General features: G+C 61.2%; 53 protein-coding genes (1 of these 53 only partly in view). 23 read left to right on the forward strand and 30 right to left on the reverse strand.

Going from position 1 to position 56,088, the window contains the following annotated elements:
* Positions 1-909 precede the first annotated feature (909 nt).
* From ACILSE_RS14825 to ACILSE_RS14850, 6 genes are all read right to left on the reverse strand, one after another.
* Complete coding sequence (locus tag ACILSE_RS14825) at positions 910-2,550, reverse strand: glycoside hydrolase family 75 protein (protein WP_395718189.1); 1,641 nt, start codon at positions 2,548-2,550, stop codon at positions 910-912.
* Positions 2,551-2,679: 129 nt separating this feature from the next.
* Positions 2,680-3,357, reverse strand: coding sequence for an ABC transporter ATP-binding protein (locus ACILSE_RS14830; RefSeq protein ID WP_395718190.1), 678 nt, complete (start codon positions 3,355-3,357; stop codon positions 2,680-2,682).
* A 40-nt stretch (positions 3,358-3,397) separates the two neighbouring features.
* A complete protein-coding gene (locus ACILSE_RS14835; protein ID WP_395718191.1) occupies positions 3,398-3,859 on the reverse strand; it encodes a tRNA (cytidine(34)-2'-O)-methyltransferase in 462 nt (153 codons plus the stop codon).
* Between the two features lie 42 nt (positions 3,860-3,901).
* On the reverse strand, positions 3,902-4,423 hold the full coding sequence (locus tag ACILSE_RS14840) for a GtrA family protein (RefSeq protein WP_395718192.1): 522 nt from the start codon (positions 4,421-4,423) through the stop codon (positions 3,902-3,904).
* Between the two features lie 81 nt (positions 4,424-4,504).
* Entirely contained in the window at positions 4,505-4,870 is a 366-nt protein-coding gene (locus ACILSE_RS14845) for a glycine zipper domain-containing protein (RefSeq protein WP_395718193.1), read from the reverse strand.
* Between the two features lie 11 nt (positions 4,871-4,881).
* Positions 4,882-5,106, reverse strand: coding sequence for a glycine zipper domain-containing protein (locus tag ACILSE_RS14850; protein ID WP_395718194.1), 225 nt, complete (start codon positions 5,104-5,106; stop codon positions 4,882-4,884).
* Positions 5,107-5,284: 178 nt separating this feature from the next.
* Between ACILSE_RS14850 and ACILSE_RS14855 the strand changes: the two genes are divergently transcribed.
* Entirely contained in the window at positions 5,285-5,890 is a 606-nt protein-coding gene (locus tag ACILSE_RS14855) for a hypothetical protein (RefSeq protein ID WP_395718195.1), read from the forward strand.
* Here the strand turns inward: ACILSE_RS14855 and ACILSE_RS14860 are convergent.
* The 4 genes from ACILSE_RS14860 to ACILSE_RS14875 form a co-directional block, all read right to left on the reverse strand.
* Entirely contained in the window at positions 5,853-7,010 is a 1,158-nt protein-coding gene (locus ACILSE_RS14860; RefSeq protein ID WP_395718196.1) for an AMP-binding protein, read from the reverse strand. The genes ACILSE_RS14855 and ACILSE_RS14860 overlap by 38 nt on opposite strands.
* Positions 6,995-8,005, reverse strand: a complete 1,011-nt coding sequence (locus ACILSE_RS14865) for an enolase C-terminal domain-like protein (RefSeq protein WP_395718197.1) — start codon at positions 8,003-8,005, stop codon at positions 6,995-6,997. The genes ACILSE_RS14860 and ACILSE_RS14865 overlap by 16 nt, the downstream gene beginning before the upstream one ends.
* A 2-nt stretch (positions 8,006-8,007) precedes the next feature.
* On the reverse strand, positions 8,008-8,904 hold the full coding sequence (gene menA, locus ACILSE_RS14870; protein ID WP_395718198.1) for a 1,4-dihydroxy-2-naphthoate octaprenyltransferase: 897 nt from the start codon (positions 8,902-8,904) through the stop codon (positions 8,008-8,010).
* 249 nt (positions 8,905-9,153) lie between these two features.
* Positions 9,154-11,970 (reverse strand): PVC-type heme-binding CxxCH protein, encoded by a 2,817-nt coding sequence (locus tag ACILSE_RS14875; RefSeq protein ID WP_395718199.1) that lies wholly within the window; start codon positions 11,968-11,970, stop codon positions 9,154-9,156.
* A gap of 149 nt (positions 11,971-12,119) precedes the next feature.
* Between ACILSE_RS14875 and ACILSE_RS14880 the strand changes: the two genes are divergently transcribed.
* Positions 12,120-14,336: a trypsin-like peptidase domain-containing protein gene (locus tag ACILSE_RS14880; RefSeq protein WP_395718200.1), complete on the forward strand. Its 2,217-nt coding sequence runs from the start codon at positions 12,120-12,122 to the stop codon at positions 14,334-14,336.
* Between the two features lie 69 nt (positions 14,337-14,405).
* On the opposite strand, the gene ACILSE_RS14885 is transcribed toward ACILSE_RS14880, so the two are convergent.
* Positions 14,406-15,272 carry a hypothetical protein gene (locus tag ACILSE_RS14885; protein WP_395718201.1) on the reverse strand — a complete coding sequence of 289 codons (867 nt, stop codon included), beginning with the start codon at positions 15,270-15,272 and terminating at the stop codon, positions 14,406-14,408.
* 10 nt (positions 15,273-15,282) lie between these two features.
* Positions 15,283-16,125 (reverse strand): class I SAM-dependent methyltransferase, encoded by an 843-nt coding sequence (locus tag ACILSE_RS14890; protein WP_395718202.1) that lies wholly within the window; start codon positions 16,123-16,125, stop codon positions 15,283-15,285.
* Between the two features lie 87 nt (positions 16,126-16,212).
* On the opposite strand from ACILSE_RS14890, the gene ACILSE_RS14895 reads away from it, so the two are divergent.
* Both ACILSE_RS14895 and ACILSE_RS14900 read left to right on the forward strand, forming a co-directional pair.
* Positions 16,213-17,184, forward strand: coding sequence for a L,D-transpeptidase family protein (locus tag ACILSE_RS14895; RefSeq protein ID WP_395718203.1), 972 nt, complete (start codon positions 16,213-16,215; stop codon positions 17,182-17,184).
* A gap of 9 nt (positions 17,185-17,193) precedes the next feature.
* Positions 17,194-18,615, forward strand: a complete 1,422-nt coding sequence (locus tag ACILSE_RS14900) for a M81 family metallopeptidase (protein WP_395718204.1) — start codon at positions 17,194-17,196, stop codon at positions 18,613-18,615.
* Positions 18,616-18,621: 6 nt separating this feature from the next.
* Here the strand turns inward: ACILSE_RS14900 and purU are convergent, their stop codons facing one another.
* The 5 genes from purU to ACILSE_RS14925 all read right to left on the reverse strand — a co-directional run bounded on the left by purU (position 18,622) and on the right by ACILSE_RS14925 (position 23,624).
* Positions 18,622-19,476, reverse strand: coding sequence for a formyltetrahydrofolate deformylase (purU, locus tag ACILSE_RS14905; protein WP_395718205.1), 855 nt, complete (start codon positions 19,474-19,476; stop codon positions 18,622-18,624).
* Between the two features lie 25 nt (positions 19,477-19,501).
* Entirely contained in the window at positions 19,502-20,281 is a 780-nt protein-coding gene (gene proB, locus ACILSE_RS14910) for a glutamate 5-kinase (protein ID WP_395718206.1), read from the reverse strand.
* Positions 20,282-20,377: 96 nt separating this feature from the next.
* Positions 20,378-21,394: a beta-ketoacyl-ACP synthase III gene (locus ACILSE_RS14915; protein ID WP_395718207.1), complete on the reverse strand. Its 1,017-nt coding sequence runs from the start codon at positions 21,392-21,394 to the stop codon at positions 20,378-20,380.
* Positions 21,381-22,403 carry a phosphate acyltransferase PlsX gene (gene plsX, locus ACILSE_RS14920; RefSeq protein ID WP_395718208.1) on the reverse strand — a complete coding sequence of 341 codons (1,023 nt, stop codon included), beginning with the start codon at positions 22,401-22,403 and terminating at the stop codon, positions 21,381-21,383. Before plsX ends, ACILSE_RS14915 begins: the two co-directional genes overlap by 14 nt.
* A 159-nt stretch (positions 22,404-22,562) precedes the next feature.
* Positions 22,563-23,624: a hypothetical protein gene (locus tag ACILSE_RS14925; RefSeq protein ID WP_395718209.1), complete on the reverse strand. Its 1,062-nt coding sequence runs from the start codon at positions 23,622-23,624 to the stop codon at positions 22,563-22,565.
* A gap of 145 nt (positions 23,625-23,769) precedes the next feature.
* On the opposite strand from ACILSE_RS14925, the gene ACILSE_RS14930 reads away from it, so the two are divergent.
* From ACILSE_RS14930 to ACILSE_RS14940, 3 genes are read left to right on the forward strand one after another with little or no spacing between them, the layout of a single operon-like run.
* On the forward strand, positions 23,770-23,961 hold the full coding sequence (locus ACILSE_RS14930) for a hypothetical protein (protein ID WP_395718210.1): 192 nt from the start codon (positions 23,770-23,772) through the stop codon (positions 23,959-23,961).
* Between the two features lie 40 nt (positions 23,962-24,001).
* A complete protein-coding gene (locus ACILSE_RS14935) occupies positions 24,002-24,709 on the forward strand; it encodes a methyltransferase domain-containing protein (protein ID WP_395718211.1) in 708 nt (235 codons plus the stop codon).
* A 40-nt stretch (positions 24,710-24,749) separates the two neighbouring features.
* Positions 24,750-27,611 carry a DUF1553 domain-containing protein gene (locus tag ACILSE_RS14940; RefSeq protein WP_395718212.1) on the forward strand — a complete coding sequence of 954 codons (2,862 nt, stop codon included), beginning with the start codon at positions 24,750-24,752 and terminating at the stop codon, positions 27,609-27,611.
* On the opposite strand, the gene ACILSE_RS14945 is transcribed toward ACILSE_RS14940, so the two are convergent.
* Both ACILSE_RS14945 and ACILSE_RS14950 read right to left on the reverse strand, forming a co-directional pair.
* Positions 27,604-28,098, reverse strand: a complete 495-nt coding sequence (locus ACILSE_RS14945) for a tol-pal system YbgF family protein (protein WP_395718213.1) — start codon at positions 28,096-28,098, stop codon at positions 27,604-27,606. The genes ACILSE_RS14940 and ACILSE_RS14945 overlap by 8 nt on opposite strands.
* Before the next feature lie 62 nt (positions 28,099-28,160).
* A complete protein-coding gene (locus ACILSE_RS14950) occupies positions 28,161-29,447 on the reverse strand; it encodes a sulfatase (RefSeq protein WP_395718214.1) in 1,287 nt (428 codons plus the stop codon).
* Between the two features lie 69 nt (positions 29,448-29,516).
* Between ACILSE_RS14950 and ACILSE_RS14955 the strand changes: the two genes are divergently transcribed.
* The 9 genes from ACILSE_RS14955 to ACILSE_RS14995 all read left to right on the forward strand — a co-directional run bounded on the left by ACILSE_RS14955 (position 29,517) and on the right by ACILSE_RS14995 (position 37,077).
* On the forward strand, positions 29,517-29,783 hold the full coding sequence (locus tag ACILSE_RS14955) for a hypothetical protein (RefSeq protein WP_395718215.1): 267 nt from the start codon (positions 29,517-29,519) through the stop codon (positions 29,781-29,783).
* Positions 29,784-29,830: 47 nt separating this feature from the next.
* A complete protein-coding gene (locus ACILSE_RS14960) occupies positions 29,831-30,127 on the forward strand; it encodes a hypothetical protein (protein WP_395718216.1) in 297 nt (98 codons plus the stop codon).
* Complete coding sequence (locus ACILSE_RS14965) at positions 30,127-31,470, forward strand: radical SAM protein (RefSeq protein WP_395718217.1); 1,344 nt, start codon at positions 30,127-30,129, stop codon at positions 31,468-31,470. Before ACILSE_RS14960 ends, ACILSE_RS14965 begins: the two co-directional genes overlap by 1 nt.
* Positions 31,467-32,207: a prolipoprotein diacylglyceryl transferase gene (locus ACILSE_RS14970; RefSeq protein WP_395718218.1), complete on the forward strand. Its 741-nt coding sequence runs from the start codon at positions 31,467-31,469 to the stop codon at positions 32,205-32,207. The genes ACILSE_RS14965 and ACILSE_RS14970 overlap by 4 nt, the downstream gene beginning before the upstream one ends.
* Before the next feature lie 249 nt (positions 32,208-32,456).
* The gene (locus ACILSE_RS14975; RefSeq protein WP_395718219.1) at positions 32,457-32,987 is read left to right on the forward strand and encodes a hypothetical protein; all 531 of its coding nucleotides are present in this window, start codon (positions 32,457-32,459) and stop codon (positions 32,985-32,987) included.
* 66 nt (positions 32,988-33,053) lie between these two features.
* A complete protein-coding gene (locus ACILSE_RS14980; RefSeq protein WP_395718220.1) occupies positions 33,054-33,830 on the forward strand; it encodes a hypothetical protein in 777 nt (258 codons plus the stop codon).
* A 45-nt stretch (positions 33,831-33,875) separates the two neighbouring features.
* Complete coding sequence (locus ACILSE_RS14985) at positions 33,876-34,646, forward strand: hypothetical protein (protein ID WP_395718221.1); 771 nt, start codon at positions 33,876-33,878, stop codon at positions 34,644-34,646.
* 101 nt (positions 34,647-34,747) lie between these two features.
* Positions 34,748-35,542: a hypothetical protein gene (locus ACILSE_RS14990; RefSeq protein WP_395718222.1), complete on the forward strand. Its 795-nt coding sequence runs from the start codon at positions 34,748-34,750 to the stop codon at positions 35,540-35,542.
* Positions 35,543-35,616: 74 nt separating this feature from the next.
* Entirely contained in the window at positions 35,617-37,077 is a 1,461-nt protein-coding gene (locus tag ACILSE_RS14995) for a DUF1501 domain-containing protein (RefSeq protein WP_395718223.1), read from the forward strand.
* Positions 37,078-37,103: 26 nt separating this feature from the next.
* Here ACILSE_RS14995 and ACILSE_RS15000 read toward each other — a convergent pair whose 3' ends face one another.
* Entirely contained in the window at positions 37,104-38,078 is a 975-nt protein-coding gene (locus ACILSE_RS15000) for an endonuclease/exonuclease/phosphatase family protein (RefSeq protein ID WP_395718224.1), read from the reverse strand.
* A gap of 86 nt (positions 38,079-38,164) precedes the next feature.
* On the opposite strand from ACILSE_RS15000, the gene fabG reads away from it, so the two are divergent.
* Positions 38,165-38,911: a 3-oxoacyl-[acyl-carrier-protein] reductase gene (fabG, locus tag ACILSE_RS15005; RefSeq protein ID WP_395718225.1), complete on the forward strand. Its 747-nt coding sequence runs from the start codon at positions 38,165-38,167 to the stop codon at positions 38,909-38,911.
* A gap of 21 nt (positions 38,912-38,932) precedes the next feature.
* On the opposite strand, the gene ACILSE_RS15010 is transcribed toward fabG, so the two are convergent.
* From ACILSE_RS15010 to ACILSE_RS15030, 5 genes are read right to left on the reverse strand one after another with little or no spacing between them, the layout of a single operon-like run.
* Complete coding sequence (locus tag ACILSE_RS15010; RefSeq protein ID WP_395718226.1) at positions 38,933-39,769, reverse strand: lysostaphin resistance A-like protein; 837 nt, start codon at positions 39,767-39,769, stop codon at positions 38,933-38,935.
* 2 nt (positions 39,770-39,771) lie between these two features.
* Entirely contained in the window at positions 39,772-40,803 is a 1,032-nt protein-coding gene (gene sppA, locus ACILSE_RS15015; RefSeq protein ID WP_395718227.1) for a signal peptide peptidase SppA, read from the reverse strand.
* 41 nt (positions 40,804-40,844) lie between these two features.
* Positions 40,845-42,263, reverse strand: a complete 1,419-nt coding sequence (locus ACILSE_RS15020; protein ID WP_395718228.1) for a DUF1501 domain-containing protein — start codon at positions 42,261-42,263, stop codon at positions 40,845-40,847.
* A gap of 21 nt (positions 42,264-42,284) precedes the next feature.
* On the reverse strand, positions 42,285-44,369 hold the full coding sequence (locus ACILSE_RS15025; protein ID WP_395718229.1) for a DUF1549 and DUF1553 domain-containing protein: 2,085 nt from the start codon (positions 44,367-44,369) through the stop codon (positions 42,285-42,287).
* Positions 44,366-45,193 carry a c-type cytochrome domain-containing protein gene (locus ACILSE_RS15030; RefSeq protein WP_395718230.1) on the reverse strand — a complete coding sequence of 276 codons (828 nt, stop codon included), beginning with the start codon at positions 45,191-45,193 and terminating at the stop codon, positions 44,366-44,368. The genes ACILSE_RS15025 and ACILSE_RS15030 overlap by 4 nt, the downstream gene beginning before the upstream one ends.
* Here ACILSE_RS15030 and ACILSE_RS15035 point away from each other — a divergent pair.
* From ACILSE_RS15035 to ACILSE_RS15050, 4 genes are all read left to right on the forward strand, one after another.
* Positions 45,192-45,347 carry a hypothetical protein gene (locus ACILSE_RS15035; protein ID WP_395718231.1) on the forward strand — a complete coding sequence of 52 codons (156 nt, stop codon included), beginning with the start codon at positions 45,192-45,194 and terminating at the stop codon, positions 45,345-45,347. The genes ACILSE_RS15030 and ACILSE_RS15035 overlap by 2 nt on opposite strands.
* A 201-nt stretch (positions 45,348-45,548) precedes the next feature.
* On the forward strand, positions 45,549-46,229 hold the full coding sequence (locus ACILSE_RS15040; RefSeq protein ID WP_395718232.1) for a response regulator transcription factor: 681 nt from the start codon (positions 45,549-45,551) through the stop codon (positions 46,227-46,229).
* Positions 46,226-47,635, forward strand: coding sequence for an ATP-binding protein (locus tag ACILSE_RS15045; RefSeq protein ID WP_395718233.1), 1,410 nt, complete (start codon positions 46,226-46,228; stop codon positions 47,633-47,635). The genes ACILSE_RS15040 and ACILSE_RS15045 overlap by 4 nt, the downstream gene beginning before the upstream one ends.
* A gap of 74 nt (positions 47,636-47,709) precedes the next feature.
* Complete coding sequence (locus tag ACILSE_RS15050) at positions 47,710-47,970, forward strand: hypothetical protein (RefSeq protein WP_395718234.1); 261 nt, start codon at positions 47,710-47,712, stop codon at positions 47,968-47,970.
* Positions 47,971-48,042: 72 nt separating this feature from the next.
* On the opposite strand, the gene ACILSE_RS15055 is transcribed toward ACILSE_RS15050, so the two are convergent.
* The 4 genes from ACILSE_RS15055 to ACILSE_RS15070 all read right to left on the reverse strand — a co-directional run bounded on the left by ACILSE_RS15055 (position 48,043) and on the right by ACILSE_RS15070 (position 54,293).
* Positions 48,043-49,350 carry a DUF1501 domain-containing protein gene (locus ACILSE_RS15055; protein WP_395718235.1) on the reverse strand — a complete coding sequence of 436 codons (1,308 nt, stop codon included), beginning with the start codon at positions 49,348-49,350 and terminating at the stop codon, positions 48,043-48,045.
* A 6-nt stretch (positions 49,351-49,356) separates the two neighbouring features.
* On the reverse strand, positions 49,357-51,885 hold the full coding sequence (locus tag ACILSE_RS15060; protein WP_395718236.1) for a PSD1 and planctomycete cytochrome C domain-containing protein: 2,529 nt from the start codon (positions 51,883-51,885) through the stop codon (positions 49,357-49,359).
* Between the two features lie 86 nt (positions 51,886-51,971).
* Positions 51,972-52,844 carry a UTP--glucose-1-phosphate uridylyltransferase GalU gene (gene galU / locus ACILSE_RS15065; RefSeq protein WP_395718237.1) on the reverse strand — a complete coding sequence of 291 codons (873 nt, stop codon included), beginning with the start codon at positions 52,842-52,844 and terminating at the stop codon, positions 51,972-51,974.
* 3 nt (positions 52,845-52,847) lie between these two features.
* Positions 52,848-54,293, reverse strand: a complete 1,446-nt coding sequence (locus tag ACILSE_RS15070; RefSeq protein WP_395718238.1) for a hypothetical protein — start codon at positions 54,291-54,293, stop codon at positions 52,848-52,850.
* Positions 54,294-54,431: 138 nt separating this feature from the next.
* Between ACILSE_RS15070 and ACILSE_RS15075 the strand changes: the two genes are divergently transcribed.
* Both ACILSE_RS15075 and ACILSE_RS15080 read left to right on the forward strand, forming a co-directional pair.
* Positions 54,432-55,754: a glutamate--tRNA ligase gene (locus ACILSE_RS15075; protein WP_395718239.1), complete on the forward strand. Its 1,323-nt coding sequence runs from the start codon at positions 54,432-54,434 to the stop codon at positions 55,752-55,754.
* Between the two features lie 47 nt (positions 55,755-55,801).
* Positions 55,802-56,080 (forward strand): Imm32 family immunity protein, encoded by a 279-nt coding sequence (locus tag ACILSE_RS15080; protein WP_395718240.1) that lies wholly within the window; start codon positions 55,802-55,804, stop codon positions 56,078-56,080.
* A gap of 4 nt (positions 56,081-56,084) precedes the next feature.
* On the opposite strand, the gene cutA is transcribed toward ACILSE_RS15080, so the two are convergent.
* Positions 56,085-56,088 carry the 3' portion of a divalent-cation tolerance protein CutA gene (cutA, locus tag ACILSE_RS15085; RefSeq protein WP_395718241.1) on the reverse strand. Its footprint extends 314 nt past the window's final position, so the window shows 4 of its 318 coding nt (coding positions 315-318); the start codon falls outside the window, past its right edge; its stop codon occupies positions 56,085-56,087.

Genomic DNA, 56,088 nt, shown 5'->3' on the forward strand with positions numbered 1-56,088 from the left:
AACGCATGCGACGCGTGGCCACCCGGTATGACAAAACCGATGTTTCATTCATGGCTTTTGTCCTTCTTGCCATCTGCACTTTATCCCTCAGAAACCAATTTTAAAACACGCCCTAGGGACATTCGTAGAACGTTCACAATGATAGGCGTCACCCGCGAGAGTGGCTTTTCTGGCAGCTGTCCGTCAGCTTGTAAAATGACCAGCTCAACTTCCCAAGTGTTTGGGAGGCCAACAAACCTCATATGTTTTGGGGAAGAATGGACCACAAACTTGTCCCGAACTGCTTTGAGAGGCATCTCGAACCAGTGTGTTTTGTTACGCAGATAGCGGGCGTATGCCTCATGATCCGGATATGGCACCTGTAATCGCTGAAAAAACTTCTTGTGGTCGCTGAATGAAGTGAAGCTAGGCAACTGACTTCCGCGGAGGAAGCGTCTTGAAAGGGCAGCTACGCGATCAAGCAGAATTCGCGCATGTAGAGGCAGTTTATGATGTCGAACTCTGTATATGGCGCAACTTCACGATACTTGGCGGCTATCATGCGCTCATATGGCGCGTAGCGTCCTCCACGCTTCCGTTTGTAATGTGCTCCGTTCATATAACGTATCACAACTGACATGCCCTCCATAAAGCGACGTAGAGACAAAAAGTACAACGAGTAAGCGTCCCTGTATCGGTTGATGTCGGAGCTGATGAATTCCCAATCGTTTGCTCCGAGGTGATCGAAAAGTCGTATCAAAGGGTCTCGTCTAACTCTCGCGATCTCGCGTTGAATGTTTGGACGCTTGCCGATGTTTTGATGGCCTTGCTGATCACTCATGGCAAATGGATGTATCAACTTTAGCGGTTAACATTTCCGTTCATGAATGATGAAAGCGGACGGCTAGCGATCAAAAAAGTGTTAGCGAGTCATTTCCCTTTCGTCTTCGACTTGCTGCCGCTTGCCTTGCTCGTCGTGGATTTGGGTGTGCTTTTGGTATCGCCGGATTTGGTGATTGGTGGCGTGGCGGCAGCTGGTGGTGTTATCGGGGGCGTGGCGGACGACGAGGAAGGGGAGGCTGGCGTTGCCGAGTTCGATTCGGTCGGATTTGTGCCTATGGGCGGTGTTCCCGTTGCTGGTGTGGTGGAACCATCGGCGGCGGGCGTTGTGGATGGTGGATCAGGTTTCTTGAATGGATCGTCCCAAGTGTGCAGAACGTAGCCGGAGCCGATGCCGCCGATTTCGCCGAGCAGCGAAGCGCATTTTTCCTTCCACTTCACGAGATCGGGGGCGCTGCGTTTTTCCTCGGCGGTGCCGGGGAAGATGAGGTAGGTGACTTTGAGATCGCTCTCGGGCCGGATGTAGGGCGTGGCCTTGGGATTGATGGTTTTGGCCATGAGGAGCGAGGCTTCGCCCATTTTGAAGCTGGGGCCGTAGTCGCCGCAGATGGCGGGGTAGATTTTGCCGTCGTGGATGACGGCGGCGTAGTCGCCGATCTGCGGGGTGAATTTGTTCTGGTCGCCGTAGCCACGGAAGAGCAGGGAGATGACGATAAAGGGGTCTTTTTCGGCGATGAGGCTGCTACGGGCCTTCATTTCGCCGATCTCGATCTTGAGCTGGTCGATCGTGACCTTGAGCTCGCGGTTGCGCGCGGCGCTGAGGCCTTTCTGCGCGAATTCATCCTGTGCTTTCTTCAAACGCTCCTCCCACCTGGCGAGGAGCGGGTTCGCGTTCTTCGTGGTCTTCGGCCAGGCGTAGCTGGTGAAGGGCTGGTAGTAGTCGGAGAGGTAGATGTATTCTTCGAGCGTGGGCATGCGGTCGCCATCGGAGCCGTCGGCGACGACATCCATCTCGGACTGGATCAGCAGCGTGCGGCGCTGGGTGCCGGGATGGGTGAGTTCGAGGATGGTTTCGGTGTCGTAGAAGTTGTGGCGGTCGAGGACGCGATTGAGGCGCGTGAGGTCGTTCTGGACGCGGCTGGTCTTGTTTTCGTAGAGCTTGTGGTAGAAGCCGCTGACCTTCGCGGCTGGAAGCATGGCATCGAGGCCGGGCAGGATGGCGGGGAGATGCTTGTTGATGCGGCTGAGTTCGGGCATCGTCTGATTGGCTTTCGGGACGCGGATGCTGAGCTGGAACTCGGCCTTGTAGGACTCTGGGTCGAGGCGTTCGAGGCTGGCGAAACTGCCCTGCTCGGTGAGCAGGTTGGTTTTGACGGTGATGCCGTTGAAGAGCGAGGCGACGTCGATGTCCTTGCGCGGGATGTATTTCTCCGGCAGCGGCGGCTGGACTTCCTTGATGACCTCCTTGGTCACTTCTTTGACGACGGGAACCTCCTTGATGACGTCCCGCATGACATCACGGGTGATGACGCGTTCCTTGGCGCCACGGGCGGACTCGACGATGTCCTGGATGCCTTTTTTGATTTTTCCGGCAAAGGGCGTGAAGGGCAGGAGCAGCGCTGTGAAAAGGATGAGCGCGAAGAGCAGGCGTGCGAAGGAGCCGATGCAGCCGCGTTTCGTCGGGGGAGTGCGAGGCGGGGCGTTTTCGGAGGAGACGGGTTCCTGGGACATGGAGGTGAGGAATGACGAATGAGGAAATCCGAAGGTCGAATCAATGACGAAGGCCAAAGCTCTAACTCAAGTCCTTGGCGTGGGAAATATCCGCGTCATTCGGGTTTCGTCATTCGTCATTTTCAGCCCTCAGCCCTCCTCCAGCCGGCCTTCTTTGAGAATGAGGCGGCGGTCGCCGCGTTTCGCCAGCGTCTGGTCGTGGGTGACGACGATGAGGGTTTTTTTGGCCTCATCGACGACCTGCATGAGCATGTCGATGACGCCGGAGCCGGTGTTGGCGTCGAGATTGCCGGTGGGTTCGTCGGCGTAGAGGATGCCTGGGTTGTTGATGAGGGCGCGGGCGATGGCGACGCGCTGCTGCTCGCCGCCGGAGAGCTCGGTGGGCAGGTGGTCGAGGCGCTCGCTGAGACCGACTTTGTCCAGCAACTCGCGGGCACGTGCCTCGGCTTTTTTGCCGCCGATCATCGCGGGCAGGACGACGTTCTCGAGCGCGGTGAGCTCAGGCAGCAGGAAGTAATGCTGGAAGACGAAGCCCATGACCTGGTTGCGCGTGCGGGCACGTTCGGCGGCGGCTGCTTTGTAGAGCGAGCGGCCATGCACGAGCACATCCCCCGACGTGGGCTGTTCGAGGCCACCGAGCACATAGAGCAACGTGGTCTTGCCCGCTCCCGACTGGCCGCAGAGGAAAACTTTCTCACCGGCAGCGACTTCGAGGTTCACGCCTTTCAACACCGGCAGGTCATGCCCGGCGAGGTGGTAGGTGCGATGCACATCGTGTGCGGCGAGCGGGGCGGCGTCCTGGTTCATGGAAAAGAGTGCGCGCATGCTCCACAGCCCTGCCACGGCGTCAAGACTCGATGCCTGCGAGCGTCCGCTGCCGCACCGCCTCATACAGTGCAATGCCGGCAGCCGTGGCAAGGTTCAGACTGCGCGTGCCATGCATCGGAATGCGCCAGCAATGCGCCGGATCGATCACCGAGGGCGGGATGCCGCGTGTTTCTGGCCCGAGGACGAGGTAAATCTCCAGCGCGGTCAGGTCAGCCTCCCAGTGCGCTTTCTCACCACCGCATTCGATGAAATGAAACACCGCGCTGGCTTCCGCGCTATCGCGGAGCGCTTCCCACGATTCCCAGACTCGCACATCCACTTCCTGCCAGTAGTCCAGGCCGGCACGCTTGAGGTGCTTGTCCTCCAGACTGAAGCCGAGCGGCTTGATCAGATGCAGACGCGCCTTCGTGGCGAGGCAGAGACGCCCGATGGCACCCGTGTTGTGCGGAATCTCCGGCTGGAAGAGGACGACATGCAGCATGCAATGCACAAGTTGCAGCAGAACCAGAAAACGACTTGAGGCTCAGGCTTTGAAAATGAAAAACTTCCGACACACAAAGTTCACCGCCACAGAAGCCAAGATAAACCCGATTTGCGCCACCGTGGAGGGTAGGTGCAAATGCCCCGCAAGCCAATCCACCACGATCAGCCCAGGGAAGAAGGCCAGTGCGGACACTCCCACAAACAACGCGAACTCTTTCAGCCACGAGTGGCGGCCCCGGGTGAACACCCAGAGCGTGTTGGTGACGTATGCAAACAAAACTCCCGAGGGGAAGGCCCAAATGTTAGCCATTTTCAGGTTTGCCGCACGTGTGGTTTCGTCGAGCGGAATGCCGTCGATCAGCATGCCTTTCCAAACTGGCAGCCACAGAGACGTGATCAAAACCAACGTGACGTTGTGCGTGACCGCCGCCCCCACGCCGCAGATGCCATATTTCATGAATTGGATGACGGGGTGCGTGTCCCGCGCGTTCATGCGCCTGATGATGGAGCGCCAGTCGTTGTCTTGAAAAAAGCGTCGGGTGTCAGCCAGGGTTTGCAGCATCTTGAACAATACCCGCAAAATAAAAAGCCTGTCCAACGAAGAGTTCGTCGGACAGGCTCATGAGCGGCAGGGCCGCCTGAATCAATAGTAGTGGTAGTTGCCGTACTTGTCGTAGTAGCCCTGTTGTTGTTGCTGCTGCTGTGCTGGGTGCCAGCGGCCTTGTTTGTCGTAGTAGCCCTGCTGGTGGCGGGAGTTATCCTGGTCCTTGGCGTTGCCGACGGCGTTGCCGCCCAAGGCACCGAGGCCGGCACCGATGGCGGCACCTTCAAGGCCTCGGCCGCTTTGCGCTCCGATGATTCCTCCAATGCCAGCACCGGCCAGAGCTCCGATCACAGAACCAGTTTGTGCATTCGGACCCGTGGCGCAGGAAACCAGCGTAACCACGGAAGCTAGGGTGAGAATGGCTTTTTTCATGATGATGAGGGTGGATTTGACGTGCTGATTCACGCTTGGTTATTTCAATACCGGCGACGATCCTTGGCGTTGCCGATGGCAGCACCGCCAGCCGCGCCGAGGGCGCCGCCGATGAGCGCGCCTTCAAGGCCGCGGCCGCTTTGTGAACCGACGATGCCGCCGACAGCGGCGCCGCCGAGACCGCCTATGACCGCGCCGCGTTGGGCGTTCGGGCCGGTGGCGCAGGAGGAGAGTGAGGCAACAGTGATGAGGGTGAGGATGTGTTTCATGGGTATGTGATGATGAATCAAGCGAATCGCTTTGTCGCAGAATAGGCTCGGAATGTTCACAAAGAAAAGAAAAATTACCTCGGCGCGTTTTTGCACAAATAACACGCAACGAAGCCGGGGTTTCTCCATTTGACGCGCATTCTGCCAGAGCTTAGAAAGCGTTTCCCATTCATCCACCATGCAAGTGCGTTTTCTCATTTCCCTCGTTTTCTGCATCCTCGGCCTCGCGACGCCCATGGTCCATGCCGAGCCGCTGCCGCTCGACCATCCCTGCGCGGCGCTGGTCAAAAAGTATCTCACGGCCGTCGTGTTGCAGGATTGGAAGACCGCGTCCCAGATGCTGGTGCCCGCCTCCTTGGAGCGCCGCCAGCGCGAGACAGTGCAGATCATCAAATCCGCCCCCACCATGAGCGATGAGGAGACCATGCTCGCCGGGTACAACGTCAAAGGCGTCGGTGAGTTGGAAAAAATGACACCGCAGGAGTTTTATCAAAAAGACCGCGAGGCATGGCACAAAAAGCTCAAGCTCACCCCTGAGGCGACTCAAAGGAAGCAGGAAACGCTCAAAATCACCGTGCTCGGCCTCGTTTCTGAAAAGGACAAAGGCTACGTCCATGCCACCGTCCGCACCTCCCAGGAGACGCTGACGGACAAGATCGAGGAGCTTTTCCTGATCTCCTTCGTCCCCGATCCTACCGACCCGAAGAATTTCCTCATCTCCCCCGAGATGAAGGACCGTCCCGTCATCACACCGCTGGATGGCTCGGCTTCGAAGGCGAAATAAGCTTTCGCAGTTCCTCCGCGCGCACTTTTCCGAGTTCGCCACGAGGAATGCACGGCACTTCGCAAACCTCCGCAATTTGTTCAAACGGCCTCAACAACTTGTTGAGGCCGTTTTGTAATCTGGCGGCATCACCAGCGCTTATGCCGCTCACCACCAGCACCAATCGTGACTCCTTGCGTGCGTCCGGCAGATCGCAAACCGCCGCGTCGCCACCATGAAGCCCCAGCTTCAGCCGCAGCGCTTCGATTTGCTGCTGGATCGGTCCCAAGGCCACCAACTCGCCCAAAATCTTCACGATTCCCGAATCGCGCCCCACGAAGCGCAAAAACTTTTTCGTCCCATCGCGATGCAAACTCACACGATCCCGTGTCCGCAGTCCCGTTTCCGCTGAGATCGGCTCCCAGCGCCATTCTCCATTCTCCTGCGTCGCGTAGCCCTTTGCCAAAGCCTCGCCGCGCACGGTGAGCACGCCCTCGGCATCTGTGCTCAGCTTCCAGATCGGCAGCACCTCCATCTCGCCATCCTCGGTGGTCTGCGAGGCCACTTGAGACGCCGTTTCCGTCATCCCGTACGTCCTTCGCACCGGCCAGCCAAGAGCCAGCGCGGCCTGCTCCAGATCGGCGCTCATCGCGCCGCCGCCCACCAGCGCCACGCGCATTGGCTTCGGCGCCGCCAGCCTCGCCGCCACCAGGTCAAACACCTGCGTCGGCACCAGCGATGCCAGCGTCGCGCCCGATTGCTCGCAGAGACGAGCAAATGCGCCGGCACTCCATTTCTCATCCAGTTTTGTCACCTTGCTGCCGCTCAGGAAAGCTCGTGCCAGCACACCAAAGCCGCCGACGTGATGCGTGGGCAGCGCCAGCAGCCAATGATCAAGCCTGGTGATGCCAAAATGCGCGTTCACCGCCTTTGCAGAGGCGAGCATGGCATCCTTGGTCAGCCCCACCCACTTGCGTCTGCCTTCTGAGCCGCTTGTTTGGAAAAAACACCCGTCCGGGATCTTCAACTCATGCATCGCGAAATCGGCCAGTGATGAGCCTTCTGGCGTGCGTTCCTGTTCGGCGACCCACACGTTCCCATCATTCCGAAACTCATTCGTGAGCGTCAAAGACGTCGCCATGGCAGTGCCTCCAGAACTTCGCCAAACCCCAGTCCGCCGCCGCTGCGGTCCGCCTCCAGAAAGCCGCCATGTGAGCGCACGCGCTCGAAGAACTCGTCCTTCTCGAACAAATGCTCCGTGCACAGGCCGCAAAAGTCCAACGCCTGGCCTTCCGTCAGCGCCACTGCCGCCTCGTAGGCCGCAAACACTTGCCCAAGCGCATGATCCATCGCCGAAGTCAGCACGAGGGGGCTTTCGGGATGCGTTGCTGCCACCGTTCGCCAGTCGCGCCGCGCAGGCTTCACCACGACCGCATCAAACCCGTGCGTGCCGCTCTTCCAGCCTTTGTCGAGCGCCAGACGCACACCCCAGCGCTGCCGGACGGCTTCCCAAGCCTCCGCGTCATAGGGAAAGGGGTCCTCCACGAAATCCAAGGCTCGATAAACTCGCAGCGGCATGAACTCGACGAACTTCTCAAATGTGAATCGGTCCAGCACGCCGTTGAAATCCACTCGCAGTCGCACTCCATGGGCCTCAAATCGCTTCGCGCAGCCTTCGAGGAAGCGGATTGTCTCGCCGTAATTCGCAAAACCCTTCGCCTTGATCGCCGGCCAGCCTTCCTCCATCACGCGCTGCATCTGCGCCTCGGTGTCCGTGGCAAAACTCCACGAGTAATGGCTGCGCGGAATCTCTAGCCCCTCAAACAGGCTCACGCCCGCGCGTCGTGCCGCGCCGTCGATCTCCGCGCAGCGCAGCGCCATCGCCGTCACCGGGGTCGTCACACCTTCGCTGAGCAGACGAAGCTGCTCCTCCACTGGTTCGTCGCCAAATTCAGGCCACGGATGCACGCAGCCATAGCCGCCATCCACGCAGATCAAGGCACCCGCAAACACCCGCCGCTGCGACACCGCGTTAAGCGCCACGCCGCTGCGCAGCAGGTACTCATGCACATAGATAGGCATCGTCATTTCCTGGCAGAGACCTTCCTTCGTCATTCCGCATTCGTCATTCGACATTTTCAGGGCATCACATCCTTCGCCTTCACGATTCCCCAGCACATCAGCGCTGCGAAAGCCAGCAACTGTGCTCCGCTCATCGCCAGCAGGCGGTTATGACCCCGGCTCGGCGGTTCCACGATCACGCGCCACGCAACAAACAACCCGATCGGCAGCGTCGCCAGCGGCAGCGTGAACGCACGCTCCCAGCCTTGCGTGAACCAGTAAATTCCCGCCGCATGCGCCGCGACGATCAGCAGCACGATCTCCGCCCGTGCAAATCCCACACCCAGCCGCACCGCCAGCGTCTTCTTTCCGGTTTGCCGGTCTTCCGCCACATCCCGTAGGTTGTTGATGGCGATGAGGACCGTGCTCAGGCAGCCGATTTGAAATCCGGCGACGACCGCCGCCTCATACCACTCGCCTGTTTGCACGAAGGCCGTGCCCGTCACCGCCACGAGGCCGAAAAAGAGGATCACAAACAGCTCTCCCAGCCCGCGATACGCCAGCGGCACTGGCCCGCCGGTGTAACCAAAGCAAAAATAAAGAGATGGAATGCCGATGAACAAGATCGGCAGCCCGCGTGCCTCAAACAGCGGCAGGGCCAGCAGCGTCGCCAAACCAAGCATCATCCACGCGGCCACATTGACCGCCTTCGCAGATGCTGCGCCGCTCGCCGTGATCCGTCTTGGCCCGATGCGCGCCTGCGTGTCCGCTCCTTTGATCGAATCCAGCGCGTCATTGAAGAAATTCGTCGCGATCTGCAGCGCCCCGCAGCTTCCCAGCGTGCAGAGCGCCAGCGTCCAGTCGAGCTTGCCCGAGATCTTCTCTGCCAGCGCACAACCCACCGCCACAGGCGCGATGGCGGCTCCGAGGGTTTTCGGGCGTGCGGCGGCGATCCAGTCGAAAATTGAAGCCATGCGGGAGGGAGAATGACGAAACCAGAATGACGAATGGCGAATGAAGGTGGTTGCGCAAACCATTAGTCATTCAAGTGCGCGACAGCGTTTTGGAACCGAAGCGCAGCGAAGATAGACAGCCGTAGGCTGCCCGGAGGGTGAGCGAAGCGAATCAATGCTCCAGCCCTCTGGAGCTTTTCGCGGGCCAAACGACGCCCGAAAGCGCCGGAGGGCCGGCGCACTCCAAGACGCTGTCGCGATCAATCCAGCTCACTTCGGCATCTCCACCTGCCCTTCGCCCATCAGGTAAGCGATGAGGTTCAGCACATTCTCTTCGCCCAAAGCGGCCAACAGGCCTTCCGGCATCAAACTTTGGGCCATCTGCTCTTGTTTGACGATTTGGGTGCGTTCGATCGTGAGGCGCTCGGCGGGTGTTTGGATGGTGAGGGTGCGCTCGGTTTGCTCGGGAATGACGCCGGTGAGGGTGCGGCCGTCTTTGAGCTGGAAGATGCTCACGCGGAAGTCGGCGGGCACGACGGCGCTCGGGTCGAGGATGTTTTCGAGGAGGTATTTGAGGTTGCGGCGGTCGCTGCCGGTGAGTTCGGGGCCGATGGCTCCGCCCTGGCCGTACATCTTGTGGCAGGCGCTGCACACGGCGGTGAACATCATCCGGCCTTTGGACTTGTCGGCCTTGGCGAGGGCTTCGGGCTTCAAAACGGCTTCCCACTTGGCGAACTCGGCTTTTTTGGCCTCCGGCGTGTCGCGGATCTCGCCCCAGGCTTCGGTGAGGAGTTTGGTGACGGCTTCATCGCCGAGATTGCGGATCTGGCGGGCTTGGAAGGGTGAAATGGCCGCCGCAGGCACTTTGCCGGCCTTCACGGCTTCGAGCAAAACCTTGGCATAGGAGGCGCGGGAGGTCAGCGTGGCCACGGTGGCGGCTTGCTGCTCCTGGCTGCGCTCCGGCCACGAGCCCGTGAGCTGTTTCGGGATGCTGGGATCGTCATACGCTGCCAACGCGCTGCGAGCGACGGTGCCGAGCACCTTGTCGTTGATGAGCGTGCGGATGACCGCGAGCAATTCGGGCTTGGGGGTGCGTGTGAGGCTCTTGAAGGCGTTCAAGCGGGCGTTGGCATCCCCATCGGCGTTTTTGACGAGGACGATGAGTTCGTCGATGGCCCGGCCGCTGCCGAAGAGGGCGGAGAGGGTTTGGATGTACGTAGTTCGGGCTTTAGCCCGCTCTTCGTCGTTCCCTTCACCAGAACGGGCTGAAGCCCGAACTACGAACTCATCCCAGCCTTTGGGCTTTTTCGCGCTGCTGAAGCCGTCCAATCCAGCTGCCATGCCAGCGAGCACATCCTCGCGCACGTCGGCACGCTCCGTCATCAGCGCCACGAGCGCATCGACGGCCTCGGGCTTGTCCTCGATCATCTCGGCGATGCGGCGGGCGACGAGGCGGCGCACGGTGGGGATTTTCGCCTCGCGGATGAGCTCCACGCCCTTTATCGGCTCTGCCGCCACCGCTGGCTCGATGCCATACCAGATCATGAGCGGCTGCTGACGGTCGTTGGCATCTTCATCGTGCTGCGCGAGCGCGGTGGCGATGGGCCAGCGATTTTTCAACTCATGTAGCTGAAGCGATGACGCTAGATGCAATCGGTCCAAACCATCATCGCTTTCCGCCAACACCGTAGATGGCAGCGGCTTTCGTGAGGGTTTCAAATCTATTCCACGTTCATATTGCTGTTGGAACGCCATGCGATCCCACCAATTGTTTGGCCCCACCATCAGCCGCTCAAGTTCCTCATCCTTCATCGCCGCCACGTTGATTGGCTCCGCCTTCTTCGGCTCGCCATACACGATCTTGTAAATCCGGCCGCTGCTGCGGTGGACGCCGTCGTTGTCGTGGCATTCGCCGCTGTCGCTCCAGTCGGCGACGAAGACGTTGCCGTCGGGGCCGGTGAGGAGGTCGATGCCGCGGAACCACTTGTCTTTGGCCTTCATGAAATCAGGCGCGTGCTTGCCGACGTAACCGCAGCCTTCGCGGTGGAGGGTGTCCATGTTGATGCGGTTGCCGTGCAGGTTGCAGGTGAGGACGGCACCGTGGTATTTCTCCGGCCAGAGGCCGCCTTGATAGATGAGCATGCCGACGTGGGCATGGCCGCCGCCAAGGGTGTCAGTCTTACCGGTGACGCCGAGTTTGCGGATGTCGCTCCAGGTTTCCGCGCCGGCATCCCAGTGAAAGTGGTCGGCGGTTTGCTCGATGACTTCATAGACGTGCGGATTGAGGTGCGTGCCGAACATGCGGCGGTAGTAGGCGCCGGGAATGCCGTGCCAGAGGTGGCCGATGACGGTGTTGATCCAGAAGAGCTCGCCCTCGGCATTCCAATCGTGGCCCCAGGAGTTCGTGCCGCCGTGGCAGACGACTTCAAAGACCTTCCGCGTGGGATGGTAGCGCCAGATGCCGCAGTTGATCTTGGTGCGCTTTTCCAACGGCGTGCCGGGTGCGCCGACGGCGGAGGTATCGGTGATGCCGTGGCGGCCGTAAAGCCAGCCGTCCGGGCCCCAGCGCAGGCCGTTGACGATGTTGTGGCCAATGGTCTTCACGTTGAAGCCATCGAGCAGCACCTCGGGCTCGCCATCGGGTGTGTCGTCGCCGTTTTTGTCGGCGATGAAGCTGAGCGTGCCGTTGTGCAGCACCCACGCGCCGCCGTAGCCGGTCTCGACGCTGGTGAGGTAGCTGCCGCCCTCCCAGAAGACCTTCCGGCCGTCGTGTTTGCCATCGCCGTCCTTGTCTTCGAGGATGATGAGGCGGTCGCGCAGCTTCGTGTCCCAGCGCGGCGGTGCCTCAGAGTAGGTGTAGTTTTCTGCGACCCAGAGGCGGCCCCGCGCATCCCACGCGATGCCGATGGGCTGGCGCACATCCGGCTCCGCGGCAAAGACGACGCATTTGAAGCCCGGCGGCAGTTCCATCGTGGCCGCGGCCTCCTCGGCTGGCATGGGAGCGCCTTTTTCCGTGTCGTAGATGGCGGGGAAGTCGGCGGCGAATGCCGGCAAAGCTAGCAGGGACAACAGGATGGCGCGGGGCATGCTCATGGATTGGGGCAAAAGAACTGGTTTAAACCGCTGATAAGACGCTAATCTGACGCTGATAAATGCATTTCATCATTAGCGTCAACTCAGCGTCATATTAGCGGTTCTAAAATTCACCTCCAGCCCCGCAAAGCCACCCGCTCACCATGAAGTTCCTTCCTCTGATTTTTTCCGTGTATTCCATGTGTTCCGTGGTGGAAGCTGCTCCGAAGACAAAATCGCCTCCGTCAAAGGCTCAAACCACCGCCGACCTCGCGGAGAGCATTGCGCCCTCGCTGGTGAAGATCACGCAGCTTGGGCGTGACGGAGCGGATGGCATCGGCTCGGGCTTCATCGTGAGTGCGGACGGGCTCATCGCCACGAACCTGCATGTGATCGGCGAGGCACGCCGCCTCCAGGTGGAGATGAATGATGGCAAAACGCACGCGGTGACCTCCGTGCACGCCACGGATGCGCATCGGGATCTCGCCTTGCTCAAGATCGAGGCGAAAGGTCTGAAGCCGCTTGCGCTCGGCGACTCGGACAAGGTGCGCCAGGGTGAGAGCGTGGTGGCGATGGGCGCGCCGGAGGGTCTCGCCTTCAGCATTGTTCAAGGCGTGCTCTCGGCGACGCGGGAGATCGATGGCAACGACATGCTGCAGGTGGCCATCCCGATCGAGAAGGGAAACAGCGGCGGTCCCTTGCTCGACATGCAGGGCAGGGTGCTCGGCATCCTGACCCTGAAGCACATTAAGACGGACAACCTGGGCTTTGCCATGCCGGTGAACGCCGTGAAGGAGCTGATCGAAAAGCCCAATCCGGTGCCGATGAGCCGCTGGCTGACGATCGGCGTTCTCAATCCGAAGCTTTGGAAGCTGCATCTCGGCTCGCAGTGGTCACAGCACGCGGGCATCATCCACGCTGATCTGCCTGGCGACGGCTTCGGCGGTCGTGCGCTGTGTCTTTCGACGCAAAAAGTGCCGGAGGATACCTTCGAGATCGCTGCCACTGTGAAGCTGGATGACGAGAGCGGCGCAGCGGGCCTGGCATTCTGCTCGGACGGTGGGGACAGGCACTACGGCTTCTATCCTTCCGGCGGCAAGCTGCGCCTGACACGCTTCGACGGGCCGGATGTGTACTCATGGACGATCCTCGCCGATGTGCCGAGCGAGGCTTACACGGCGGGAGACTGGAACGCGCTGCGTGTGCGGGTGGAGCCGGAGAAGATCACCTGCTTTGTGAACGGCAAGAAGGTCATCGAGACCGATGACACCGGCCTGCGTGGTGGCATGGCGGGCCTGTGCAAATTCCGCACTACGGTGGCGGACTTCCGCGGCTTCCGCATCGGTGCGGACCTCACGGAAAAGCCGCTGGAGCCTGCGCTGGCCTCGAAGTTCCGCAATGAGATCGAAGCAAATCTCGCCCAGGCGTCCACACGCGATCAGACGCTCGACAAACTCCTCACCGACCCGGCTGCTGCTCGCCGCGTGATCAGCGAGCAGCGTAAGAAGCTCGAAGAAGAAGCCGCCAAACTTCGCGAACTCGAACGCGAGCTGCATCGCCGGGCGATGACGAAGGAAATCCTGGCTGAACTCAAGAAGCCCGAACCGGAGATCAACCTTCTGCGCTGCACGCTCCTGCTCTCGCGTCACGACAATCCCGAAATTGACATCAACTCCTATTTGAATGCCTTCAAGGCCATGATCGCCGACTTGAAGGATGATCCCGAGATCAAGAAGGGCACCATTCCCGCCGTGAAGCGGCTGAACCGCTACTTGTTCGAGGAAAACGGCTTCCACGGCAGCCGTGGCGATTACGAAAGCCGCAGCAACAGCTACATGAACGAGGTGCTCGACGATCGCGAAGGCCTGCCGATCACGCTGAGCGTGCTCTATGTGGAGCTCGCGGCGAAACTTGGAGTTCAGGGAGTTTTTGGAGTGCCGCTGCCCGGCAAATTCATGGTCGGCTACCGGGACGGGCCCGAAGGCGAGCTGCAACTCGTGGATGTGTTTGAAAATGGCAAGGAACTGACCGTGGAGCAGGCGGCCCTGCAATTGAGCGACTCCGGTGATTTTCCGGAGGAGGCGCTCAAGCCGACCACCAAGCAGGCGATTTTGCTGCGCATGCTGCGCAACCTGCTGGGCTCCAGCTTTGACGAGACACGCTCGGTTCGTGAGTCGCTTCCTTATCTCGACCTCGTGCTAGCGATCGATCCCAAAGCCGCCGTTGAGCGCCTCACCCGAGCCCAGATGCGTCAGCGCCTCGGCGAGAAGGCCGGCGCGCGCGAAGATGTGAGCTGGCTCATCGAAAACTTCCCGGAAGACGGTCCGCCAGAGCTGATGCAGCAACTCGACCGCTGGATGCAGTCGCTGAGGCAGGAGTAAGAACCGTGAAACAGGCTGCCAGCCTGTTCCGATCCGAGCCCAACAGGCTGGCAGCCTGTCTCACACCACTCACGGCACGGGTTCGCCCGAACCGGGATAAATCCAGCGCACGACCCTGCCTTCACGCACATGCGCCTGGGCTTCGGCGTCGATGGGGCCGCAGAAGGCCATCGTTTCATAAAACACGCTGACGGCCCACGTGGGCTTGTTGTCGATGGTGCGGGCCTGCGGGGTGCCCCAGCGCTGGATTTTAGCCGGCTTGATGTCGGTGACCTGGCCGGACTTCATGCTGGCGAGCAGGAGGTCGTAGCTGCCATCGCCGTTGCGCTTCGGAGCGCCCGTCGCCTCGACGGCGTGAGGCATGCTGACCATCGTGGTGGCGGCGGCCGTGGCGGTTGACTGCTGTTTTTTCCAAGCGGCCTGCGCCATCTCGATGCGGCCTTTTTTCCAGCGTTCATACGACTCACGCACCTGCGTAGGCATGTCCGTGTCATGCACAAAGGTCTGGCCGCGTGCCTGCGAGGTCTGTGTCGGCGCGATGATCAGCACATTGGCCTGCGCGCCGAGGGCGAAGGCGGTGGAACCTGCGGGCAGTGTCGAACTGCCGCCGGTCATGCGCAGTTGCACCGGCTTGCTGAGCTTGACCTGTCGCGGGAAGGCCGTTGGTGGAAACACGGTCCAGTTTTTCGTCAGCGACTCGAGGGATTCGATTCTCGGCGGGATGAAACCATCACCCGCAGGGACGTGAACCGGGGCGGGGGAATCAGAAGGTGGTCGTGGTGCAGGCGTGGTGTGGACGCGGCCGGTTTTCGAGTCCTTCGGCAGTTCCAGGGGCGGATTTTCAAACACGACGCGTCTTCCCGCAGGCGTGATGAAGCGGTCGTAGATCAAGAACGCGGCGGCGAAAATCAGCAGGGTGACAAAGAGCGCTTTCATGAGGGGCGGATCAGCTTTTGAAGCCTGCCAGCCTGACGCCAAAAAGCCAGCGGAAGGGTGGCCTCAGCGCGACGGCATTCCTCAGGGCATGGGGCAGGACTGCGAGCAGATTTTCGAAGATCGTGGCCGTCCACGCGGGCAGCAGCATGAATTTTCCGCGCCCGCCGAAGATGATGCGGACTTTGGCAAAGCCGACTTGGCGGAACAGTGCGGCCAGATTGCCCACGGTGTATTCCTTCAGGTGAAAACCGGTCGCCTCGCGGTCAAACTCACAACTGATGTCATGCGGGCCGGTCAGGCGGCTGGGCGTGATGCAGATGTAAACGCCGCCAGGCATCAGCGCGGCGTGCAGGCCGCGCAGTTGATCGAGCGCATCGTCTGGATGCAGGTGCTCCATCAACTGATTGCTGTAGGCCACATCCACGCTGTTTGGCTCAACGGGAATCGAGCTGCCATCAGAGATGACGAGCTGCAAATTCTCCGGCAGTTCGCGTTTCCGGGTGATCTCATCCGAGACGTCGATCGCCAGCACACGTGCGACTTTTTCCGCGACAGTTTTGGCGAATTCGCAGTCGCCGGGGCCGACTTCCAGGAAGACGGCGTCCTGGTCCAGGAAGGGCGTGACGATCTCCATCTTCTCCGCCACATCGGCGGCGAGGCGTGCAGGATCGGCCTTGTTCGTGTGCTGCGGGTGCAGCGGCACGCGTTTGAAGAGCTCGTCATAGACCTCGGAGTAGAGCGTACGGCGCTGCTCTTTGGTGGCGTGGCGCAACCGGTCGGCGAGTTCGCGCTCCACGTCGTAATGCTGACGGAGCTGCTCCAGGGTGCGGGTTTCGGTGACGGTGACGGGCATGTGGGCGGGAATGCTACGCGGCGGATTCGTTTGAGGCAAGGACTCGCGCCGCCTTGCTCATTCGCCGTGCTGAATTAGCATGCGCCGATGCTGAAACGACTGCTTTTCATCGCCCTGCTTTCCACGGCAGCCCGTGCGCAAGATGCGGGGCCCGCCAAGGACGATCCCTCCGTGCCGAAGGACCGCGACACGGTGCTGCGCATCCAGATTTTCCTCGACCGCAACCTTTTCGGCCCCGGCAAGATCGACGGGGCGATCGGCGAGTTCACCTACAAGGCGGTGGTGAACTACAACTACGCCCACGGCCATCGCGACCTCTACAACTGGGCGCATGCACAGGAGGCTGCGGAGCGCGAGGTGCCGGTCCCTTACGCGGCCTACAAGATCAAGGCCGACCTTCTTCCGTTTGTGAACCCGCATCTGCCGGAAGAGCCGGAGGAGCAGGCCAAATTTCCCTTCATGGCTTACCGCAGTCTTGCTGAATTGATCGCCGAGCGCTTTCACACTGACGAGAGCTTTCTCGGATTGATCAATCCGAAGAAGAACATGAACACGCTCAAGCCCGGCGACATCGTCGTCGTGCCGAACGTGCGCTCCTTTCGCATCGAGGAGGTGAAGCCGATGCAGAGCTACAAGTCCGATCCCGCGCTGAGCTCCCACACCATCGTGATCGACACGACTGAGCGCATGGCCGCCGTTTACAGCGAGAGGGAGATGATGCTGGCCGCTTTTCCGATCACACCGGGTAAGCCGCAGTTCATACCCGTGGGCCAGTGGGAGGTGAAGTCGATCATGAACACGCCCAGCTTCCGCTACGACAAGCAGTTCCTCGAAGAAGGCGTGCGTGGCGATGAGGCCTATCAACTGCCGCCCGGCCCGAACAGTCCGGTCGGCATCATCTGGTGCGGCTTGAGCAAAAGCGGGATCGGCCTGCATGGCACCGCGCTGCCCCGCACCATCGGGCGCAGCCGCAGCGCCGGGTGCGTGCGTTTTGCGAACTGGGACGCGATCCGTCTTCCGCAACTCATCCGGCCAGGATCGCGGGTGATCGTGCGTTAATGTGCAGCCATGCCACGCATCCTCATCGCCGGACTTTTTCACGAAACGCACACTTTTCTCGATGGAAAGACCTCATTGAGCGATTTCCAGGTCCGGCGTGGTGATGAGATGCTGGCGTGCAAAGGCGACAGTTCCCCGCTCGGCGGCGTTCTGGAGCTCGCGGATGAGTTTGGCTGGCAGATGATGCCTGCGGCGGATTACCGCGCCCAGCCCTCGGCCATTGTGGAAGACGAGGTCATCGAACAATTTTGGAACGATGTGGCTCCCGTCGCACGAAAAGGCGGTTATGACGCTGTTTACCTCGTTCTTCATGGTGCGATGGCCGCGCAGACGATTGTCGATGTCGAAGGGGAGGTGCTGCGCCGCTTGCGTCAGATCACGCAGATGCCCATCTTTGGCGTCTTCGATCTTCACGCCAATTTTTCGCCTGCGATGTCAGAACTGGCCGACTGCCTCGTCGGCTATCGGGAAAATCCGCACACGGATGCGCGTGAAGCCGGTTTGATCGCGGCGCGTTTGCTGAACCGTTGCCTTACCACCGGCCAGCGTCCACGCATACAGATCAAACAGCCAGGCCTGCTCTGGCCGCCGACCGGGACCGGCACGGCGAACGATCCCATGCGCACGCTGGAGGCCATGGCACGTCAGTGTGAGGGCGAGGACGAGTCGCTTTGGGCGATGAGCGTCGTTGCGGGTTTCAGTTTTGCCGACACGCCGGACACGGGCGTGAGTTTTGTCGCCTGCTCGACGGGAGATGCGACGCCGCAGCTTGAAGCGCTGGCTAAACGTGCGCGTGAACTCAGTCATCTGGCGGAGATCACCGATCCTCCTGCCGATGAGGTGCTGAAGCAGCTCAAACCGCTTCGCGAAGGCCTGACCGTGCTGGTGGAGCCGTCAGACAACATCGGCGGTGGCGCGCCAGGGGACAGCACGGGCCTGCTGCGGGCCTTGATCGATCATCGCGTCGAAAACGCGGCGATTTGTCTCTGCGATCCGCAGTCGGTGCGTGAACTTGAAGCAGGCGCGCGGCGCATTCAACTCGGCGGCAAAGGCAGCCGGCTGGATCCGGGGCCGGTGGAACTGGAGGTTGAGTTGATCGCCCTCAACGACGGTCGTTTCGAACTGGAGGACAAGAACAGCCATCTTGCCAGCATGTGCGGCGATGTGTTCGATATGGGGCGCTGTGCCGTCGTGAGGCATGCCGGTCTGACGATTCTCATCACCAGCGTGAAGACGCCGCCCTTTGATCTCGGCCAGTGGCACAGCCAGGGCATCGCGGTGGAGAAACTGTCCGTCGTCGCGGTCAAAGCCGCTGTCGCTCATCGTCGTGCCTATGACAAAATCGCTGCCCGCATGCTGTGGGTGGACACGCCGGGGCCTTGCAGCAGCAATTTGAAGACGCTGCCATTCAAGCTGGCGCGTAGGCGGTGAGGTGGCTCAATCAAAAACGACGGTCTTGTTCTTGAAGACAAGAACACGGTCGCGCACATGCCACCAGAGGGCTTTGGCGAGGACGGTTTTTTCCAAATCGCGGCCAAGGCGGACGAGGTCGTTCACGGTGTCCTCGTGGCTGACACGCATGACGTCCTGGTGGATGATCGGGCCTTCGTCGAGATCGGCGGTGACGTAGTGGCTGGTGGCGCCGATGATCTTCACGCCACGCTGGAAGGCCTGATGGTAGGGCTTCGCACCGACGAAGGCGGGCAGGAAGCTGTGGTGGATGTTGAGGATGCGGTTCGGGAACTCGGCAATCATCGCGGGACCGATGATCTGCATGTATTTCGCGAGCACGACGGTGTCGATGCGCTCCTGTTTCAACAACGCGATCATCGACTGCTCCTGCGCGGCCTTGTTTTCCTTGGTAATGGCGAAATGACGGAAGGGAATGCCAAACCGCTCCGCTGCGGGCTTCAGGGTCTCGTGATTCGAGACGATGACGGGGATGTCCACCGGTAGCTCCCCGGCCTCGTGGCGGGCGAGGAGGTCATAGAGGCAGTGATTCTCCTTCGTGACGAAAAGGGCGATGCGTTTGCGCTGGCTGGCGAAGCTGAGGCGCATCTGCATCTCGTGTCGCCGTGCCATGGGCTGCAGCCGTGACTCGATCTCCTCTTTTTCGAGCGTGAAATTCTCGAGACTCCACTCCAGACGCATGAAGAACGCGTCTTGATCCGGGTCGATGTGCTGCTGAAGGTCGATGATGTTCCCCTGATGCGACGAAATGAAGCCGGTGACGTCATGCACGAGGCCGGGACGGTCCGGGCAGTGGATCAGAAGCGTGGCGGTGTCGGACATGAGGGGAAGTTTCGGTTCGCTGTTCTTAGTTTGCGGTTTTGGCAGGGAAACGAGTGCACACGCCCGCACCGTTGAGCAGGGAAGGGATTTGCTCCGCGTGACGGCCGGAGGCGATGATGCATTCGACGCCGCCATGCACGGCGTCTTGAACCGCGCGGAGTTTGGAGATCATGCCGCCGGTTCCGAGGGTGGATTTTTCCTGCTCGGCGTGGTGGATCACGTCATCGACGTTGGTGACGACGGGGATCGGCCCTTCCTCGGGTTTTTTCATGTCGCGGAGCAATCCTGGTGCGCTGGTGAGGAGGATGAGCACGTCGGCGTTCCAGAAGCGGGCGACTCGGGAGGAGAGCTTGTCGTTGTCGCCGTAGCGAAGCTCCTCGACGGCAACGGAGTCGTTCTCATTGATGACGGGGACGACTTGGGAGAACTCGATGAGCCTGTCGAGCACCGCTTTGACACGCGGGGCGCGGTCGGCGTTCTCGAAGTCCTCGTGCGTGACGAGCAACTGGGCGACGTGCAGGCCGTGGTCGCGAAGGAGCGACTCGTAGGCGTGCATGAGGTGTGTCTGGCCCACGGCGGCCAGCGCCTGGAGCGTGATCATGTCCGAGGGGCGCTGCTTGAACTCCATGGGCTTCAAGCCGGAGGCGACGGCGCCACTGCTGACGACGACGACGTGGTGTCCGGCCTGTTTGAGCAGGGCCACGGCCTCGACGAGCTTGCGCAACTGCACGGGATCCGGCTCGGGCGCGTCTTTGCGCGTGAGAATGCCGGAGCCGAATTTCAGAACGATGCGCTTGGGGGCCATGGGAACGAGGGGCGGCGAATATGGCGGGTTGCGCTGCGATGCAAAGCGCAATTCCATGTCCAGCCGGACGTCAGCGGAGTGCCGCGCTCCCAGAACCTACCAGCGCACGACGGAACTGGCCCAGGTGAACCCGCCGCCGAAGGCGACGAGGAGGATCACATCGCCTTTTTTGAGGCGGCCGGCCTTGTTTGCCTCGTCGAGGGCGACGGGGATGGTGGCGGCGCTGGTGTTGCCGTATTTGTCGAGATTCATGAACACACGGTCCTCCGGCAGGCCGAGGCGCTCGGCGATGGCGCCGATGATGCGCGCGTTGGCCTGATGCGGAATGACGAGCGACACGTCCTCCGCCTTCAGACCGGCGATTTCCAAGGCCTGCTGGGAGGCCTCCAGCATGCGGGTGACGGCATGTTTGAAGGTCTCGCGGCCTTCCATGTGGATGGTGTTCGGACGCGATTCGACGTTTTCCGGCGTGATGGGGCAGGCGGAGGCTCCACCGGGCACCTTGAGCAGGTCGGCGAGGTTTCCATCGCTGCCCATGACGGTGGAAAGCACGCGGCCGGGTGCTTCCGCGCCTTCCTCCGCACGACGGATGACAACGGCGCCTGCACCGTCGCCGAAAAGCACGCAGGTGTTGCGGTCTTTCCAGTTCACGAGGCTGCTGAGCTTTTCCGCGCCGATGACGAGCGCGGTGGTGCGGTTGCCGGTGTTGATGAAATGACGTGCGACCTGCAGCGCATACAGGAAGCCGGAGCAGGCGGCGGAGATGTCAAAGCAGACCGCGTTCGTTGCACCGATCTTCTTTTGCACAAAGCAGGCGGTGGAGGGGAAAAACATGTCCGGCGTGACCGTGGCGACGATGATGAGCTGGATTTCCTCCGCTTTGACGCCGGCGTCGGCCATCGCCCGCCGTGCGGCCTCTGCGGCCAGATCGCTGGTGGCCTGGTCGGCGGCGGCGATGCGGCGTTCCTTGATGCCGGTGCGCGTGGTGATCCACTCATCATTGGTATCGACGATCTTGGAGAGGTCGTCGTTGGTCAGCACTTTTTCCGGCATGAAGCTGCCGGTGCCGATGATGCTGGAGGCGCAGAAAGGCTGGGAACTAGGAGCGGGCATGGAGGGCGATGGAATGAGCGGTGGCGGCGGCTTCGATGTGCGGGTTCACCTGATGTTTCACGTTCTCGCAAGCCTGCCGGATGGCGTTCTTCATGGCAAGCGGAGATGCGCTGCCGTGGGAGATGATGGTAATGCCGTTGAGCCCCAGCAGCGGCATGCCGCCAACCTCGTCGGGGTTGGTGCGCGTGTGGACGCGCTTGAAGGCTGGTTTGGCCAGCAGGCCGCCGATCTTCGTCCAGAAGCCGGCTTTGATCTCGCTTTTCACCATGCTGAAGATTGCGTGGGAGAGCGCCTCGGCGTTCTTCAAAATGACATTGCCGGTGAAACCATCGCAAACGACGACATCCGGCGGCGTGTCCCAGACGTCATGCCCCTCGACATTGCCGATGAAGTTCAACCCCGCCGTGTGGCGCAGCAGCTTGCCGGTCTCCTTGCAGAGCGCGTTGCCTTTCTCCTCCTCGGTGCCGTTTGACATGAGGCCGATCGTTGGATTCTCGCGTCCGAGCACATGGCGGGCGTAGGCGCTGCCCATGATCGCATTTTGGACGAGGTGCGCGGGTTCGCTGTCGGGATTGGCCCCGGCGTCAATGAGCACCCAGTGCTTCGTCAGCGAGGGCATTACGGATGCGATGGCCGGTCTCTCGATGTGCGTGAGCGTGCGCAACTTGATCAGCGAAGCTGTTACCGCGGCACCCGTGTGGCCGGCGCTGACGACTGCGTCCGCCTTGCCATTTTTCACGAGGTCCACCGCGACGCTGATGGAGCTGTCCTTCTTCTTGCGCACGGCGTCGAGTCCGCTGTCGGCCATGTCCACCACCTGGCTCGCGGGCACGATCTCGATTTTCGGGCTGGAGACACCCTGGGTCTTCATCTCCTTCTCGATGGCCTCCGGAATACCGACCAAAAAAAGCTTGGTGAGTTGAGGCAGGGATTCGAGGGCGAGCTTGACGCCCCCGATGGGATTTTGGGGCGCAAAATCGCCGCCCATGACATCCAGAGCGATCTTCATTCCTTCTCGTGCAGTTGGGTCTTCAAGAGTAGCGGGAGGCCTGTCTTAAAGCGTGAGAAACCGGGAATGCAAACGGGACTTTTCCAACCCTGACGGCCTCAAAATGAAGCCGGAGACACGCCTTGCGCATCTCCGGCTGCGGAACGCTTTGTCAGATCTTCAGTACACGCCTTCGACGATGGTCTTCTCCATCGCGCCGAACGGCCGGACGTCGGCGACGCCGTCCCAGGCATAGGGAGCACGCGGTTTGCGGCGCATGGCCTCATCGCGCTCGAGGAAGCGCGGCATGAAGAACTCCTTCGTGAGCGTGGTGAGCTCCACGCGGCCCCAGGCGTCGTAATCGACGGTGTTGTTGGTGGCCTTCGGATCGACGATGCGCAGCACGGCACGCGGCTGCGGGGCGTAGTAGGTGATGGAGAAATTGTCCGACGGCTCCAGCGGCACGCTGGCGGCGAGGCCCATCAAGGTGTTCCCGTAAGTCGGGTAGAAGCCGATTTTGCCCTCCAGCACCTCTTCCACGATGAAGCGAACATACTGCGGAGTCATGGTGGTGCCACCGACGAAGCAGCCGCGAATTCCAGCCGCATACAGATCGACCTTCTCAGCCAGCGCTTCGAGCAGCTTCGGCGTGGTGAAGATGGCTGAAATTTTACGATGCTTCAGCAGCAGGACGGCCTGATCGACCACATGATCCATGTATTGGCGGGCGACATCGAACTGTTTGTTCGAGATCACCTTCTTCACGAAACGCGGGTCGAGATCCACAAAGTAGCACGAGCTGCCGCGGTAGTTGGCGAGGTGCTCCACGGCGAGGCGGAGGCGGCGGGGGCCGGTGGGGCCGACCATGATCCAGGACTTGCCCTGCGGGAAATGCTCGTCCTTGAGCTTGTGGCTGAATTCCTCGTAATCGACGCGGAAGTCGTTCCAGCCGACGCGCTGTTTCGGCATGCCGGTGGTGCCGCCGGTTTCGAAAATGTTGAAAGGCTTGCCTTCGAAGGCCTTCGGCACCCAAACTTCGGGCTGAAGGTCACGCAGCCACTCGTCCTGGAAGTGGTCAAACTTCGCGATGATGTCCTCGTAGCTGTTCACCACGCCGCGGGGGTCGAAATTCTTCTTCGCCCACTCCAGCCAGAACTGGCAGCCGGTTTCCGGCGAGAAGTGCCAGTTGATGATTTCGCGGACCTGGTTGTCGAGCTGGGCTTTGGCTTCTTCGGGAGTCATGGTGGTTGTTTTTTGATGAGTGGCGGAGTTTAGAGGGGGCGGACAAAACGAAAGTAAAATTCCCGCCCTTTCCACATCCCGAATATCAGCTTCAGCGTGGTTGTGGCTTGCAACTTTGACGAGATTCGGTGTTCAATGGCTCGTCATGAACAGCCGACTCCTCCTCGCAGCACTCGCCCTCACCACGCTCTCCTCCTGCTATGTCACGCCGCGTCCGGCCCGCAGCCCTTACAGCCCAGGCGGGCGCGTCATCACGCCGATGGAACGCCGCGACCGCAGCCCGCTGAGTCCCGGCGGCGTGATCGTCACTCCGCGTGAGCGTCGCAGCCGTTGGTGATGGCTGGCAGCAGTGGCCTAAAATGCTCTGATTCGTTCCAATGCCCGCCCCCGGCACGCCTGACGACGAAACCGCCCTGTTCCGCACCTCCTGGTCGCTCTACGACGCGCTTTCCGCGAAGAACTACATGTTCCACCACGAGATTTATGCTCTCGTGGCAGACATGCTGGGTCGGCGGCATGCGGCGGGGGCTTACACACTGCTCGACCTCGGCTGCGGAAACACACGTTTCCTGGCCCCCTGTCTGAAGGCTGCCCCGCCTTCGAGATATGAAGGCGTGGACCTCTCCGTCACCGCTCTCGACGAGGCGCGCGGCTACCTGCGCGGGCTCCCTGATGTCGCGCTTCACTGCCAGGACATGCTTCTTGCGGTGCGGGAGGCCTCCGCAGCCTTCGATGTCATCTTCACCGGCTTCGCGGTGCATCATCTCGAGTCGGAGCAGAAGCAGCAGCTCTTCCATGAATGTGCCGCGAAGCTGGTCCCGGGCGGCTGTTTCATCATGGTGGATGTGGCGCGCGAGGAGGGCCAGACACGCGAACAATATCTCGAAGGCTACCTCGACACCATGCGCACGCGATGGACCGCGATCTGCTCCGAGGACATCGACGCCGCGTGCGCCCACGTTGCATCCTTTGATTTCCCCGAAACCGTCTCCAGCCTCACCCGCATGGCAGATACGGCGTCGTTTCGCGAAACCCGCCTCGTTGAGCGCTTCGAGCAGCATCACGTCATGCTGTTCACGAGGTGAAAGAGCCTCGGGACGCCTCTCGTTTGCCTTGCGCCCCCCAATGCGCGCTATCCTGTTTTCGCTGACCCTCGCCACCGCTGCCTCAGCCGCGGACATGACGCATTTTGAGCAGAAGATCCGACCTCTGCTGATCGAGAACTGCATCGACTGTCATGGCCCCGACAAGCAGAAGGGCGGCCTGCGCCTCGATTCGCGTGGTGGATGGCAGACGGGCGGGGATTCCGGTCCTGCCATCGTCCCCGGCAAGCTCACCGACAGCAAGCTCTGGCATGCGGTCACCTACTTCGACCGCGATTTGAAAATGCCGCCGAAGCGCAAGCTCAAGGACAGCGAGATCGCCGATTTGGAGCTCTGGATCGAGTCTGGAGCGCCCGATCCGCGTGATGCCGTCGCCAACGCGGGCGGCAAACACACTCAATCTCGCGCTGACGCCAGTTTCTGGTCCTTCCAGCCGCCGAAGGCCGTGCCGCCACCGGCGGTGAAGAACGCCGCATGGCCTGCGAATGACATCGACCGCTTCATCCTCGCCAAGCTTGAAGAGAACAACCTCACGCCCGCGCCGGATGCTGAAGCTGCCACGTTTCTGCGAAGGCTGTCGTTTGACCTTACCGGACTACCGCCGGTTCTGGACAAGGAGACAATCAGACAATCAGACAAGGAGAAGGGTAGCGCGGTCATCTCATTGTCTGACTACGAACAAATGGTTGACTCTCTTCTCGCTTCCGATGCCTTCGCGGAGCGTTTCACCTCGCACTGGCTCGACATCACGCGCTTTGCGGAGTCGAGTGGTGGTGGGCGCTCGCTGCCGTTCAAGGACGCGTGGCGTTTCCGCGATTACGTTCTCGAATCCATCCGTGACAACGTGCCCGTTGACCGCATGATCACCGAGCAGATCGCGGGCGACCTCTTGCCGCATGAGAATGCCGCCCAGCGCCGCCGCCAGCTCACAGCGACCGGATTTCTCGCGCTCGGCCCCACGAATTATGAGGAGCAGGACAAGGGCATGCTGCGCATGGACATCGTCGATGAGCAGCTCGACACCATGGGGCGTGCGTTTCTCGGCATGACCATCGGCTGCGCCCGCTGTCACGATCACAAGTTCGATCCCATCTCGACTCGTGACTACTACGCGATGGCCGGCATCCTGCGGAGCACGAAGACTCTCAAGAACTACACCGACAATGTCGCGCACTGGATCGACACCCCTTTGCCGCTCGACGGCGAGGCTGAGACGCGGATGCAGGCGCATGAAAAGCAGGCGGCCGTGCTCAAAGATCAAATCGCGGCACTCAAGGATGATCTGCGCGATGTCGGAAGCGCTGATTTGCGCAGCAAGAAAACCATCTCCCCGTCCGACCTTCCCGGCATCGTCGTGGACGACACGGAGGCCCAGAAGGTGGGCTTCTGGAAGCCATCCACGCATTTCGGCCCCTTCATCGGCGCCAGCTATGTGAGCGACCAGAACGAGGCCAAGGGCGAGAAGACCATCACCTTCACGCCGAAGCTGCCAAAGGCCGGACGCTACGAGGTGCGCGTGGCCTTCAACGCCGGCCCGAACCGTGCCGAAAGCGCCACCGCCACCATCCTGCATGCCGACGGCGAGGACTTGAAGAGCTTCAAACTCGCCACGGACAATCTCAAAGGCCTGCAATTCGCCTCCCTGGGCACCTTCCGCTTTGAGGCAAACGGCCAGGGCTTCGTCCTCATCACGAACGCGGCCTCCCAAGGCTATGTGACCGTTGATGCCGTGCAGTTCCTCCCGGTCGATGACAAGGACGTCGCCGAGGTGGCGGCCTCCAAAGAGTCACCCAATGCCAGAAAGCTCAAGACGCGCCTCGCGGAGCTCGAAAAGCAGCTCAAAGCCATGCAGAAGGACATGCCCGAGCGGCCCGAGGCCATGTCGGTGGCGGACGACACCGCGCCTGAGGACGCGAAGGTCCACATCCGCGGCAGCATCCGCAATCTCGGCGCCCCTGTGCCACGCGGATTCATTCAGGCGGCGATGCGTCCAAACGCGCCCAGCATTCCGGCCGACTCCAGTGGTCGTCTGCAATTGGCACAGTGGATCACCTCCCGCGACAACCCGCTTACCGCCCGTGTCATGGTCAACCGCGTGTGGCACTGGCTCTTCGGTGCCGGCATTGTGCGAACCACGGATAATTTCGGCTCCACCGGCGAGCTTCCCAGCCATCCTGAGCTGCTCGATCATCTGGCGATCAAGTTTATGGAGGACGGCTGGAACCTGAAGCGGCTGGTGAAGGAGATGGTGATGTCCAGGACGTATCGGATGACTTCGCTCGCGCCGCCGGTCACCCATGATCCCGACAACCGCCTCCTCTCCCGCATGAACCGCAAGCGTCTGGATGCTGAATGCATTCGCGATGCCATGCTCGTCTCGGCGGACACTCTGGAGCGCAGTTTCGGCGGTCCGGGAGTGCAGGCCTCGGCGGTCGATGCAAACGACTCGAAGATCCAGAACCTCGAATACGGCTACACCTTCAACGACACACGCCGCAGCGTGTACACCGCCGCGTTTCGCAACGTCCGCCACCCGCTGTTTGAAGTCTTCGACTTCGCCGACATCAACCAGCCCATCAGCCAGCGCACGACGAGCACCGTGGCCACGCAGGCGCTGTTTCTCATGAATTCGCCCAAAGTCATCGAGCAGGCCCGTTCCGCGGCCGATCTCGTGCTCAAATCGGCTAAGGACACGGAAAAGCGCATCCGCATCGCCTTTGAAAAATCGCTGCAGCGTCCGCCGACAGGCAATGAGAGCTCGCAAGTGCGGGAATTCATCGAATCCAGTGGTTCGGGCAATGCGACGGCCGAAGAGACGCGTGACCTGTGGGCTCGATTCATCCAGACCCTGTGGGCGACGCCTGAGTTCCGGTTCCTCAATTGAAGCGGGCGTCAGGATCGTCTTCCGCATTGTCTGCCTGCTCCTGCTCAAGGTCAGGAAAACGACGACGCAGCAACGCATTATATTTGTCCGCCAGTTCCTCGTCACCCATCTGACGTGCCAGCTCGATCAACTCCAAATGGGCGTCACGCTCCTCGGGATGAAACTCGATGATGTTCTCGTATTGGGTCACGGCATCCTCGAAACGTCGCTCCATCCGGTAGCGCCGTGCCAGCAGGTAGGAGACGGGTGGTTTCTTGAAAGTGTCCGACGGGTAGAAGAGGTTCGCGAACGGTCTGGCGATTTGTTCTGCCAGCCAGAAGGCCGTTTCAGGCGCGATCAGGAGGACCGTGCTCACGAACGCCACCATGCTCAGGATCACCGGCCCCGCCGCGCCCATGCCCTGGATTTTGAACGCGGCCTTCATCAGCCAGATGCTGGCCGCCAGGGACAGCACCGCAAGAAGCCAGCGTGTTCGCACAAAACTCATGCGGACATGATAAGAGTCGCTCCTGACAGTTCAAACGACCTTGTGGCACGATGAGTCCGTCATCACGGCTTCCACCAAGCATCCAGTTTGGCGCTCAGCGCTTTCACTTTGCCGGCATTGTCCGCCGCGAGGTTCTTCTCCTCAGTCGGATCGGCCTTCAGGTCGTAGAGTTCGACGACATCATCCGGTTGGTTGGCTTTGTTCGGCACGATGAGCTTGTCATGGCCATCGACGATCCAGCGCCAGCGCAGGCTGGCGGCGGGAACGTTCAGATCGACGAAGTTGTGCGTGAAGCACTCGCCGTAGATCGTCTTGCGTGCGTTGACGGCGGCGTCATCGAGCAGGTTGATGCCGGGCATGGCCTTCGTCGGCTCCAAACCTGCCGCTTTGAGCAGTGTGGGCGCGAGGTCGATCGACTGGGCGAGTTCGTCCGACATATTCGGCGTGACCTTGCCCGGCCAGCGGATCATGATCGGCGTTCGCAGGCCGCCGTCATACTGGCTTTGCTTCGATTTGTCCGCGTAGCGGCCGGTTTGCGGGTTGGTGATCCAGCCGTTGTCAGTCACATAGACGATGATCGTGTTCTCCTTCATGCCGTTGTCGTCGATGTGTTTCACCAGTTCGCCGCAGGTCTCGTCAAACCAGTCCACCATGGCCCAGTATTTCGCCACGTGGATGCTCGGGGCCTTGTCCTTGTATTTGTCGAGCAAGCGCTGCGGCGGCGTGTGCGGATCGTGCGGCATCATGGGCGCATACCAGACGAAGAAGGGCTTCTGCTGATGCTTGGCTTCGCCGATGAAGTCATAGATCGGCTGCATCGTCTTGCGGCCGATGTCGAGGCCCTTGTCGCCGTGGCGGCCGCCTTCGGTCATGCCGTGGGTGAATCCGCCGCGTGAGTAGTGCTTCTGCCACCATTTGCCGGTTTGCAGGCTCAGGTAGCCTTTCTGTTTCAGCATCGTCGGCAGGGTGCCTGCTTCTTCGAGGTGCTTGCTCATCACCTCACGGCCCGCTTCAAACTCCGGCCCTTTCGCCTGGCCCTTTTTTTTGCCAGCACCGGGCACGAGGGGCGGGTCGTTGCTCGTCACCTTGTGTTGGTGCGGGTATTGGCCTGTGATGATCGTCGCTAGGCTCGGGCAGCACAGGCTGCTTGTCACATAACCGCGGCGAAAGGCCAGACTCTCGCTTGCCAGCTTGTCCAGGTTCGGTGTCTGGATGGTCTGGTGCCCCATGAAGCCGTAATCGCTCCACAGATGGTCGTCGGAGATGATCATCACGATGTTCGGCGGTGTGTCGGCGGCGGAAACGAACAACGGCAAGACGAGCAGGGAGAGCAAAAGTCGGCGGATCATGGGCGCAGGAGAACGAAAGGGTGGGAAAGCATCTTGCCAGCGGCTTTCATGAACGATTCAATCTGGCCTATGGATGACAAACACAACCCAAGGCCGGCTGCGAAGGGCGGGTGGTGGTTCCTCTGGATTCTGGCCGCCGTGCCGATGCCAGGCATGGCACCTTTCCTTCACGCGGACAAAGCCCTGGCGCTTTGTCTTGTCGCTCTCGTGCTGCACTTCATCGCCAGCATGAAGCTCGACCGGAAGGCTTTCTGGCAGTCGGCGCTGATCTTCTGGGGTGGCTGGGTGCTGATGGTGGTCTCCTTCTTTGCCGGCTGTGTTTACGCTCCCGTGTGATAGAAAGCCTCTTGCCAGAGTCCTTGGTTCACGATTCAATCAGCCACATGAATGAAAATAGCCCTCAGCCAGCGCCCGAAAAAGGCCCTTGGTGGTTTGTTTGGATTCTTAGCACGGTGATCTTTCCCGGCGCTACTTTTGGCATGTTGGCTTCAAACACCCGGTACCTGGAGGTGATCGTGGGCGTGGTTGGGTTCGTGACTTTCGTCATGCATATCGTTTCCAGCGTGAAACTGGGCAAAGGCGGTTCCGGCTGGCTCACGGCCGGACTGATCTTCGGCGGCTGGGCCTTGATGTTTGTGTCGCTCTTCGTCGGCTGTGTCGTTCTGGTCAGCCAAACCTGATGAGCGCGACCATCCTCAAACGCACCACCTCGCGCTGTCCGCAGTGTCATTCGCCGTGCCCGGCCACGGTTGAGCAGGTGGATGGGAAGGTGTTCATGAAGCGCCGATGCATCGCGCACGGGGAGTTCAGCGCCTGCATCGCCAGTGATGCGCGGTTTTACTGGCTGGCGCAGGGCAGGGAAGAGAACCGCTGCTGCTCCGGCGGCGCGTGTTGCGATGCGACGGGCAAAAACGCGGGAACCCTCGGCCGCAACGCGGAGGGAAGGGGATCGGACCCCATCGAGACGCTATCCACCTGCCTCGCTCTCATCGAGATCGTGAACTCGTGCAATCTCGCCTGCCCGACCTGCTACGCGGACTCGCCCGTCGGCATCGGTTCCAAAGTGGATGCGGTGCCCATGGCCGAGATTCAAGCACGTGTGGACGGTTTGATCGCACGCAAGGGCAAGATCGAGATCCTGCAACTTTCTGGCGGCGAGCCCACGCTCCACCCGCAACTGGCCGAAATCTGCCGCTGGGCGAAGCAGCATGAGCAGATCGACTTCCTGCTCATCAACTCGAACGGCGTCCGCTTCGCGAAGGAACCCGCCCTATGCCACGAACTCGGCGAAATCTTCCGCAACGGCGGTTTGCAGGTCTATTTGCAGTTTGATGGCCTGCAGGAGGCCGGACACAAAGCGCTGCGCGGAGCCGATCTGCGCGAAGTAAAGCGTCAGGCGCTCGCCAACCTCGCCGCGGCAAACATTCCGGTCACGCTGGCGATGACGGTGACACACGACAACCTGCCGCACCTCTGGCAGACGATTCGTTTCGGCCTCGATGACGCAAATATTCACGGCATCACCTTCCAGCCGGAGTTTCTCAGCGGACGCAATGAAGCGGCCAACGCCAAGCAGCGACTCAACACTGCCGACATTCTGCTTGCTGCGGTGGAGCAGTCGCAAGGCGGCTTGCGCTTCGAGGACTTCACGCCTTTGCCCTGCGGTGATCCGAACTGCGCCACGATTGGCTACCTCATTCGCCGTGGCGATCAGGTGTGGCATGTCAGCGACTTCCTCGACTTCACGAACCTGCAAGGCTTCCTGCAGGACAAGATTCACTACACGCTCGAAGACCTCGCCAAATGCGGCTGTGAGAACGAGCCGCTCGGCGAACTGCTCAAGACGCTGGAGAAAACGCGCAGCATGGCCTTCCGGCTCATGGTGAAGCCCTTCATGGACGCGTGGACGTGGGATGAGGACCGCATCGACCGCTGCTGCACGCATGTGATCCGGCCCGATGGCAAGCTGGACTCCTTCTGCCGCTACTACTCCGGTTTTCCTGACACCAAGGCCGCTTTGTGAACCCGCCGCCTCAGCACCAGTTCCTTCCCGGCAGCCCGGCGTATGCCGCGCTCATGGCGGCGGGCATTTTGATCGGTGCGTTCTATTGGTATCGTCTTGCGAAGGGCCAAAGCGACCTGCTGCTGATCTATCTCGGCGCGCTCGTGGGCGGTTTCGCCGGCGCGAAGATCGCTTACCTGATCGCGGAAGGCTGGCTGGAATGGCAGCAGCCGGACCGCTGGCTGCGCTGGGCCACGGGGAAATCGGTGCTCGGCGGCCTTCTCGGCGCGTATGCAGGCGTGGAGATCACGAAGCATCTCACCGGTCACAAGCAGTCCACGGGCGATGCCTTCGCAGTGATCGTGCCCGTGGGCATCCTGCTGGGACGCGTCGGCTGCCATGTGAACGGCTGCTGCCTCGGCAAACCGGTCGCCGGTGTGTTTGCCGCGCGCGATGTCAACAGCATCGCCCGCTGGCCTGCGCCCTTCATCGAAGGGGCGTTCCAGGTCGTCATTTTCATCACGATCCTCCTCATGCAGCGACGCGGTGTCTTGCGAGACCGATTGTTTTTCTTCTACCTCATCGCCTACGGCCTGTTCCGTTTCGCGCACGAGTTCATGCGTGACACGCCGAAGGTTTTCCACGGTCTGAGCGGCTATCAGTTCATCGCGCTGGCGATGGCGGTGCTGGGTTGGGTGATGTTGAGGCAGCGGACGAAGACGATGCTTGCTTCCAAGAAGCTGATTGTCCAGGATTGAGGCATGAACCGGGACGATCTTCGTCGCATATTGTTTGTTACATCAGTGTGCCTATTTTCCCTTCCATGGCTTACTCCATGTGTCCTCGGAAGTTTGTCCGCCGTTGCCATCAGGGGAACTGGGCGTGTGCTGTTTGGGAAACCTGACTCAGAAGTGCGGTTCTCCGATCAAGTCGTCCAGAACCAGAGCACGGGCGCGTCTTCAGGCCGGGCGTTGATTGTTCGTGAGAATCAGTCAGTCCCTCGGGCAATGCTGATCACTGCTGCGGAACTCGAAAAGACCGAGGGTATGAACTACTCCCGCCCAGGCCTGTCATTGCGTGAAAGATCAGCCGCTGGTTTTGAGGCTGTGGCCAGTGCTCTTGAGGAGGCTGACGGCACTGATTCCACCAGTAGTCGAAGCCATGATCCGCGCACAAAAGTATTCAACATCGCCCGTCACAAGGTGGTGTTGTCCGATGCTCCCTTTGTATTGCTCGATGCGGACGATCTTAGATTTGTCCAGCGTGGACGGGAAAAGCATCCTTTCATGGCCCTGGCCAGCACGAACACCGGGCTGCAGGCCAATGCCACCATCATCACTTCGGACGGCAACTTCTTTGCCTCGGCGCAGCGGATTCATTACAGAGCACCATCCCGTGAGCTTGTTTTGGAGGGTAATCCTGTGGTCCAGCATGGCCGTCGTCAGGTCAAACCATCCCGGCCCGGTAAGCTGATGAAATTTAATTTAATCACTTATGAGGTGACTGTGAGCGGCCCTGCAGTGGAGTCTAAGTTCTGACCTCGGGCAACTCATCCATCGTATTCCATGCTTGAAACTCACTCCTGTGCCGCCAGCCTTCCTCCCATGAAACTAAACATGCTCAGACGCTGTGTGTTCATGCTGGCCGCGAGTTTGCTGGTGCTGCCATGGCTCACGCCCTGCACTCTTGGGGTTGGTACGGTCGGAGCGGCCCTGGTTTCTGGTGTCAGTCGTAAGGTGGAAGGCGATGATGAGGTGCGTCATCGCCTGCGTGATCCGCAACTCAAGGCATGGGCCGCGAAACCCGGGCCGCAGATAAAGATCCTTGACCAGGCTCGAATCACACGCGGCATGATTATTCAGGATTCTGAACTCGCGACCAATGGCAAGATTCTGCAGGTTACATCGAAGGACGGTGTTGTTCAGAAAGGCTCTACGTCCGCCATGAACAGCTTGGCAACGCTGCTTGCCCTGTCCGATCTGACAACCCAGTTTATGGCCAGCTCGAGCAATGGCACACCCTTGTCGCCGTGGCCCTCGAAGAATAAGAAACGCCGGGAAATAGTGCTTTCGCGGTCGCCTTATGTGCTGCTGCAGGCATCTGTGATCGCATATGCCGGCAAGGAAAGTCATCAGTCTCAACTCATGCGGGCCACCGGTGGTGCCAGACTGACCGTCATCACCCCTGAAGGCACTTTCTTTGCTTTGGCGAGTCGCATCCATTTGCGTGGAGAAGGCACAGAACTGTTGCTCGAAGGCAATCCCACCGTCCAGAGTGGTCAACAGCACATAAAGGCGGAAAAGCCGGAGGCGCTGATGAAGCTGAATTTTGCGACGCGCACAGTCACGATTGAAGGCAAAGCTCGCGAGACTCGTTTCTAGCCTGCGCGGCATCAGTTTGCCCCTTGTTTTATGGACAGATTCACAATGAAACGTATTGTGTTTGGGTGTGCTGCCTGCGTGCTGGCGCTCCCCTGGCTCGCTCCCTGCACGTTCGGCCTCGGCACCATGGCCTCCGGGCTGGTCAACAAAGTATCGCGTCCGTTGGTGGCGGAACCGCTGGATTATTTGCCGCATCCGGATTTGAAACAGTGGGCGGCACGCCCTGGGCCGATGCTTGAGGTCCGCACAGTCGGAGCCATGCCCGCGTCTCTTTTCATCCGTGATGATGAATTGCCTGGAGACAAGACGAAAATAGCTTCACGTCCTGGGACGGACATGCGCGGCAGGGCGGGCAGTTTTGTGGGAATGATCTCGACGCTGCTGGCCATCACGGACGCCAGCACGCGTGGTTTCCTCGAAGATGGGGATGGCGACATGGGAATCCTGGATGACATGCCGGGCAGGGCGGAGGATGACCGCCGCCAACTGGCCTTGAGCGAGTTTCCCTTTGTGCTGCTTCAAGGCGAGGAATTGCGTTACCTCGACGATGGCAAAGAACACTGGCCTAGGCTCGCCCGTGCCGACAAACGTAGCAAGGTGACGGTCATCACACCGGACGGCACGTTCATCGGCATCGCCAGGCGCATTCACTTTCGCAGTTCATCCACAGAGGTCATTCTCGAGGGCGATCCGACCGTGCAGTCCGGCCAGCAGCACCTCAAAGGAGCGAGGACTGACGCGGTCATGCGGCTGGACTTCAAAAAGCGACTCGTGACCGTCAATGGGCCGGTGGTGGAGAAAAAACTCTTCCGCTGATGCGCGCATCTGGGGCGTCGCGCAGGTTACCTGCCCGGTTTGACAGGAAAGGCGCGAATACGGGCTTGCCTCGGTCCTGCCGCTTGAAGCAGCATGGCGGGATGAAGCGTGAAAAACTCCGCCGTGCTGTGTTTGTGGCCGTCGTCTGCCTGCTGTCCTTCCCGTGGCTCACGCCATGCGTCGGCATCTGGTCCGCAGCCGCAGTCAATGGCGTGCATGACTCGGTCACTAAGCGAGACGAGCCACTGAGCCGCTTGCCTGAAGCGAAACTCAAGGAGTGGGCGGCCAAACCGCTACCCAGGATTGCTGTTCTCGCACATCAGCCTGTGCCTTCCAGTCTGCTGATTGCTGATGCGGAGCTTTCCGCCTCCAACGGCGGAAGAAACGCATCACGACCCGGCACCTTCGTCGGCAAAGGTGCCTCCGCGCTGGTGGATGGCGTGACTTACACGCTGACTTGGGTGGACCCTTTCACCTGGGTTTCGGGCAATTCACTCGGCATGGCGCCGACGAAGCCCGACCGGCGGCTGGTGCTGTGCGAATCGCCTTTTGTGATGATCGAGGCGGGGAGCATTCGCTATGCGCGTGAAGGCAAATCTGGCGCGGTTCGTCTCGCGAAAGCGACAAACGCCAAAGTGACGGTGATCACGCCCGAAGGCTCCTTCTTTGCGCGTGCGCAGCACATTCATTACCGCGGGCCGTCGCAGGAGGTTCTGCTGGAGCGTCCGTGGGGCGTGTTTTCCAGCACGCAGAACCTCTCCCCGGCAAAGCCCGGCTCATTGATGCGATTGAATTTCGTGAAGCGCGGCGTTTCGAGCCCCGGCGGGGTGAATGACCAGAAAAGAAGCCGAATCGATTCGATCTTCGTGCAAAAACATCCCGCAGCGGGAAGGTGAGGGTGACGAAGACAGCGCGGATGAAAGGCAGTCCGCCGCAAGCCTCCGGCGTTCCATGACGTTCTGTCCTCACCATGGACCCCTTCCTCGAATTTCACCGGCAGCAGACCCGCAGGCAGTTTTTCGGCGACGTCGGCCTGCGCGCGGGCAACATCGCCCTCGCCAGCATGCTCGGCTCGCAGTTTGCCGGCGCCGCGTCGTCCTCGGTTCACACGCCGATGCCTGGATTGCCGCATTTCGCGCCAAAGGCGAAGCGCATCATCTACCTGCACATGAACGGCGCGCCCTCGCAGCTCGACCTGTGGGACTACAAGCCGCAGCTCCAGCAGCATTTTGACAAGGACCTGCCCGAGAGCGTGCGCAACGGCCAGCGCATCACCACGATGACCAGCGGCCAGTCGCGCCTGCCGGTGGCGCCGAGCATGTTCAAATTTGCCCCGCACGGCCAGTGCGGCCGTTTTGTCAGCGAGCTGCTGCCGCACACCGCGAAGATCGTCGATGAGATCGCCGTCATCAAAAGCGTCCACACCAGCGCGATCAACCATGACCCGGCCTGCACCTTCGTCATGACCGGCAGCGAGGTGCCTGGCAAGCCGAGCATCGGCTCCTGGCTCTCTTACGGCTTGGGCAGCGAGAGCAACGATCTGCCGTCATTTGTCGTCTTTACACCGAGCTTTCCCGCCACCGGCAACGCGCAGGCGCTCTTCACCCGCATGTGGAGCAGCGGCTTCCTGCCCACGAAATACAGCGGCGTGGCCCTCCGTGGTCAGGGGGACCCCGTTTTGTATGTGAAGAATCCTCCGGGCGTCGATCCGTCCGACCGCCGGGCGATGCTCGACGCGCTGAACCGGCTCAACACGATCAATCACGACCGCGTGGGCGATCCTGAGATTCAAACACGCATCGCCCAATATGAGATGGCCTTCCGCATGCAGACCAGCGTGCCGGAACTGACCGATCTGAGCAAGGAGAGCAAGGCGACGCTCGACATGTATGGTCCGGACGTGCAGCGCAGCGGCAGTTTCACCCACAGCGCCATTCTGGCCCGTCGTCTCATCGAGCGCGGCACGCGTGTCGTGCAGATCCTGCATCGCGGCTGGGACCAGCACAGCGGCCTGCCGAAAAACATCGCCGCGCAGGTGAAGGACACCGAGCAGGCCTGCGCCGCGTTGGTGATGGACTTGAAGCAGCGCGGTCTTTTGCAGGACACGCTCGTCGTCTGGGGCGGCGAATTCGGCCGCACCGTCTATTCCCAGGGCACGCTGACGAAGGACAACTACGGCCGCGACCATCATCCGCGCAATTTCACCATGTGGATGGCTGGTGGCGGCGTGAAAGGCGGCGTGGAGCACGGCGAAACCGACGACTTCAGTTACAACATCGTCAAAGATCCCGTCCACATCAACGACCTCAACGCCACGATCCTCCACCTCATGGGAATCGACCACCGCAAGTTCAGCTTCAAGTTCCAGGGCCTCGACCAGCGGCTCACCGGCGTGGAGGAGCATCATCCGGTGAAGGCGGTGCTGGCGTAAAGTGGCCATCACGCTCCGTGTGTTGGCTAGCGCGTGATCTCCGCTGTCACCGAACGGTGATCTGATCCCATCTCCGGTCCGATCACGCGTTTCTGAAGGCTCAGGCCGCCTTTCACGAGCACATGGTCGATGGGAATCATCATTGGTAGCTTGAGTCCCCAGGTGGGCGGCCAGACGGGATCGACGCAGCGGAATTGCAGGCCGCTTTTCTCGCACAGCAGCCGCATGCCCTCGCACCAGGGCGTGGCGTTGAAGTCGCCGACCGCGATGACCTCTCCTTCGATGGTCCCGGCGATGATTCCGATTTCGGCAAGCTGTGAGCGCCATTCTCTCGCGCTCAGGCCGCCCATCGGCGGCATTGGATGCGTGCCGATGAAGGTCAGCGGCACGCCGAGGTGGTCGAGATTCAGCAGCACGGACGGCAGGCCCCAGATCGTGAAGCGCCGCACCTCGCTGCTCTTTAAAGGCAGCCGCGTGTAGCAGGCGATGCCGAAATTTCCGTCGTTCATCTCCTCGACGCGATGCGGATACTTCACGCGCAGCGGCTCCAGGCTCAGACGCCATGTCTCGTCCACCTCCAAGAGGCAGACGATGTCCGCGTCCGCCTTCAACACATGCTCGATGGCGGCGACGTGGTTTTCATTGCCGGTCATCACGTTGAAGGTCATGACGCGCAGCGTCTTGCCGGCTTTCGGTTCGGCTTTCTCTGCCGTCTGGTGGAACGCGTGAATGATCTGCGCGTTCCAAAGCAGCGAGATCAGCGTCACGATCACCAGCCAGGTGCGGCGGCGGATCAGCGCGAAGAGCAGCACAAGCGCGCACGCGACGAGGTATTGCAGCCGGAAATGCGAAAGCAGGTCGAGCGTCCAGTGATGACGACCGAGACTGCCCAGCCACGTGCATGAGAGCGAGAGAAAGGCGATGACCTCGCAGAATCCGCCGAAGGAGATGGATGGTTTCAGCAGGCTGGGTTTGTCGGCGGGTGGCGCGTCTTCACTCATCGGGGTTGGAGAGCATCATGGCGTGCATCCGAGGCGCATGCACCTTCTTCTTGCGCGCGCATGGCCGCCGTTCATGGATGACAGTCATGGGCAAACTCCAAGACAAGATCGCAGTCGTCACCGGTGCCGGACGCGGCATCGGCAAAGCCATCGCTGAAGCCTTCGCCGCCGAGGGCGCGAAAGTCGCCGTCGTCAGCCGCACACAGGCCAACGCGCAAAGCGCCGCCGACGCCATTAACGCCGCGCATCCCGGTGCCGCGAAGGCCTACGCGCTCGATGTGGCCGATGGCGCGGCCTGCGCGGAGGTCGGGAAGCAGATTCTCGCCGATTTCGACCACGTGGACATCCTGGTGAACAACGCCGGTGTCACGAAGGACGGCCTGCTCCTGCGCATGAGCGAGGAGGACTGGGACGCCGTGCTCGACACGAACCTCAAGGGCGCCTTCAACATGGTGAAGGCCGTGCAGCGCAGCATCCTGAAGCAAAAAGGCGCGCGTATCATCAACATCAGCTCCGTCATCGGCCTCATCGGCAACGCAGGTCAGGCCAACTACGCCGCCAGCAAGGCCGGCCTCATCGGCTTCACGAAGTCGCTCGCCCGCGAGTTCGCCGGCCGTGGCGTCACCGCGAACTGCATCTGCCCCGGCTTCATCGCCACCGACATGACGCATGTGCTTAACGACCAGGTGAAGGAGGAGATTTTGAAGAAAATCCCGCTCGGCGACCTCGGCCATGCCGAGGACATCGCCGCCGCGGCTCTCTACCTTGCCAGCCCCGCCGCGAGATACGTCACCGGTCAGGTGCTCACCGTCGATGGCGGCATGGTGATGTGACCGGCCTCCTTTGCTGGAGGGCTAATTCACATCCAGAAACATCATCCCGAGGATGCTCGCGCTGTTGAACATGGCGTGCAGCAGCATCGGAGCCAGCAGGCAGCCGGTGATCTCGTAGGCCAGGCAGAAAAGCACCGCCAGCATGCACAGCGGCAGCAGGCTGCCGACGTGCATGTGAATGACCGCGAACATCAGCGATGATGCCAGCGCCGCGAATGGCGCGTCCGTGTAGCGCTTCAGCACGCCATACACAAAGCCTCGAAAGAGCGTCTCCTCCGCCAGCGGGGCGATGACGACGGCCGCGATGATCACCAGAAACCTGAAGCCGACGCTGCCGGACTCCTGGAACGCGCGCACCGTCTCCTGCGGCTGCTGGTCCGGCCAGAACTTCTCCAGCCACTTCACCGTGGCCGCGGAGACAAGATTCACCGAGATCAGGATGATCACGGCGAAAACCAGCACCACCAGCGCCAGCGAGCGCCAGTGGATGTGCTGCATGCCGAACAACTCCGCCGGATTCAGCCCGCGAATCCGGTGCAGGTAGGTCAGCAGCGCGACGCAGACAAGGAGATTGAACACCATGCTGGCCACGAGACCGCCGGCGCTCATGCCCGCGCCTTCGCCAGCCTCTCCGGCCTCATGTGGCTGGATGGCGAGGATGAAAAATAGGCCAAGGCCTGCCAGCAGCATCAGATCCGGCGCGGCATACGGACGCGAGAGCACCTGTCCCTCATGATTCCAGGCAAACTCGGGCCGGTAGCGCCGCATCATCCAATAACCCGCCAGCGCCAGCGCCGTGGCGATGCTGATATAAATCGAAAGATCGCGCAGGACCCCGGTTGTGAACGCGTCCGGCATGTTCAATGCGCGTAACTTGGCGGCAGGTAATACATCATGCCCGGCTGCAGCTTCGGCAGCAGGCTGCTTCCCACATCGACCTGCACTTTCGCCGGCTGCGGCGCAGCCTTGGCGGCCGCGAAGATCTCAAAGAAGCCCGTTTCGTGGCGATACTTCACCACGCCCGCGTCCGCCGCCTTTCCAAGCTCGCGGGCCAGCGCGTAGGCGTCCTCCACATAGCCGATTTCATCCACGAGTTTCGCGTTCAGCGCCTCGCGGCCTGTCACCACGCGTCCGTCGGCAACGGTGCTCTTCAGGGTGTCCTTTGGCACGCCGCGCGCCTCGGAAACGATGCCGAGAAAGCGGTCATACATCTGCGTCACCAGGTTCTGGATGTAAGCCTTCTCGTCGTCGCGCATCGGCCGCGCGCCGCTGAGCGAGTCCTTGAACGCACCGCTGGTGAAGGTCGCCATGCTCAAGCCCACCTTGCCGAACAACTCGTGGTAATTCAGCGTCTCCATGATCACGCCTATGCTTGCGGTGAGCGTCGTCTCGCTCGCCACGATCTTCGTCGCGCCGCAGGCCACGTAATAACCGCCGGAGGCCGCCATCGAGTCCATGTAAACAACCACCGGCTTCTCCTTCGCCGCCTTTTTGACCGCGTTATAAAGAATGTCGGACGCCGTGACCTCGCCGCCGGGTGAATTGATGCGCAGCACGATGGCCTTCACATTCTTGTCCTCCACCGCCTGCTCCAGCGCGCGCTTCACCGTCTCGATGCCCGGCATCGCCTCCGTGAAAAGCCCGCCCATCTCCATCGAGGAAATGATGCCTTCAAGGTCGATATGCACGATCTTGTCCCGCGTCGGTTTCTTCGCCGTCTCCACGGTGACCTCATGGAACTTTCGTTTCGGCCGCGCGGTGGAGAACATCGCCGCGTCCGCGCTGACATCTAGGTCCAGCTTGCCCATGAACTGGCCCAGATTGAGCCCCAGGCTCACGACCAGGGCCAGCAGCAGAATGACGATCAGGCATCCGGAGGACTTGTTGCTCATAATGCGGCCATGCTACCCGCCGCGCCCATGCTTGCCAAGCCTCAGGCCACAATTTCTCTCACCACATTCCCATACAAGTCCGTGAGCCGCATGTTCCGGCCGCCGAAGCGGTAGGTGAGCTTTTCGTGGTCGAAACCGAGCAGGTGCAGCACGGTAGCGTGCCAGTCGTGGATGTGGACTTTGCCGGTGACGGCTTCGTAGCCGTGCTCGTCGGTTTCGCCGTGGGAGAAGCCGCCTTTGACGCCGCCGCCGGCCATCCAGATCGTGTAGCCTTTGTGGTTGTGGTCGCGGCCGTTGCCATCGGGCGAGTAGGAGGTGCGGCCGAACTCGCCGCCCCAGATGACGAGCGTGTCTTTGAGCAGGTCGCGCTGCTTGAGATCGGCGAGCAGGCCGGCGATGGGTTTGTCGGTCTGGGCGCAGTTTTGGCCGAGCGCGGTCTGGATGTTCGCGTGCTGATCCCAGGAACCGTGACCTAGCTCGATGAAGCGCACGCCTGCCTCGACAAAGCGCCGTGCGAGCAGGCACTGGCGGCCAAATCCATCGGTGGGGTCTTCGTTGATGCCGTAAAGGGCGAGCGTCTGCGGTGATTCGCCCGTGAGGTCCATCACGCCGGGCACGGCGTCCTGCATGCGAAAGGCGAGTTCGTAGCTCTCGATGGCTCCTTCGATGAGCGGAGCGTGCGTGTCGCGAGCGAGCTTCTCGCGATTGAGCGCGTTGATGAAATCAATCTGCCCACGCTGCTTTTGGGTGGTGAGGTGTTCGTTGCGCAGGTGGTTGAGGCCGTCGTTGTTCACCTCGCCGCGGCGTTTGATGTCGATGGCGCGGCTGCGCTGGCTGCTGTCGCTGATTTGGAACTTCGTGCCCTGATACGCAGCGGGTAGAAAGGCGCTGCCGTAGTTCTGCGCACCGCCGTTGGCGCTGGGCGGATTGATGGTGATGTAGCCGGGCAGGTTTTGGTTCTCAGTGCCGAGGCCATAGAGCGCCCAGGCGCCGAGCGAGGGCCGCACGAACTGCGAGACGCCCGTGTGCATCTGCACGAAGGCCTGCGCATGGCTGGGCTGGTCGCAAGTCATCCCGCGCAGCAGGCAGAGGTCGTCGGCGTGCTTCGCCACATTCGGGAAGGCCTCCGAAATCCACAGCCCGCTCTGTCCGCGCTGCTTGAACTCCCACAGCGACGGCATGAGCTGCGATCCAGCATAGCGCGAGGATTTGCCAGCATCCGCGATGAGGCGCGGCTTGTAGTCAAAGGTATCGAGATGCGAGGGACCGCCTCTCATGCAGAGAAAAATGACCCGCTTCGCCTTCGGCGCGAAATGCGGCTGCTTGCTCGCAAGCGGCGAGGTGGCCGCCGCAGCCAGGCTTTGGAAGGCGAGATAGCCAAAACCGGCGGACAGTGAGCGCAGCGCATCGCGGCGAGTCATAGCGGCGGTGCGATTGAGGCAAAACGAGGTCGTTTTCATGCGTGGGATGCGTTCGAGGGCTCAATCAATGACGGTGAACTCCGCTGCGCAGAGCAATGAGTGAGCGAAAGCGATGAGCGCCGCTTCGCGTGAGGTGCTGGCTTGGTTTTGCGCTTCCATCTCAAATGAGAACGCGTTGGCGAGTTCTCTCTCCTTGGCGGTTGGCGGGCGTCCGAAGGCGGAGAGCCAAGCGTGATCGAGTTGCTCAAAAACGGTGAGCTTGCCCAGCCGTGTGGCGAATGCCTCCGCCTGCTCGCGGACGAAGGCAGAGTTCAGCGCGTGTAGGGCCTGCAAAGGCACGGTGGTGGTTTCGCGTGCGCCCATGACGTTGCTGGCATCAGGTGCGTCGTAGAGTTCCATCATCTCCGGCAGCACACTGCGCACACGCGGCAGATACACGCTGCGCACGGGAGCGGCGATTTTGCGGATCTCCGGTTCAAAGACGGCCTGGCCCACGGTGCCCTCGCCTGCGGCGGCGATGAGCGGCTTCGCGGGGCGGGTGAGGTCGAGTTTGCCGCTCACGGCGAGCATCGCATCGCGCACGGCCTCGGCTTCGAGACGACGTGGGCTCATGCGCCAGAGGAAAACATTGTCAGGATCGCGCTCGAAGTCTTCCGCATCGAAAGTGGATGCCTGCTGCCAGGTGCGCGTGAGCACCAACTCGCGGATGAGGGCCTTGAGCGACCATTTTTGCTCGATGAGCCGCAGCGCGAGATGATCGAGCAGCTCTGGGTGCGTGGGTTTGTCTCCCGTGGCACCGAAATCATCCACCGTGCGCACCAGGCCCTGTCCGAAGAGCCAATGCCAGGTGCGATTCGCGATCACGCGGGCCGTGAGTGGATTGCGCGGGCTGGCGAGCCAGTCGGCGAATTGCAATCGACCGCTGCCCTCGCGCAGACGCAGTGTCGGCGGTGTGGACCCGGGATGCAGCGCACGGAGAAAGCCCGCACTGACCAATGCGCCCGGTTTGTCCAGCTCGCCACGCTCCAGGATGCGCGTCTCCAGCGGCGCATCGCGGTCCTGCACGCCCATGATCAAGGTGAGCGGGTTGCCTTGGGCATCATAGGATTGCATCAGCGCCTCGCTTTGATCCCGCTGCGTGCGGGAGCGCCGCAGCATGGCGCGGGTCACGCCATCGCCACCGCGGATGGTGCGCATGATGTCGTCCATCTTTTGCGCGGTGGCCTCCTGCTCCGCCTTCATCTCGGCGAGCTGCTGCGCGGTGAGCGCATCACGGCCCGCAGACAAACCCATGCCGGTGACATCGAGCAGCGTGGAATACTGCCTCGACTGCGCTTTGATGAGGCCGTAGTGCGTCTCCGTGTTGCGGAAGATCGCGGCGAGCGCGTAGTAGTCCGCCTGCGGGATGGGATCGGTCTTGTGATCGTGACAGCGAGCGCACGCGGCGGTGAGTCCGAGAAAGGCGCGAGTGGTGGCATCGATCTGCTCATCCACGAGGTCCGCGTGAAACTTCCGGTCCTCCACCTCGCCAACGAGTTTTTGACCGACAGCGAGAAAACCGGTGGCAACGAGATTTTGCGCCCACTCCTTGTCCGACGAGATCGGCAGCAAATCGCCCGCGATCTGCTCGCGAATGAAGCGGTCGAAGGCTTTGTCCGCGTTCAGGCTGTCGATCACATAATCGCGGTAGCGCCAGGCATAAGGATGGATGCCATTGGCATCACCGCCGGTCGATTCGGCGAAGCGGGCCACGTCGAGCCAGTGCTGGCCCCAGTGCTCGCCAAAACGCGGCGATTTCAGCAGCGAGTCCACCAGTGCGGCGATGGCGGTTTGATTCAAATCCGGCCCGATTTCACGCTGCCAGTGCTCCACGATCTCCGCAGAGGGCGGAAGGCCGCAAAGGGCGAAAAACAGCCGCCGCACCAGCACTCGCGCCTCCGCTGGTTTCGCGGGCGAAAGGCCGTTTTTCTCCTGCGCGGCCAAAACATGGCGATCCACTATGCTGAGCGGCCAAGAGGCATTTTTGACCGCTGGCGGCGAAACATTCACCGGCTGGCGAAAAGACCAAAAAACCTCCTTTTTCGAGGCTTCCTGGCCCTGACAGGTCAGCGCGGCAAACAGAGGCAGAAAAAGCAGGCGTTTCATGGTTTGAAGCTGTTGGAGGTTGTCGGCGGACGCTTCGGTTTGACCGCGATGGGCGCGTCATTTTCCTCCTGCGCGGTTATGAGGTTCAGCTCGGTAATCTGACCGTCCTTCACCACGAGATGCGCCTTCACGCCGCCCTGCTTCACCGCCTCGAAAGCTGGATTCGCCAGCCCACCGCTCAATTCGATGCCGACCAGCAAGTCTTGAGTTCGCCTCGCGAGCGTGGCCGTGGTGATGAGCGCCTTCTCCGCGACCTTTTGCGTCGTCTCCGCAGCGCCACCATCACGCATCATGCCGCCCCTGCCCTTTCCTTTGCCCATGCCGCCACGCATCATGCCTCCGCCGCTGCTGCTGTCGCGAGTGTAAGTCACGGAGCTTCCGCGCACTGCCGTGATCGTCGCAAAAAATCCCGAGCCCTCCGCCGCAGGCGTGGCTGGAGTGCCACCAGCGACCGGTGGGCTGCCAGCGCCAAAGGGAGCACCCATCTCGATCCATTGTTTGAAGTCCGCCAGCACCGCCGCTGAGAGACGTTCGCGCGGCGGCATCTGCAAATCGGCATCCGCGTAGGTCATCGAGACATAGAGCAGGCTTTTCGCCGCATCACCGGGCACCAGCGCCGGGCCGCTGTCCCCGCCCGCGAGCAAAGCCGCATGTGAATCCACCGCGAGTCCGCCCTTCATCTTGCGGCCCATTTGATGGCAGTTGAAGCACTTCTGCTGCAACACCGGCAGAATCTTCTGGCTGAAAAAATCCGCGCCAGCCTTCTGCGGCGCTTGAGGCACTTGCTCAGCGTTCGCAGGCATCTGCGGAGGCTTCGTTGGCATGGTCGGACCCGTCGCCGGTGATGCCGGAGGCGACGGAGGTGTCATGGGCCGACCTTTCCCCTTGCCCTTCCCTTTGCCAAACCCGCCCCGCATCCCCGGCGGCTGCGGGGCCTCCTCCGGCCTCTCCGGCATCGGTGCCTGCGCCAGCGACTGAGCAGCAGCGGTCAGAATGAGAAGAGGGAGAAAAAGTCGGCGGAACATGCCGCCAAGCGTGGCCCCTCAAGATGATGCGAACATGATGCAGGCCGCGAAAATGACGCATTGGATGACCGACTTATGACTCGCACTCATAAAACTCACTTCCGTCCGCATCATCTTCGCGTCATCTTCCAGCCCCACACTCACCTCCCTGCTCATGCGCCTCCTCGTCGTCGAAGATTCCACCCGCTTGCGCGAGTCCATCGTGCTCGCCCTGCGGCGCAGCGGCTATGCCGTGGACGCCACGGGCGATGGCCGCGAGGGGCTGGAGATGTCGGAGGATCATCCCTATGATGCGGCCATCCTCGATGTCATGCTGCCATCGCTCGATGGCTTCACGATCCTGAAGACCCTGCGAGCCTCCGGCAACCGCACACCCGTCATGTTCCTCACCGCCAGGGATGCCATCGTGGATCGCGTGGCCGGTTTGCGCGGCGGTGCGGATGATTATCTCGTCAAACCCTTCGCGCTGGAAGAACTGCTCGCTCGCGTCGAGGCGCTTTGCCGACGCGGTTATCAAAACGCGGCCAGCGAGATCACGCTGGCGGACCTCATGCTCGACTCCGCCGCGCGGAAAGCCATGCGCTGCGGAGTCACGCTCGATCTCACCGCCCGCGAGTTTGCCCTGCTGGAGTATTTGATGCTCCGCGCCGGGCAGATCGTCACCCGCACCCAGATCGAGCAGCACATCTATGACGATCTCGTCTCGCCCATGAGCAACGTGGTGGATTCCGCCGTGTGTGCGTTGCGGAAAAAAATCGCCGTGCGTGATGATCTCGCGCCGCTCATCCACACTCGACGCGGCCAGGGCTATGTCATGGAGGCACGCCGCGCATGACCTCCATCAAAAGACGCCTCTCGCTCTGGCTGCTCGGCGGCCTTGCCGTGCTGTGGTGCGCCGCCGGAGCGGGCGTCTATCTCAGCGTGCGCCACAGCTTGCACAAATCTCTCGATGCCGCGCTAGCGGTCGATGCACGGCTCGCACGATTCACCACCCGCGGTGACACCACCGACGATGACAACGCCCCGCGAGGACGCGGCATGCGCCTGCAAGACCGCCTCGCCGATTATCACGATCCGCAAGGCGGCTCCTACTTTCAGACGTGGAACTCGAATGGGGAGGCTATCGAGCGATCCAGCAGCCTTGGAGACATGCAGCTACCCGCCCTCGAAGTGTCCGGCACCGATCCCGTCTTCACCTCCGGCACACTCGCCAATGGCCGCCCCGTGCGCATGATGGCCTTCCGCACCGCCGCGAGCGCTGCCAAAGGCCCGGGCAAAGGAAAAGGCAAAGGCAGGCCCGGCAGCGACTCCAATCTCATCGTGCTCGCCAAGGACTCCGCCGCCGCGCAGCAGACACTCAATTCTGTGCTCGGCGGCATCGGCATCACCGGCCTGCTAGCCGCCTGCGGCACCATCTTCCTCGTCAGCATCGCCCTGCGCCACGGCCTGCGCCCGCTCCAGATACTCGGCGAACAAACCCGCAGCATCGACGCCCCCACGCTGCACGCCCGCTTTGATGCCACCACCGCTCCCGCTGAACTGCGCCCGATCTACACCGCGCTCAACGAGCTGCTGCATCGCCTCGAGCAGGGCTTCGAGCGCGAGAGACGCTTCAGCGCCGACCTCGCCCACGAAATGCGCACGCCCGTCGCCGAACTCAAAATGCTCGGCGAAGTCGCCCTCAAATGGCCGGATCAAGCCGATGCCGAGCTTCCGGCTCATACGCTCGCCATTGCCTCTCAACTCGAGAACCTGATCGAGGCCCTCCTCACCCTTGCCCGCCTCGAATCCGGCGAAACGGCCCTTCAGCTCTCCACCGTCGATCTCAGCACCCTGTGTCACGAATGCCTGCAACCCTGCGCTGACAAAGTGGACGCCAAGCAACTCGACCTCCGCCTCCGCTCCGCCCCCGGGCTTTCGATGGAAACCGATGCGCGGCTGCTGCGCATCATCCTGACCAATCTGCTCACCAACGCCGTAGAATACGCACCTGAATCCACCAGAATCGAGATCGAACTCGATGCAGGCAGCATCACCATCGCCAACGCCGCGCCCGATCTGCCTCAGGAAGACCTGCCACACTTGTTTGACCGCTTCTGGCGTGCTGAGAAGTCACGCAGCAACAGCGCCCACAGCGGACTCGGCCTGGCGCTCGCCCGGCAGGCTGCCAAAGCCATCGGCTGCCGACTCGACGCATCGCTAGCTCGTGGGGTTTTGAGTTTCACGCTCAAAAAAGTCTGACTCATCACCTTCGCGTCATCTTCGCGAATCATCATGGGCACGTGACTGAAACCACCCGGTCACTTCCAAACACCATGAAGAAAACACTCGTCACCCTCATCGCCGCCGCGCTGGCGGTTTCCATCCCCTCCGCATTCGCCCACCGCGGCGGCCACATGAAAGCCGCCGCCGATGGACAGGCCGATCCTGCTGCACCTCCTGCACCCGGTCCCGGAGCCATGCATGGCAAAGGCAAAGGCAAAGGTAAGGGGAAAGGCAAGGGCAAAGGACAAGGCAAAGGCGGCCCCGGCCGCGGCGGCAAAGGCATCCAAGGCGGAATGCCGGACCAGAAGTGAAGCTTCGTACTGCCACCCACCAGCAAGGCCGCGCTCCGAAAAGGGCGCGGCCTTTTTCACCAATTTCAACGATCAGGCCACAATCTCCCGCACCACGGAACCATGAATATCAGTGAGTCTGAAATCTCGGCCCGCATGCCGATACGTTAGCTTTTCGTGGTCCATGCCGAGCAGGTGCAGGATCGTCGCATGCCAATCGTGGATGCTCACTTTCCCATCGACGGCCTCGTAGCCGTAATCATCGCTGAATCCATGGCTCACGCCCGCTTTCACACCACCGCCGGCCATCCACATCGTGAACGCCTTGACATTGTGATCGCGGCCGTCCGTGCCCTCCGCATGCGGTGTGCGGCCAAACTCGCCGCCCCAGTTCACGAGCGTGTCCTTGAGAAGTCCGCGTGACTTCAAGTCGGTGAGCAGTCCGCGCAGCGGCAGATCGACGGCCGCACAGCTTGCTGGCAGTTTTTCGCCGAGGCCGGCGTGATGATCCCAGTCGCCGTGATTGATCTCCACGAAGCGCACACCCGCCTCGACCATGCGTCGCGCCAATAGGCACTTGCGACCAAAATCATCCGTCACCGCATCGCCGATGCCGTAGAGCTTCTTCGTTGCCTCGCTCTCCTTGTTCAAATCCATGAACACGGGCATCTCGCTCTGCATCTTGTAGGCCAGTTCGTACGATTCTATCAATCCATCGACCTGTGGATCATGCTGCTCGCGGGCGAGCTTGCCGCGGTTCAGCGCCTGAATGAGGTCCAACTCGGCCCGTTGCGATGTGGCATCGAGCTTCGGTCGTAAATTGGCCATCTCCGCGTTCGCGATGGGCCGTTTCTCCGCGCCGATGCGCGTGCCCTGATGCTGCGCGGGCAAAAACGCGCTGCCGTAGTTTTGCGCGCCGCCGAAACCGCTCGCGGGCGTGATCGTGATGAAGCCCGGCAGGTTCTCATTCAGCGATCCGAGGCCGTAAAGTGTCCATGCGCCCATTGAGGGTCGCACGAACTGTGAACTGCCTGTGTGCAGTTTCAAATAAGCCTGCGGATGCGCCGGAAGATCGGTCTGCATGCCGTGTAGGAAGCACAGATCATCCGCCGACTTCGCTAGTTCAGGAAACAGCTCTGACATCCATTGCCCACTCTGCCCATGCTGTGCGAACTTCCAGCGTGACCCGAGAAGCTGCGTGCCGGCGCGTGTTCCTGGCTTGCCGCTGTCGGCGTTGAGCTTCGGCTTGTAGTCAAACGTGTCCACATGCGATGGCGCGCCACGCATGCAGAGGAAGATCACCCGTTTGCTCGATTTGACGGCCTGCGGAGCCGCCAGCGCGGACAAACCGAGCCAGCCGAAGCCTAGTGAGGTATTTTGCAGGAAGTGGCGGCGTTTCATGGCAGTTCAGTTCAGGAATAAAAAGTCAGCGCTGGCGAACAGGGCCCGGCAGATGCTGGTCCACGAGGAGAGGTCATTGTGGTCGAGTTTTCGAGCTGCAGCGATCTCATCTGCGAATGGCTCACGACCATACGCGAGACGACAGGCAAGGCTGAAGCGCCTCTCGAATCCTGCTTCGCTCATCACACGCTTCGCCATGATAGCGGATTGTTCGGAAACGAAGTCGCTGTTCATCAAATACAAGGCTTGAGGCGGGACGATGGTCGTTTCACGAGCGCCGAGCACAACACTGGGATCCGTGAAGTCAAAAACGGCCAGCACCTCCGGCTGAATGCTACGGGCGATGGGCAGGTAGAGACTGCGATGACGGCCGTTGGCCTTCACGATGGCTTCCTCCTGCAAGACTTGGTAGCGTTCGCCTCCAATGGGTCCGTCACCAGCCAGCGCGATGAGCGAGCCAGCCTGTGGCGTCGGATCGAGTGCACCGCTGGCAGCAAGCATGGCATCACGAACCGTCTCCGCATCGAGACGGCGAGTGTTCATGCGCCAGAGCAGCGTGTTGTCAGGATCGACGACCTGGTTGGCCTCGTCATAGCGTGTATCGAGCTGGTAAACACGACTGCTGACGATGTGCTTGATGAGTTTCTTTAGGCTCCAGCCATCGGCGATGAACTGCTGGGCAAGATAATCGAGCAATTCTGGATGCGACGGCCGCGCGCCACTCGCGCCGAAATTGTCCACGCTTTCAACCAACCCGCGGCCAAAGATCCAATGCCAGACTCGATTCACGGCCACTCTCGCGGTGAGTGTGTTTTGAGGTGAGGCGATCCAGTTCGCGAGTTCGAGGCGTCCGCTCAGGCCTTTTGGAATGTTAAGTTTTGTACCATGCGCCATGAATTCAGGCACGCCGCGTGGCACTCTATCGCCTTCCCTATCAATACTGCCACGGATGAACAACGGACTGTCTGCGATCGAGTCGAAGCCGCTGCTGGATCTACCACGTGAGTTTGGCCCGCCCATGCTCGCATTCATGCGCGGGCGGCCTGTGGAGGGCTCGACGGTAGGTTTGTCAAAGGCACCCATGATGCGTGGCTTGGTTGTGCCGTCTGGATTGAAAGCGATGATCTCTGTCTCGATCTGTTTGGCGCGTGTGATGAGCCGGACCACGTCAAAGCTGGACATTTGATCCGATCCACCACCGCCGCTGCGACGTGCCGCTAGCGCGGCATCACGACGCGCCAGGATCCTGTCATACTCGGCTTTTTTCTGTGCATAAACGGCGGGATCCATGCGGCGGTCGATCTTTTTGAGCCCGGCGGATGCGGGAACCTCGATCAAGCTCGACGCATTGCGGCCCTGCACGCCGCCGACGGTGCCGAAGCGTGTCTCCGTGCTCAGGAAGATGCCCGCGAGCGCGGTATAGTCCTTCTGCGTGATGGGGTCAAACTTGTGATCATGGCAGCGGGCGCAGGAAACCGTCATGCCCATGAACGCCTGCGACACCGCGTCGATCTGCTCATCCGCGAGATCGACGGCGAACTGTCGCGGATCAGTGCCATTGAGAGGCTTTGGCCCCACCGCGAGAAACCCGGTGGCGATGAGCTTCTGCGCACGATCGGCATCTCCGCTGTCTGGCAGCAGATCTCCGGCGATCTGCTCGCGGATGAACTGGTCGAAAGGCTTGTCGGCCTGAAAGGCGTCGATCACGTAATCGCGGTAGCGCCAGGCCTCGGGCATCGTGACATTCACGTCGCGGCCGGTCGTTTCAGCAAAGCGTGCGACGTCGAGCCAGTGCCGCGCCCAGCGTTCGGCGAACTGGCGGTTGCCGAGAAGAGAATCGACGAGGCTTTCGGGAGAAGACAATGAGACAGGGAGACTTTGAGATGGGGGGAGTCCCTTCTCCTTGTCTGATTGTCTCCTTGTCTCACTGTCTGGCGGAGGAGGAAGGCCGGTCAGATCGAGATAAAGCCTGCGCGTGAGCGTGGCGGCATCCGCATCGGCCACCGGCTTGAGGTTTCTCTCCTCCAACTTCGCGAGAATGAAGCGGTCGATGTCCGTTCTGGCCCAGTTTGTGTCCTTCGGCTGCGGCACGCTGGGTTTCGTGAGTGGCTGATAGGCCCACCAAGATTCCGCTGATGAAGCGTCATACGTTTTGGTGACAACGGCGGTGCCTTCACGGGGATCCTGAGCGCCCATCATCACCCACTGCTCAAAATCGGCGACCACACTGTCCGGCAGTTTGCCGCCTTTGTTTTTGGGCGGCATGCCAGTATCCGCGTCCTGCCAGCGCAGTGCGGTGATGAGCAGGCTCTTGTTCAAGTCACCCGGCACGACGGCGGGTCCGTGCTCGCCGCCGCTGAGCAGGCCGGCACGTGTCTCGAGGAGCAGTTCGCCCTTCACCTTCTCCGACTGTGCCGAGTGGCAGGAGTAGCACTTGTCCGCCAGCACCGGCCTGATCTTCGCCTCAAAGAAGGCACTCTGTTTCGGCGTGATGGCCGTGGCGCTGGTGGCGGCGAGAAGGAAAAGAAGTCTCATGGTTGTGGCAATGAAACCACCCCCACGAATGAAGTTTTGCTCCCGGGCGCAGATAAACGCGGATTAATCTTCAAAGCCTGATGCGCTCACACCAGCGTCTTCAAATACTCCCGTAGCGCTGGAGCAATGTCATCGCGCTGAAGGCCGAAGTGAATGTTTGCCTTGATGAAATCGAGCTTGTTGCCGATGTCGTGACGCGCGCCGTCATAGCGAAGGCCGTGCAGCGTTTCCTCCCGCATAAGGCTGGCCATGGCGTCGGTGAGCTGAAGCTCACCGCCTTTTCCGGGTGGTGTCTTTCTGAGGTGATCAAAGATGCGCGGCGAGAGCACGTAGCGGGCGCTGACAGCGAGATTGGAGGGCGCTTCCTCGGGTTTCGGCTTTTCGACGAAGGAGGTGGCGCGGATGAGGTCGGGGGCGATCTCATCGCCGCCGAGGATGCCGTAGCGGCTGACTTTCTCACGTGGGACTTGTTGCAGTGCGACAGCGGAGCCGCCGTAAGTCTCCACGACATCGGCAAGCTGCCGTGTGACGGGTTTGGCATCGTTGGTGGTGACAACCGTGTCGCCGAGCAGCACGGCGAAGGGTTCGTTCCCGACATGATCCTGCGCGTAGAGGATCGCATCGCCGAGGCCACCCATCTTTGGCTGCCAGATGAAGTGGATGCGCGCCATGGTCTGCATGCGGCGCAACTCGACGAGGTCGGCGTCACGGCCTTTGGCGGCGAGTTCGGTCTCAAGATCGAAGGCGGGATGAAAATGCTCCTCAATGGGACGTTTCGAGCGTGAGATGATGATCAGGATGTCCTCGATGCCGGAGGCGACGGCTTCCTCGACGACGTATTGGATGACCGGCTTGTCCACGAGCGGCAGCATCTCCTTTGGCACGGCCTTGGCGACGGGCAGAAAGCGGGTGCCGTAGCCAGCGGCGGGGATGACGGCTTTGCGGACGCGTGGTGGCATGGGTCAGTCTTTTTTGAAGAGCCATTTGAGGCCTTTGAAGGTGTCGATGAGTCCTTTGGCCTTTTCCTCGATGTCCCCGCCGAGGAGACCTTCGAGACGGCGCTGGATGTCAGGCTTCACCTGCGGATGGGAGAGCGTGCCGCTGATGGTGAGGTCGAAGGCGAGGCGGCCCTGTTCGTCGGAGAAGCCATCGACGACCATGCGGGAAATCGTTTCGCCCAGGCCGCGGGCGGCCACGCCGCGCACGACCTGCTCCTTCAGGGCGGGGCCGCAATACAGCCGCGTGAGCATGCCCTGGTCGTCCTTGGCGAAGTCGAGCCACGAGTCGCGCTTCACGGTGACCTCGTAGTCGGGCATGGCGAGGTGGGCGTTGTCGAGGAAGGTGATTTTTTGATCCTTGGCGAGGACCTGGACGGCGAGATCCTGCTGCAACGGGCCGCCGATGCGGATGCCGCGCAGGTCGATGCCGTATTTCATGAGCTTGTCGAGCTGGTCGCCCGCCGCGTCGCCGATGGTCATGTGGCCGCCGAGGACGGAGCCGCGGTCGATGACGAGCTTCAGCATCGCGGCCGGGGACCAGGACATCGTGGCGGGGTCGATGGGATTCACATTACCCTCGCCATTGACGCGCATGTCGGCGAAGCGCACCTGCTGCATGCGACCGCCGATTTGCGCGACGCCGTCGAGCACCGCTTTTGCGCCGAGGCGGACTTTGAGATGGTTGTGGCCGCCTAGGTCGGCGGGGTCGATGTCGATCTCGGTGATGGAGAGGTTGAAGTCGCTGATCTCGCCGTCGAAGCGGGCGTCGGCACTCTGATTGCTGACGCGGAAGCGTCCTTGCTCGATGCTGATCTCCTGAAGGGCCAGCCGGGCTGATTGTGTGGAGGGAGCGGAGCCCCCGGTGGATGGCGGCACGTCGGAGAGAGGCTCGTTCGTCGCCACCGTTGGCGCGGGCTGGACGGGAATGGCACGCGCTACGTCTGGCTCGCTGCCAGCCGCTGCGACGCCTTCCATGGGCCGGACGAAAAGTTTTTCCAGCGAGCTGCCTTTGTCGGGACTGATCGACTCCTGGACGTCCACGCCGATGAAACGGATCACGCGAGGCAGGAAGTGCTTTTGCAGCAGCGCCTCAGGAATGAGCTCGGCGTAGGCCATGTCCACCTTCAGCGGCGCATCGGCGAGCGGCGGGCGCTCGGCGAGCGGACGGCCGACGAATTCGTCACGCGGGGCCACCTTGAAGCCGGAGATGCGCAGGCTGGGCGGCCAGGTGAAGAGCGTGAGCGTCACGTCGTCGATGTGGACGCGTGCGTTGATGTTTTTCTCGGTCTGCTGGACGAGGAAGTCCTTGTCCACATAACGGCGCAGCGCATAAGCGCCGGCAAGAGGCGCGGCGATGGCCACGAGCAGCAGCAGGCCGAGCAGAATGAGGAGAAGGCGGGCGATCTTCATGGCGGCGAGCATATGCAGCCGGCGGCGGTTGGAAATTTGAGATTTCAAATTTGAAACGGGGATTCCCGGCTATGATCGCGGCCCGTTTTTCAATCATCCAATCCAGCGGGCAGGAATGCCCGCGTTACTTTTCCCCTCATGTCCATTCGCGTTCGTTTTGCTCCTTCGCCCACCGGTGACCTTCATGTCGGCGGTGCGCGCACGGCTTTGTTTAACTGGCTCATGGCCCGCAAACATGGCGGCACCTTCATCCTGCGTGTCGAAGACACCGATGGCGCACGCAACACGGCCGAAGCCTCCGCGGGCATCCTCAAAGGGCTGCGCTGGCTCGGACTGGACTGGGATGAAGGCCCGGAGATCGGCGGCAATCACGGCCCGTATTTCCAAAGCCAACGCAAGGACATCTACGACGCTTACTTCAAGAAGCTGGAGGACGCCGGACGCGTGTATGCGGAGGAAAACGGCGCGATGCGCTTCAAGTTCAGCCGCACGGCCATCACCGTGCATGATCTCGTGTGCGGGGATGTGACCTTCGCGCCCACGGAGGAGCCGGACATGACGATCCGCCGCCCGGACGGCAGTTACATCTTCCATTTTGTCAATGTGGTGGACGACATCGAGATGCGCATGACCCACGTCATCCGTGGCGAGGATCATCTCTCGAACACCTGGAAGCACATCGACCTCTTCAGCGCCTTCGGTGCCACGCCGCCGACCTACGCGCACATCCCGCTCATCCTGAATCCGGACGGCACGAAGATGAGCAAACGCGACGAGGGCAGCGCCATTGAGCACAGCTACATGAACGCCGGTTTCCTGCCCGACGCCGTGTTCAACTACCTCTGCCTGCTCGGCTGGACACCGAAGTCCGAGGGCGAAAAACTCTCCCGCACCGAACTGACCGCGTTGTTCGACGCCGAGGCCATCCACAGCAGCAACGCGAAGTTCGACATGAAGAAGGCGCAGTGGTTCAACGCGCAGTATCTGCGCGAATTGAGCTCCGAGGAACTGCTGAAGAACGCGAAGCCCTTCCTCGCTGCCAAAGGCCTGTCATGGACCGATGACGCGATGGCTGCCGCAGCGGTGCACAGCGTGCGTGAAAAAGTGAGCCTGCTCATCGAACTGCCCGAGTGGGTGCATTACTTCTTCCGCGAGGATTTCCCCTTTGAAGCTGACGTCGTGACCAAATTGAAGGCCAAACCCGAAAACGCCGGCCTGCTCAAGGCCGCGAGCGATCAACTCGCCCAAGCCGCCGAATGGACCGAACAAAGCGTCCACGATGCCGTCGAAGCAGCGGCGAAGGCTTTGAGTGTTAAACCCGGTGCGATGATGCCGCTGCTGCGTTTTGCGCTCAGCGGCCAGTCACGCGGTCCGGGTGTGACGACGATCGCGCATTTGATCGGCAAGGAGAAGACGCTGGCGAGGATTCAGAGGGCGCTGTTACAGGTGCTGGGCGTGTAAGGGGCTATACCTTCAAATCGCGTCAAAGGTGCTAGCACCCTACTTTTATGGACAAACACCTCCTCACATTCGAACTCTCACCCGAGAAAGACCAACTATTCATTCACGGTGATGAGGCTGGGCTCCGGTACTTGTCCATGCAGCTTTTACGGCTCGCAGATCATGCTGCACGCGGCGAGGTCGAGCACACACATTTGATCACTGAGTCATGGGGCGGCACTGGTCTTTCGGCAGAACCACAAAGCCAAACCGACACACTCATCAACCATGTGAAGCTTTATGGTTGGCCCAAGCCATTCGGAAATGACCACGACACCAAAGCCTGAGTCGTCAC

It is taken from the genome of Prosthecobacter sp. (genome assembly GCF_044236155.1).
In the GTDB taxonomy this organism is placed as follows: domain Bacteria; phylum Verrucomicrobiota; class Verrucomicrobiia; order Verrucomicrobiales; family Verrucomicrobiaceae; genus Prosthecobacter.

Excerpts from the sequence above, each read along its gene's own strand:
- ACILSE_RS14825 (WP_395718189.1), bottom strand. The coding sequence starts at position 2,550 with ATGTCCCAGGAACCCGTCTCCTCCGAAAACGCCCCGCCTCGCACTCCC.
- ACILSE_RS14830 (WP_395718190.1), bottom strand. The coding sequence starts at position 3,357 with ATGAACCAGGACGCCGCCCCGCTCGCCGCACACGATGTGCATCGCACC.
- ACILSE_RS14835 (WP_395718191.1), bottom strand. The coding sequence starts at position 3,859 with ATGCTGCATGTCGTCCTCTTCCAGCCGGAGATTCCGCACAACACGGGT.
- ACILSE_RS14840 (WP_395718192.1), bottom strand. The coding sequence starts at position 4,423 with ATGCTGCAAACCCTGGCTGACACCCGACGCTTTTTTCAAGACAACGAC.
- ACILSE_RS14850 (WP_395718194.1), bottom strand. The coding sequence starts at position 5,106 with ATGAAACACATCCTCACCCTCATCACTGTTGCCTCACTCTCCTCCTGC.
- ACILSE_RS14855 (WP_395718195.1), top strand. The coding sequence starts at position 5,285 with ATGCAAGTGCGTTTTCTCATTTCCCTCGTTTTCTGCATCCTCGGCCTC.
- ACILSE_RS14860 (WP_395718196.1), bottom strand. The coding sequence starts at position 7,010 with ATGGCGACGTCTTTGACGCTCACGAATGAGTTTCGGAATGATGGGAAC.
- ACILSE_RS14865 (WP_395718197.1), bottom strand. The coding sequence starts at position 8,005 with ATGTCGAATGACGAATGCGGAATGACGAAGGAAGGTCTCTGCCAGGAA.
- menA (WP_395718198.1), bottom strand. The coding sequence starts at position 8,904 with ATGGCTTCAATTTTCGACTGGATCGCCGCCGCACGCCCGAAAACCCTC.
- ACILSE_RS14875 (WP_395718199.1), bottom strand. The coding sequence starts at position 11,970 with ATGCCCCGCGCCATCCTGTTGTCCCTGCTAGCTTTGCCGGCATTCGCC.
- ACILSE_RS14880 (WP_395718200.1), top strand. The coding sequence starts at position 12,120 with ATGAAGTTCCTTCCTCTGATTTTTTCCGTGTATTCCATGTGTTCCGTG.
- ACILSE_RS14885 (WP_395718201.1), bottom strand. The coding sequence starts at position 15,272 with ATGAAAGCGCTCTTTGTCACCCTGCTGATTTTCGCCGCCGCGTTCTTG.
- ACILSE_RS14890 (WP_395718202.1), bottom strand. The coding sequence starts at position 16,125 with ATGCCCGTCACCGTCACCGAAACCCGCACCCTGGAGCAGCTCCGTCAG.
- ACILSE_RS14895 (WP_395718203.1), top strand. The coding sequence starts at position 16,213 with ATGCTGAAACGACTGCTTTTCATCGCCCTGCTTTCCACGGCAGCCCGT.
- ACILSE_RS14900 (WP_395718204.1), top strand. The coding sequence starts at position 17,194 with ATGCCACGCATCCTCATCGCCGGACTTTTTCACGAAACGCACACTTTT.
- purU (WP_395718205.1), bottom strand. The coding sequence starts at position 19,476 with ATGTCCGACACCGCCACGCTTCTGATCCACTGCCCGGACCGTCCCGGC.
- proB (WP_395718206.1), bottom strand. The coding sequence starts at position 20,281 with ATGGCCCCCAAGCGCATCGTTCTGAAATTCGGCTCCGGCATTCTCACG.
- ACILSE_RS14915 (WP_395718207.1), bottom strand. The coding sequence starts at position 21,394 with ATGCCCGCTCCTAGTTCCCAGCCTTTCTGCGCCTCCAGCATCATCGGC.
- plsX (WP_395718208.1), bottom strand. The coding sequence starts at position 22,403 with ATGAAGATCGCTCTGGATGTCATGGGCGGCGATTTTGCGCCCCAAAAT.
- ACILSE_RS14925 (WP_395718209.1), bottom strand. The coding sequence starts at position 23,624 with ATGACTCCCGAAGAAGCCAAAGCCCAGCTCGACAACCAGGTCCGCGAA.
- ACILSE_RS14930 (WP_395718210.1), top strand. The coding sequence starts at position 23,770 with ATGAACAGCCGACTCCTCCTCGCAGCACTCGCCCTCACCACGCTCTCC.
- ACILSE_RS14935 (WP_395718211.1), top strand. The coding sequence starts at position 24,002 with ATGCCCGCCCCCGGCACGCCTGACGACGAAACCGCCCTGTTCCGCACC.
- ACILSE_RS14940 (WP_395718212.1), top strand. The coding sequence starts at position 24,750 with ATGCGCGCTATCCTGTTTTCGCTGACCCTCGCCACCGCTGCCTCAGCC.
- ACILSE_RS14945 (WP_395718213.1), bottom strand. The coding sequence starts at position 28,098 with ATGAGTTTTGTGCGAACACGCTGGCTTCTTGCGGTGCTGTCCCTGGCG.
- ACILSE_RS14950 (WP_395718214.1), bottom strand. The coding sequence starts at position 29,447 with ATGATCCGCCGACTTTTGCTCTCCCTGCTCGTCTTGCCGTTGTTCGTT.
- ACILSE_RS14955 (WP_395718215.1), top strand. The coding sequence starts at position 29,517 with ATGGATGACAAACACAACCCAAGGCCGGCTGCGAAGGGCGGGTGGTGG.
- ACILSE_RS14960 (WP_395718216.1), top strand. The coding sequence starts at position 29,831 with ATGAATGAAAATAGCCCTCAGCCAGCGCCCGAAAAAGGCCCTTGGTGG.
- ACILSE_RS14965 (WP_395718217.1), top strand. The coding sequence starts at position 30,127 with ATGAGCGCGACCATCCTCAAACGCACCACCTCGCGCTGTCCGCAGTGT.
- ACILSE_RS14975 (WP_395718219.1), top strand. The coding sequence starts at position 32,457 with ATGCTGATCACTGCTGCGGAACTCGAAAAGACCGAGGGTATGAACTAC.
- ACILSE_RS14980 (WP_395718220.1), top strand. The coding sequence starts at position 33,054 with ATGAAACTAAACATGCTCAGACGCTGTGTGTTCATGCTGGCCGCGAGT.
- ACILSE_RS14985 (WP_395718221.1), top strand. The coding sequence starts at position 33,876 with ATGAAACGTATTGTGTTTGGGTGTGCTGCCTGCGTGCTGGCGCTCCCC.
- ACILSE_RS14990 (WP_395718222.1), top strand. The coding sequence starts at position 34,748 with ATGAAGCGTGAAAAACTCCGCCGTGCTGTGTTTGTGGCCGTCGTCTGC.
- ACILSE_RS14995 (WP_395718223.1), top strand. The coding sequence starts at position 35,617 with ATGGACCCCTTCCTCGAATTTCACCGGCAGCAGACCCGCAGGCAGTTT.
- ACILSE_RS15000 (WP_395718224.1), bottom strand. The coding sequence starts at position 38,078 with ATGAGTGAAGACGCGCCACCCGCCGACAAACCCAGCCTGCTGAAACCA.
- fabG (WP_395718225.1), top strand. The coding sequence starts at position 38,165 with ATGGGCAAACTCCAAGACAAGATCGCAGTCGTCACCGGTGCCGGACGC.
- ACILSE_RS15010 (WP_395718226.1), bottom strand. The coding sequence starts at position 39,769 with ATGCCGGACGCGTTCACAACCGGGGTCCTGCGCGATCTTTCGATTTAT.
- sppA (WP_395718227.1), bottom strand. The coding sequence starts at position 40,803 with ATGAGCAACAAGTCCTCCGGATGCCTGATCGTCATTCTGCTGCTGGCC.
- ACILSE_RS15020 (WP_395718228.1), bottom strand. The coding sequence starts at position 42,263 with ATGAAAACGACCTCGTTTTGCCTCAATCGCACCGCCGCTATGACTCGC.
- ACILSE_RS15025 (WP_395718229.1), bottom strand. The coding sequence starts at position 44,369 with ATGAAACGCCTGCTTTTTCTGCCTCTGTTTGCCGCGCTGACCTGTCAG.
- ACILSE_RS15035 (WP_395718231.1), top strand. The coding sequence starts at position 45,192 with ATGGTCGGACCCGTCGCCGGTGATGCCGGAGGCGACGGAGGTGTCATG.
- ACILSE_RS15030 (WP_395718230.1), bottom strand. The coding sequence starts at position 45,193 with ATGCCAACGAAGCCTCCGCAGATGCCTGCGAACGCTGAGCAAGTGCCT.
- ACILSE_RS15040 (WP_395718232.1), top strand. The coding sequence starts at position 45,549 with ATGCGCCTCCTCGTCGTCGAAGATTCCACCCGCTTGCGCGAGTCCATC.
- ACILSE_RS15045 (WP_395718233.1), top strand. The coding sequence starts at position 46,226 with ATGACCTCCATCAAAAGACGCCTCTCGCTCTGGCTGCTCGGCGGCCTT.
- ACILSE_RS15050 (WP_395718234.1), top strand. The coding sequence starts at position 47,710 with ATGAAGAAAACACTCGTCACCCTCATCGCCGCCGCGCTGGCGGTTTCC.
- ACILSE_RS15055 (WP_395718235.1), bottom strand. The coding sequence starts at position 49,350 with ATGAAACGCCGCCACTTCCTGCAAAATACCTCACTAGGCTTCGGCTGG.
- ACILSE_RS15060 (WP_395718236.1), bottom strand. The coding sequence starts at position 51,885 with ATGAGACTTCTTTTCCTTCTCGCCGCCACCAGCGCCACGGCCATCACG.
- galU (WP_395718237.1), bottom strand. The coding sequence starts at position 52,844 with ATGCCACCACGCGTCCGCAAAGCCGTCATCCCCGCCGCTGGCTACGGC.
- ACILSE_RS15070 (WP_395718238.1), bottom strand. The coding sequence starts at position 54,293 with ATGAAGATCGCCCGCCTTCTCCTCATTCTGCTCGGCCTGCTGCTGCTC.
- ACILSE_RS15075 (WP_395718239.1), top strand. The coding sequence starts at position 54,432 with ATGTCCATTCGCGTTCGTTTTGCTCCTTCGCCCACCGGTGACCTTCAT.
- ACILSE_RS15080 (WP_395718240.1), top strand. The coding sequence starts at position 55,802 with ATGGACAAACACCTCCTCACATTCGAACTCTCACCCGAGAAAGACCAA.